This window comes from Micromonospora sp. DT68 (assembly GCF_049847245.1).
Taxonomy (GTDB): Bacteria; Actinomycetota; Actinomycetes; order Mycobacteriales; family Micromonosporaceae; genus Micromonospora; species Micromonospora profundi.
Window position 1 is genome coordinate 19,770 of sequence record NZ_JBNCNZ010000025.1, and the last position, 44,451, is coordinate 64,220.

Consider the following 44,451-nt stretch of genomic DNA (forward strand, 5'->3'; position numbering starts at 1 on the left):
CCCGCCGCGCGCCCCCCCGCCCGATCGTTCGGTCGCACGCTCGGCTGGTGCCGCGGCGCCCCGCCGGGGTCGGGTGCGTCCCGCCGGCGGGACGCACCCGACGCGGGCGGGGCTCAGGTTTTTTGTGGTTAATACATGCCTCTATAAGCCCGGCAGAATTTCCTTGCCGGCGCCGCGAGCGGCGTGGCAGGATCTTTTTAAGAGAGATATGTCCACGCCGATCGTCGCGTGACCTCCGCCGCTAATCAGAAAGCGATGACAGGAGTGGGTTTGTGCTGCGCATCGCATTGGTGAACGTTCCATTCGCGAGCTGGGATCGGCCGTCGTTTGCGCTGAGCCAGCTGGCCGGCCTGCTCCAGCGGGAATTCGGCGAACACGTGGTCGTCGACGTGCATTATCTGAATCAGGACGTCGCGACAGAGCTGGGTGCCCTGACCTACGAGGCGATCTCGCTCACCCATGATCACGTCGACACCGGTCTCGGCGACTGGCTGTTCCGGTCGATCGCCTTTCCTGGCGCCCCGGACAACATTGACGAATATTTCAGTCGCTATTACAAAGGTGGTCGGTGGGCCGAATTCCGCGATCGGATCCGGCGATACCGCGACACGCTGCCGAGCTTCCTTTCCGGTCTGGTGGATCGCTACCGGCTGCCCGACGCGGACATCGTCGGTTTCAGCTCGATGTTCGCCCAGCACGTGTCGAGCATGGCGCTGGCCCAACTGGTCAAGGACCGCAACCCCGGCACGATCACCCTGCTGGGCGGCGCCAACTGCGAGGCGCCGATGGGCGCCGTGATCGCCGAGCGCGTGCCGCAGATCGACTACGTCTTCTCCGGCCCGGCGCTCGAGACCTTTCCCGATTTCGTACGCTGCGTGCTTGAGGACAAGCTCGAAGCCGCCGACGCCCTCCCGGGGATCGTTTCGCGCCGCAACTGCGATCAACCGCAATATCGCAAGGCGGTCGGCCGCAACCGCGACATCGACGAGGTGCTGCGTCCCGAGTACGACGACTTCCTCAGCGCGCTGGACGAGCACCCCGAACTCGCCCGCACCGGCAACGCCACGCCGACGCTCTACTTCGAGACCTCCCGCGGCTGCTGGTGGGGGGAGCGCTCGCACTGCACCTTCTGCGGGCTGAACGGCCAGAGCATGTCCTACCGCTCAATGCGGGCCGATCTCGCGATCGAACAATTCAACTGGCTGTTCGAGTTCGCTCCCCGGTTCACCTCGCTGTCCTGCACCGACAACATCCTCCCGCGCAGCTACGCGAAAGACGTCTTCCCGCAGCTGACGCCGCCGGCCGGTGTCTCCATCTTCTACGAGGTGAAGCTGCCGGTGAGCCGCCGTGACCTGACGTGTCTGGCGCAGGGCGGGGTGACGGTGGTGCAGCCCGGCATCGAGGCGCTGGCCACCAGCACTCTGAAACTGATGGGCAAGGGCACTACCTCGTTCCAGAACCTGCAGTTTCTCAAGACGTGCCTCGATCTCGGCATCGACCCGCAGTGGAACCTGCTGATCGGATTCCCAAACGAGGACCCCGCCACCCTCGAACAGTACGAGAAGGACATCCCGAAGCTGGTGCACCTCCGGCCGCCCTACGACGTCTTCATGGTGCGCTTCGACCGGTTCAGCCCGTACTACGTCAAGCGTGAGGCCCTCGGCCTCGACCTGCACCCGATGGACTACTACCCGCTGATTTATCCGTTCCCGCCTGAGGCGCTCGCCGACCTGGCCTACTTCTTCGCCGACCACAGCCTGGGCACGTACATGCTCAACGCGCTGGAGTGGCACGACCGGCTGCGCGCCCGGGTCGCCGCCTGGCGCGGCGCGTGGCCGGAGGGGGCCGGGTCCCCGGAGTTGCGTCTGCTCGGCTCGGCCCGGGACGGCTGGCGGATCCTGGACTCCCGCTGGGGCCCGGCCAAGGTCGAGAGCATCGACCAGGAGACCTGCCGGCTGTTGCGCCGGCTGGGCTCGCCGGCCCGGCCCGACCAACTCGTCGACGACTTCGGTGGGCAGGCCGCGCTCGACCGGATGGTGACCTGGCTCGACGAGCGTCAGATGCTCTTCGAGGAGAGCGGGCGCCTGCTGAGCCTCGTGCTCACCGAAGGTGAGGACGTGGAGGCCGAGACCGCGGACGAGACCGCCACAGACATCGCCCGGCCATTGCTCCCCGTCCTGAACACGACGGTGGGCGTGTCACGAGGAGGCGCATGATGGCCCAGCAGACGCTGCCCGCCCTGATCGAAGGATCCGGGGATCTCGTCAGCCACGCCCACGGCGACGCGTCCGAGGTCCGGAAGCTGCTCCACAAACACGGTGCTGTCCTCTTCCGTGGATTTGACGTCGGGGGGGCCGAGGGCCTTGAGTCGTTGGTCCGCACGCTCTCCGGGGAACCCCTGACCTACGTGGAGCGGTCGTCACCGCGCAGCGTCATCCATGGCAACATCTACACCTCGACCGACTACCCGCCGCAGGAAGAGATCTTCCTGCACAACGAGAACTCGTATCAGGCGGTATGGCCGCTCACGCTCTACTTCCACTGCGTCGAGCCGCCCCTGTCCCAAGGCGCCACCCCGCTGGCCGACACCCGCCGGATCCTCGCGTCGATCAATCCGGCGGTGCTCGACGAGTTCCGCCGGCGTCGGTGGATGGTGGTCCGAAACTTCGCTGCGGAGATCGGCCTGCCCTGGCAGACCGTCTTCAACAACGGCAACCGTGACGAGGTCCTGGACTACTGCAAGCGCAACGGCATCGAGGCGCAGTGGTTGGGCGATGACCACCTGCGCACAACGGCCGTGCGCGACGCCGTCCACCGACATCCCGTCACCGGCGAGGAGATCTGGTTCAACCACTGTGTGGCGTTCCACGTCAGCACGCTGCCCGAGGAGGCCCGGCTGGCGCTGCTGGAGATGTTCGGTGCCGACAACCTGCCAGCGAACACCTACTACGGCGACGGCGCTCCCATCCCGCAGGACGTCCTGGACCACCTGCGGTCCTGCTACCGCGGCGCGTCGGTGCGTTTCGACTACTGGCGTGACGATGTACTGATGGTCGACAACATGCTGGCTTCGCACGGCCGTGAGCCATACACGGGCCCTCGGCGGATAGCCGTGGCGATGGCGGAGCCGTCCTGCGAGGACGGTGACCCGCGTGAATGGTGAGGCCGAGAGCGCCATCCGGCCGGCCCGGATCACCCGGGACTTCGCAGTCTTCTGGTCGGTGCAGGGCCTGTCCGAGCTCGGCAACGGATTCGCGCTGGTCGCCCTCCCGCTGCTGGTGCTCAAGCTGACCGGCTCGGTCGTCCAGATGGGCCTGCTGACCGCCACGGCGGGTCTCGCCTCGCTGGGCACCGGCCTGATCGCCGGCGCCCTGGTCGACCATCTCGATCGGCGCCGGATGATGATGCTCTGCGAGGCCGCCCGGCTGGTGCTCTACGGGCTCATCCCGGTCGTCTGGCTGGTCAGCCCCCAGCTCTGGCTGCTCTATGTCGTGATGGCCGCGACCGCCGCGTTCAACCTTATCTTCCAGACCGCCTACGTCACGGCGATCCCAGCGCTCGTCGACCGGGAGCAGATCACCACGGCCAACAGTCGGCTGGAGACCACGAACGCGACCGCGTACATCGTCGGCCCGATGCTGGCCGGCGCGGTGACCGGGCTCTTCGGGCCGACCACGGCTATCGCGGTGAACGCGGCCACCTTCGGCGTCTCCTGGTTCGGGCTCGCGCTGATCAGGCTGCAGCCGAAACCGGCCAGCCCAGCCACAGCGATCGGCTGGCGCGACATGCGCGACGGCTTCCTCTCCGGCGCCCGGTTCCTCGCCCGACACCCGGTGCTGCGACCGCTGACCCTGCTGCTGACGATCATCACCTTCATGAGCCTCGGCATGGTCGACGTGCTCATCTATCACGTCAGCCACGACCTCGGCGGCAGCGAACGTCTCGTCGGATACGTGCTCGGCGTGACCGGCATCGGCACGATCGCGGGCGCCGGGCTGAGCGCCTGGCTGCGCCGTCGGGTCGGCTTCGGCTGGTGCTGGCTCGGCTCCTACGCGCTCTGCGGCCTCACGGTCGCCGCGCTCGGCATGTCGACCGGCGTCGTCGCTGCGGCGGCGCTGGCGTTCGGGTACTCGTTCGGCATGGCGCTCGCCGGGGTCTGCTCGGTGTCGCTGCGCCAGCAAGTCACCCCGCCGGAAATCCTCGGCCGCGTCACCTCGGCCTTCTGGACCCTGCACAGTGCCCTGGCCCCGCTCGGCGCCGCCGTTCTCACGCTGGCGGTGAGTCACGTCGGGGTGCGCACCCCGCTGCTCGTGGTCGGCGCGATCTTCCTCGTCCTGGTGGTGGCAGGGCTGCGCACTCCGATCTCCCAGGCCTACCCCGAACGCGTGCCGGTCACCGCCGGATGAGCCGAGCAGATCCCTATTAAGAAGGAGCGATCGATGGACGCGGCAGACGACACCGACAGCCGATCCTACCGGGTGGTGGTCAACGACGAGGAGCAGTTCTCGATCTGGCCGGTCGACCGGGAGAGCCCGGCCGGCTGGACGGGCACGGGCAAGACCGGATCGCGCGCCGAGTGCCTCCGGCACATCGGCGAGGTCTGGACGGACCTGCGCCCGCTGAGCCTCCGCCGACGGATGGAGCAGGACGAGGCCGCAGAGGCGTCCCGATGAGCCCGTACAGCCGGGCCTACCGGCTCGGCGAGCTGCGCGCCTTCGACGGCTGGGCCGAGCCGGCCGGCACCGGGCTTACCGACGACGACGTCGTCTACCTGCGCGACGACCTCACCGTCGTACGCACACCGGTTCTGACCGACCCGCAGCTGATCTGGGACTCGGCGGACCCGCGATGGCAGGACTTCTGCATCACCCGGCTGCGCTTCGACCGGCCGGCGGACCTGCGACCAACGCGCGACTGACAGCTGCGGCAGACCATGGAGGGCACAGTGCCGAAAGAGCAGATCCGGCCGGCATCCGCGGCCTACTGGCGGGAGACGCTCGGCGACGCAACCGCAGTCGACCTGTGGACGGACGTGCCGCACCCGCCCGTGCAGTCCCACCGGGGCGCCACCCACCACTTGCGCCTCGGCGCCGACCTGGCGCAGCGGTTGCGCAGCCTCGGCCAGCAGGTGGAGGCCGACCTGCCGGCGGTCCTGCTCGCCGGGCTGCTCGTCCTACTCGGCCGCTACCAGGGCCGGACCGACGCACTGGTGGGACTCACGACCGGCGGTGCGAACACGGTCGTGCTCCGCGCCGGGCTTGCCGGCCCTCTCCGCCCGCGCGAGTTGGTCGCCCGGGTAGCCGCCGGCACTGCCGCCGCGCGTACCCATGAAGTGCCTTTCGAGGACCTGGTGGACCTGCTGGCCGGCGCCGACGACCCGAGCCGGCATCCGATCTGCCAGGTCGGTTTCGAAGCTGTGCCCGGCCCGGTCCAGAACGACCCGGTCGCCATCTTCGACCTCAAATGGACCATCCACGACGACACGCGCGACCTGCCGTGCGCCGTTCAGTACGCCACCGACCTGTGGCTGCCGGCCACCGTCGAGCGACTCGCCCAGGCATGGCTGCAGGTGCTGCACGCGATGGCCATGAACCCGGACGGGCCCCTTGACGACCTCGGCCTGGTCACCCCGGCCGAACTTGCCCGCCTCAACCGATGGAACGACACAGCGCGGCCGCTTCCGGGCACGTGCACCGTCGACGGCCTGGTCCAGCGCTGGGCGTTGCGGACCCCCGACCGGGTCGCCCTCACGGAGGGCACCACTGGTCTGACCTACGCCGAGCTCGTCGGGCAGGCCGCCCAGGTGGCCCAAACCCTGATCGGGGTGGGCGTCGGCCCGGATAGCCAAGTCGGCCTGCACCTGCCACGCGGCGCGGATCTGGTGGTCGGCATGCTCGGCGTGCTCAAGGCGGGCGGATCTTATCTCGTGCTCGACCCCTCGCACCCCGCCGAGCGTCTCGACTTCATGGTGCGCGACTGCCGGGTCACCGCCGTACTGACCGGAACGGACGTCCCGCCCTGGCTGCCGGCCACCGGCGTGCCCGCGATTGCTCTCGCGTCGACTGCCCGCCGGTCCGTCACCTCCGCGGCGGAGCCGCGCTCGCTGCCCGGCGCGCTCGCGGCGGTCATGTACACCTCCGGGTCGACCGGGCGGCCCAAAGGCGTTGGCGTCGAACACCGGGGAATAGTTCGGCTCATCACCGAGACCGACTACGTGACGATCGGACCGGACGACCTCCTGGTCCACCTGGGCGATCCGTCGTTCGACATCACGCTCTTCGAAGTCTGGGGCGCGCTCTGCAACGGTGCCCGGGTCGAGGTGCTCCCCGGCGGCGAGCAACTCGGGCCCGAGGAGGTACTCGCGCTGCTCGGCAGGCTGCGCCCGACCGTCCTGGCACTGACCAGCACGCTGTTCAACCGCGTCGTCGACCTCGATGCCGGAGCCTTCGGTGGCCTGCGTTATCTGTTCGTGGTCGGCGAAGTGATGGATCCGGGCCGCAGCCGGCAGGTCCTGCGGGACGGGCCGCCCGGCCACCTGATCAACGGCTACGGGCCGACCGAGAACACCACCTTCTCGACCTGCCATCGGATCACCGACCTGCCCGAGCGCGGCGGCGTGCCAATCGGCCGGCCCATTGCCAACACCACCCTGCACGTGGTGGACCAGCAACTGCGCCTGGTGCCGATCGGATTCCCCGGCGAGCTTTATGTCGGCGGCGCCGGCCTGGCCCGCGGCTATCTCGACCGGCCCGCGCTGACCGCGGAACGCTTCGTCCCTGATCCCTTCGGCGCTGTGCCCGGCCTGCGGCTCTATCGCACCGGAGACCTCGTCCGGTGGCGCGCGGACGGGGCCATGGAATTCCTCGGGCGGATCGACCAGCAGGTGAAGGTGCGCGGATACCGGATCGAGACGGGCGAGATCGAGGCCGCCCTGCTCGCCACCGGCACCTTCCGCGAGTGCGTCGTCCGGCTGGTCCAGGTGAGCGGCGACAACCGGCTGGTCGCCTACCTGGTCGGCCGGGAAGGGCAGCAGATCAGTGTTGACGACCTGTTGGCCCAGCTGCGCCGGCGGCTGCCCGCCTTCATGCTCCCCAACCACTTCATCGCCCTCGACCGGCTGCCCACCACCGTCAGCGGCAAGCTCGACGTCCGGGCGCTGCCCGGCGTGCCCGCCAGCCTCCAAGTGTCGCCGGTGGGCAGAGTCGCGCCCCGCAACCCGCTCGAGCGCCAGGTATGGGAGATCTGGGCCGAACTTCTCGGAGTGCGCGAGTTCGGGGTGCACGACAACTTCTTCCTCCTCGGCGGCCACTCGTTGCTCGCGATCGTGGTGGTCACCGAGATCGGCAGTCAGTTCGGTGTCGACGTACCGGCCCGGGTGATCTTCGAGACCCGGACCGTCGCCGGGCTCGCGGCCGAAATCGAGCAGCGCCGCCGTGAGCGTCCCGGCAGTCCGCCCGACGAGGTCGACGACCTTGTCCAGCGCATCGAGCGAATCTCCCGGCAGGAAGGGACCGTGTTGTGAGCGCTGTGTCCGACCAGATCCGCGACCTGCCTCCCGGACAGCGGGCACAGCTGCGGCAGCGGCTGTGGGAGCGGGGCCTGCCGCCCATCGGCCTCGGCGCGGACGATGGGGACGCCCCGGCATCGTTCACCCAACGCCGCATGCTGTTCCTGCACCACCTCGACCCGGCCAGCCACGCCTACCACAGCCCCACGGCCTACCGGATCACCGGCGACCTCGAAGTGGCCGCGCTCGCGCTGACGCTCGACGACGTCCAGGCCCGGCACGAGGTCCTGCGGGTCGCCCTGCCGGTGCACGAGGGCCGACCCGTCCAGCGGGTCGCTCTGCCCGGCCCCCGGCCGCTGCCCGTCCTCGATCTCAGCGGCCTGCCCGTCGAGCTGCGGTACGACGAGGCCGAGCGGCTCGCGCAGACCGAGCCGGGCGATCCGTTCGACCTGGCTGCGGGACCGCTGCTGCGCTATCGGTTACTGCGCCTCGCACCGCGGGAGGCACTGCTGCTCGTCACCTTCCACCATGCCGTGTTCGACGGCTGGTCGATCAGCGTCTTCACCAGGGATCTCGCCCGCTGCTACGAGGCGCGGGTGACCGGCACGAAGGCCGACCTGCCGCTGCTGCCGGTGACCTACCGCGAATACGCCTGCTGGCAGGAGGACTGGGCGGCCGGTGACGATGCGACGCGTCAGCTCGACTACTGGCAGCAGCAGCTCGCGGATGCCCCGGAGGCCCTGACACTGCCCACCGACCGGCCACGTCCGGCGGTCGCGGGACATCAGGGCGCAAGCGTGACCGGCACCGTGCCGTCGACGGTCCGCGACCGGCTGGTCGCCCTGGCCGGACGGTCCGGCGGCACGCTGTTCATGGTGCTGCTCGCCGCATTGCAGGTGGTGCTCGCCCGGTACAGCGGCCAGAACGACGTCGTGGTCGGCACGCCGGTCGCCAACCGGCGCCACCGCGCCCTGCACGAGCTGATCGGCTTCTTCGCAAACTCTGTCGCGCTGCGCACCCGGATCCGTGCCGACGAGCCGTTCAAGGACCTTCTCGAGCGGGTGCGCCAGACCTGCCTCGACGCCTACGAGCACCAGGACGTGCCGCTCGACCTGGTCGCCCGCCGGCTGCACCCGGAGCGGGACCTGAGCCGCAACCCGATCTATCAGGTCAACTGCACCATGCATAACACCCCCGATCCCGTACGTACGATGGCCGGCCTGCAGGTCGTCATGCTCGACATCGACGACCACGCCGCCCGCTTCGACCTGGACCTCAACGTCGTCGAGGAGCCGGACGGCCTACGCTGCCTGCTCATCTACGCCACCGACCTTTTCGACGCGGCGACCGCCGAGCGCCTCACCCGCTCCCTGCTGCTGGTCCTCGATGCGGTCGGCGCGGACCCCACCACCCGTGTCGGCGACCTTCCGTTGCTGGACGGCGCGGAGCGCGACAGACTGCTGCGCGACGACAACGCGAGCCTTCGGGAACGGCCCGCCGACCCGCGCGTGCACCGGCTGTTCGAGGAGCAGAAGCGGCTGTGTCCCGAGGCGGTCGCCGTCTCCGATCCCTGCGGCCGGATGACCTACGCCGAGCTGGACGGCCGCGCGAATCGCATCGCTCACTCGTTGCGAGAGCAGGGGGTGCGCCGTGGTCACATCGTCGCCGTCCTGCTCACTCCGTCGACGGAACTGGTCGCCACCCTGCTCGGCGTGCTCAAGGCCGGCGCCGCCTACCTGCCGATGAACCCAGCCGACCCCACGGCCCGGCTGATCCACCTGCTGGGGGACAGCGCCGCGACCCTGCTGATCACCGAGGCCGTCCGGCAGCAGATCACCGACATCCCCGTCCTGTACGTGGAAAGCCTGACCGGCACCACCGCCGACCCGCCCCGGGTGGACGGCCACGCGGACGATCCGATGTACCTCATCTACACATCCGGGTCGACGGGCGGCCCGAAGGGAACGCTGGTGTCGCACCGCAGCGTCGCCAACTATCTGCTCTGGACGGTGGAGACGTTCGCGGCAGCGGGTCACGGCGGCGGCACCCTGCTGCACTCCTCGGTCGCTGTCGACCTGACCGTCACCAGCCTCTTCGCCCCCCTGCTGGCCGGGCAGCGGATCATCGTGCCGCACGCCGGAGAGGCGCCCGGTGCAGCGCTGGCCGACTCCGCGCGTACCGACCGCGACCTGACCTTCGTCAAGCTGACTCCGGCCCACCTGCGCCTACTTGAAGACGTCCCTGGCGCCCAGAACCGCCGAGAGCAGTGGACCCGCGCGTTGGTCATAGGCGGCGAGGAACTGCGCGAAGGCCAGCTGGCCGGCTGGCATCCGGACGCCGCCGGGCTACGGCTGATCAACGAGTACGGCCCGACCGAGACCGCGGTCGCCTGCGCCGCGTACGAGGTGGGCCCGGCCCCAGCGCCCTCGGGCCGGGTGCCGATCGGTACCCCGATCGCCAATACCAGGCTCTACGTGCTGGACGAGAGCCTGCAGCCGGTACCGGTCGGCGCCACGGGCGAGCTCTACGTCGGCGGCGCCGGAGTCTCCTACGGCTACTGGAACCGCGCCGCTCTGACCGCCGATCGGTTCCGGCCCGACCCGTACGGCGGCCTACCCGGCAGCCGCCTCTATCGCACCGGCGACCTCGTGCGCCGCCGCAGCGATGGCAACCTGGAATACCTCGGCCGCGCGGACGACCAGGTGAAGATCCGCGGCCACCGGGTCGAACCAGGGGAGATCGCCCGGCTCGCCGAGGAACACCCGGCCGTGCGGCGATGCGTGATCGAGGTGGACCGCGCCGTCTCTGGTACGGCACAACTCGTCGCTATCGTTGCCGTCGACGGCAACGTCGCAGACGCCGGGCACCGCGACGAACGGCTCGCGCAATGGCGCAGCCTCTATGACGAGGACGTCTACGCCGATCTGTCCGCCGGCGCGGACCCCGCATTCCACCTTGCCGGCTGGATCAGCAGCTACACGGGCGAGCCGATCGACCCGGCCGAGATGGCGGCCTGGCTCGACGAGACGGTCGCCCGGCTCGCGGCGTTACGTCCGCGCCGGATCCTCGAGATCGGCTTCGGTACCGGCATGCTGTTGGCTCGACTGGCCCCCGGATCCGAGCACTACCGAGGCGTCGACCTCTCAGCCGCCGCAGTCGACTACGTCCGCCGGTCCGTCCCGGGAGCGGGGGACGCCCACGTCGAGCTGTCCGCCGCACCCGCCCACCTCGGCGTCCCTGCCGGGCAGAGTTTCGACACGGTCGTTCTCAACTCCGTCGTCCAGTACTTCCCGTCCGAGCGGTATCTCGCCGAGATCCTCGAGCAGGCGGTCTCTGCGGTGGCCCCGGGCGGCCACGTCTTCGTCGGCGACGTGCGCAACCTGGCCCTGCTGCGCGCGTTCCGCACCTCGGTCGCTGCCCGGCGCGCCCTGGCCGGCACGACCGTCGGCCGGCTGCGAGCCGACGTGCAGCGCCAGCTCGACGCCGAGGAGGAACTGTGCCTCGACCCCCGCTTCTTCACCGGCCTGCCGACCATCCTGCCTCGGATCAGCGCCGTGCGCGTCATGCCCAAACGCGGCGGGACCAGCAACGAGCTCATCCGCTACCGCTACGACGTCGTCCTCGAGATCGACGGACCGGCGCCGGCGCCGAGCGAGGTTCTCGACTGGAGCGCCGACGGCCTTAGCCTGACCGCTCTCGAGTCCCGCCTGACCGGCGAACGGCCCGCCCGGCTGGTTGTCGCCGGCGTGCCCAACGCCCGGTTGGACGGCGACCTGGCACTGCTGGACGCGCTCGCCGGCGCCTCCGGTGACACACCGCTCACCAACCTCACCTTCGGCGATCCGGGGCAGCCCGGTCATGATCCGGAACAGCTGTGGCAGCTCGCCGGCCGGGTGCCCTACCAGGTCGAGCTGAGCTGGGCCCGGGGCCGGACCGACGGCGCCTTCGACGTGCTGCTGACCCGAGTCGACCAGCTCGGCCCCACAAGCCCCGAGTTTTCCGCACCGACGCCGCAGCGCCTAGCGAACGATCCGCTGTGGCATGCCGCAGCCGTCGCCGCGTTGCCGGCGATCGAAGCGCACCTGCGCGCCCACCTGCCCGCTCCGCTGGTTCCGTCACGCTACGTCCCGCTCGCCGAGCTGCCGCTGACCCAGGGCGGCAAGCTCGACCACACGGCCCTGCGTCATCTGGTCGAGGCCGGTACCGACGGCGCAGCCGGTAGCCCGCAGGCCGCGGGGCGCAGGCCGATGAGCGACACGGAACGCCGGATCGCGGAGATCTGGACCGAACTACTGGCTCGCGAGGCGATCCGCCCAGACGACGACTTTTTCGACCTCGGCGGCCACTCCCTGCTGACCTTCAAGCTCGTGTTCCGGCTGCGCCGAGAGTTCACCGTCGAGGTCCCGATCCGGGCACCGTTCGAATTCTCCACGCTCGCCGCCCTCGCCCGGCTAGTCGACGAGCTCATCCAGCAGGAGGCGGAACCCAGGCCCCCGGCCCTGGAACGCGTTGCCCGCACCGGGTCGATGCCCGCATCCTTTGCCCAGGAAAGGCTCTGGTTCGTGCATCAACTCCATCACGGCAGCGTTCAATACAATTTCCCGGTCTTCCTGCGGCTGCGCGGCAAGCTCGATGTGGCCGCCCTGACAGCCGCCCTCGACGAGGTCACCGGCCGCCACGAGGTGCTGCGCACCGTGCTGGTCTCCGAGGACGGCGGCCCCCGCCAAGTGATCCTGCCGCACCGCCACGACGATCTGCCCGTGGTTGACCTCTCCGGCCTGCCGCCGACCGAGTGCGCCGCCGAAACCCGACGGCTCGGGCGCGACCAGTACGCCCAGCCGTTCGACCTCGCGCGCCCACCGGTGGTCCGAACCGCCCTGGCCCGGGTCGGCCCGGCCGAGCACGTCCTGCTCCTGACCATGCACCACATCGCGGTCGACGGTTGGTCGGCAGGGCTGTTGCTCGACGAACTGGCCGAGGCATACGCCGCCGCCCTCGACGGCCGGCCGTCGCGCCTGCCCGAACTGCCGGTCCAGTACGCCGACTACGCGGTCTGGCAGCGCCGCTGCGCTGCGGAGGGCCAGTGGGACAGCCAGCGCGACTACTGGCGGGAGCGCCTCGACGGCATCCTGGAGCTGCCCGGCCTGCCCACCGACCAACCCAGGCCCGCGCACGCCGCCCACGCCGGGGGCCTGCTGCCGTTCCGGATCCCGGCCAACACCACCGAGGCGCTCCGCAAGCTGTGCGGCCAGGAGGAGGCCACCCTGTTCATGGGGCTGCTGAGCGTGCTGCACGTGCTGGTAGCCCACCGCACCGGCCGGCAGGACGTCGCCGTCGGCTCGGATGTCGCCAGCCGCTCGGACACCGCCACCGAGCGGCTGATCGGTTTCTTCGTCAACCAGATCGTGCTGCGCGGCGATCTCAGCGGCCGGCCGACCTGGCGCGAGCTGCTGCGCCGCACCAGGAGCAGTACGCTCGACGCCTACGCCCATCAGGACCTGCCGTACGAGGAAGTCGTCAAGCTGCTCAACCCGCGGCGCAGCGGCAACCCCAACCCGCTGTTCCAGATCAAGATCGTGCTGGATAGCACGGCGGAGTCGGCGGCCACCCTGCCCGGACTGGAGGTCGAGCCGGCCGGCCTGGATGTGATCGACACCAGCCGGTTCGACCTCGTGCTGCTGCTCAAGGCCGACGCCGAGGGCATCGAGGGCACCTGGGACTACGACGCGGAACTGTTCAACCCCGGCACGGTCGAGGCGCTACGCGACGAATATCTGGCGCTGCTCACCGCCCTGATCGAGCGCGCCGACGAGCCGGTCGGGGACAACCCGGCACCCCGGCGGCGCAAGGGATTCAAGCGGCTCGCACCGACCGCGATCACCCTCGCCTCCGCAGAGGCCGTCACGCGCTGCCCGATCGGCGACGGGTCTGCGCTGCCGCTCGTGCTGAGCCCGACGCGCGACGACGTCGACCTGGCCGACTGGGCGGCCGCCCACCGTGACTCGCTGGAGTCGACGCTGCGCGAGGTGGGAGCGTTGCTGTTCCGCGGCTTCGACATCGTGCGGCCACCTCAGCTGGAACGCTTCGCGATGGTCTTCGTCGACGAGCTGTTCGGCGACAACGGCGAACATCCCCGGGCCGCGCTGAGCGGCAACGTGTACACGCCGGTCTTCTTCCCGCCGGAGGAGAAGCTGCTGTGGCACAACGAGAACTCTTTCAACGACGAAGCCCCGGCCAAAATTTGGTTTTGCTGTCAGCAACCCGCCGAGACCGGCGGGGAGACCCCGATCGTCGACAGCCGCGCGGTCTACCGGCGCCTCGACGCCGACCTGCGCGAGGAGTTCCTCCGCAAGGGGGTGCGCTATGTACGCAGCTACGGCACGGGCCTCGGGCTGGACTGGCGCACCGTGTTCCGCACCGACAGCCGCGACGAGGTCGCCGCCCGGTGCGCGACGCAGGGATTGGAGTACGAGTGGCGCGGTGACCGGCTGCGGACCACGGCGACCCGCCCGGCAGCCGTTCGGCACCCCGTCACCGGAGAGTGGTCCTGGTTCAACCAGGTGCAGCACTGGCATCTGGCCTGCCTGCCGGCCGCCGCCCGTACCTCGCTGCTAGCCACCATGGGGCCGGACGAACTGCCCCGCAGCTGCGAGTTCGGCGACGGCAGCCCGATCCCGGACGCCGCGATGGTCGAGATCTGCCGCGTCTATCAGGAGCTCGAGGTCACCTTCGGGTGGCAGCGCGGCGACGTGCTGATGGTCGATAACTTCCTGGTCGCGCACGCCCGCAACGCGTTCCGGGGCGACCGTGCGCTGCTGGTGGCGATGGGTGACATGGTGGGGGTCCGATGAACCAGGTGCGGGGATTCCGGCTGTCGGTGCAACAACAACACATCTGGCAGCTACGCGAAGACGGCGAGGCAACCTGGGCCCAGACCCTGCTGCTGGTGACCGGTCCGCTGGACACCGGCCGGCTGAGCGCAGCCCTGGCCGAGGTGACCAACCGTCACGCGATCCTGCGCACCTCGTACCGCCGCGTGCCGGGGGTGCGCTCGGCCGTCCAGGTCGTCGCCGAGCCGGGAGCCGCACCGCCAGAGCACCGGTTCGAGGACCTTGCCCACCTGGGCGAAGCCGAACGCCAGGAGCGCCTGCTCGCCGTCGCCGAGCAGGAACGGGGCAACGCCGACGTTGTGCTGGCAAGCGTGCTCTTCGCGCTGGCCCCCGGCCGGCACGCGCTGCTGCTGACGGTCAGTCCACTGAGCGCGGATGCGGAGACGATGCGACTGCTGGTGGCAGCCCTCGCCGGCGCCTACCGCAGCGAGAAGCCGGACGAAGAGCCGGTCGCATACGCCGAGGTCGTCGAGTGGCAGCACCAGGCCGGTCTGGACGGCCCAGTGCCGGAGGCCGATGCGCTGCTGGCCGCCGCAAACGAGCCGGCGGCCACCCGGTCCTTGCCGCTGCAACGCACCGGCGGCGACCGGTCGGCGGGCAGCAGGCGGATCGGGCAGGAACTGGCCGGGACGGCACTGCACGCCTACGCCCGATCGCGTGGGATCGCCCCGCGCAGCGTGCTACTGGCGGTCTGGCAGGCGTTGCTCGCCCGGGTCACCGCGGCGAGCGACGTCGTGGTCGGCGCCAGCCTCGGCGGACGCGGCTACGAGGAGCTGGCGGAGTGCCTCGGCCACTTCGCCAAGTGGGTGCCGATCGTCGGTCACGTTCGGCCCGGCGTCAGCCTGTCCACCCTCACCACCGAGCTCGACCGGCAGCTGACCCGCGCCGACGACCTCGAGGAGAACCTACTGGCCTCCTACGCGGCCGGCGCCACCGGCTGGGCCACCGCATTCGACTGCCGTCCCGAGCCCGGACCCTTGACGGCCGGCGCCGTCACGTTCGTCGTCACCTGGTCCGACGTGTCGGCCGAGCCGTACGGCGTGAAGCTGGAATGCCTGCTCAGCGGCGACACCGTCCGCACGGTGTGGCACTACCGCGCCGACCGGTTCGACCCCGGCTACATCCGTAGTCTTGCGGAGCAGTACGACACCCTGCTGGCCGGTCTGCTGGCCGACCCGGCAGCTCCGGTCAGCACCGTGACCTGCCTCGACCCCGGCACCCGCGACGAACTGCTCCACAGCTTCAACGACACCGGCCGGGATCTGCCCGTCGCCTGTCTCCACGAACTCGTCGAAGCCCAGGCAGGGCGCACCCCGGACGCCGTCGCGGTCCTCGACCCGGCCAGGACACTGACCTACCGGCAGCTCGACGAACTCGCGGACCGGATCGCGCACGGGCTGCGCACCGACGGCGTCGGCCCTGAGGACCGCGTCGGCGTGTGCCTGCCGCACTCCGTGGAGCTGGTGGCGGTCATCCTTGGCGTGCTGAAGGCCGGCGCTGCCTACGTCCCCCTTGACCCGGCGCAGCCATGGCGGCGGATCCAGGCCCTGGTGAGGGAGGCACAGTGCCGTATCGTGGTCACCGGTGACCCGTCACCCGCGATCGAGCAGGACGGCACGGCTGAGCGCCGCACCACGGAACAGCTCGCCGCCCACGGCCAGGGAAAACGCCGCCGGGTGTGGCCGGAACAACTCGCCTACGTCATGTTCACCTCGGGCTCGACCGGCAGCCCCAAGGGCGTCCTGGTCCCGCATCGGGCGGTCGTGAACTACCTCGCCTGGGCCGCCGCGACCTACACCGGCGGCGGCTCCGGCGCGCTCGTGCACTCGTCGATAGCCTTCGATCTGACGGTTACCAGCCTCTTCCTGCCCCTGATCACCGGCCGGTCGGCCGACCTCGACGACGGCCGGCGCGACGTCCTGGCGCTGTTCCGCGAGCTGACCACCCGCACCGGCATCCACCTGCTCAAACTCACTCCATCGCACCTGGCCGTGGCCAGCCGGGTACTCGCGCCCGGGGATTTGGCCGGCACCGCCGACTGTCTCGTCCTCGGCGGCGAGCAGCTCACCGGTGAGGCCGTGCGACCCTGGCGCCGGGACGCCCCGGCGACCCGCGTGTTCAACGAGTACGGCCCGACCGAGGCGGCTGTCGGCTGCTGCGTCCACGAGGTCGTCGGTGAGCCCGCCGCAGGCGCCGTGCTGCCCATCGGCCGGCCCATCGCCAACACTCAGCTGTACGTGCTCGACGCCGAACTGGAGCCGGTCGCGATCGGTGTCGTCGGCGAGATCTACCTCGGTGGCCGTTCGCTGGCCCGCGGCTACCTGGGCCAGCCGGACTTGACCGCGGACCGGTTCGTGCCGGACCCGTTCTCCCCGGTGCGCGGGCAGCGGCTCTACCGTACCGGCGACCTCGCCTGCCACGGCCCCGACGGCGAGGTGCGCTTCCTCAACCGGGACGACGAGCAGCTGAAGATCCGCGGCTCTCGGGTTGAGCCCGCCGAGATCCGGGCGGTTCTGCACAGCCACCCCGCCGTCGCCGACGCCGCGGTGGTCGGCGGCCCGGACGGCCGGCTGACCGCCTATTTGGTGTCGGCCGACCCGGACAGCGCCGACCTGGACCTGAGGGCCTTCGTCACCGACCGGCTGCCCGCCTTCATGGTCCCGGACAGCTTCTTGTGGATCGACTCGATCCCGCTGACCGCCAACGGCAAGCTCGACCGCGGCCGGCTGACCGGCCGGCCGACTCCGGCCCGCAAGCCAATCTCGGTGCCCACCGACGCCGTCGAACTGACCGTGGTCCGACTGATCGAGGAGCTGCTGGACCGGGCGCCGGTCGGGATGGACGAGGACTTCTTCGAGCTCGGCGGTCACTCGCTGCTCGCCGTGCGTCTCATCGCGCGGATCAACGCCGCCTGCCACACCGACCTGCCGGTCGCGGTGTTCTTCGACCAGTCCGCCGAGCGACCGGCGACCGCCGCTCACCTGGCCCGTGCCGTCCGCTCCGGGGGGATGACGGGGGAGCAGCCGATGGTGATGCTGCGCGACGGCACGGGCACGCCTCTGTTCTGCGTACACCCGGCCGGCGGCGATATCGTCGGCTTCCGCGATCTGTCGCTCAGCGGTGTCTTGCGGCGCCCGCTCTACGGAATGCAGGCCCCACCACCGGAGCAGCAGGCCGATCAGAGCGTCGACTTCCTGGCCGGGCACTACCTGTCCGCGTTACGCGAGACACAGCCTACCGGCCCCTATCTGTTGATGGGCTGGTCGATGGGCGGGCTGGTGGCCTACGAGTTGGCCCGGCGGCTGACCGCGGCGGGGGAGCAGGTCGCAATGCTTGCCATGGTCGAGACGTACCCCGGTGAGGTGCTCCCCGACGACGTCTCCGGGGAGGCCGCGCGTCACCTCGCCGGGGAACTGGGCCGGCTGCCACTGAACCTCGACGAGCTCGGCGTGCTGCTCCCGGGCGACGAGGCAACCGAACAAGTGCTCGCGACCGCCTCCACCGCTGGTCTGGTCTCCTCCGACCGAGAGCACGCAGACCTCGAACGGCGTGTGCGTCTCAACCACTTGCACGTACGGGCAGCGGCCGGCTACCGCCCCGGTCCCTACGACGGACCGGTGACCCTGGTACAGGCGAGCCACACCACCCCCGAACTGCGGCGCGACGCCCTGGCTGTCTGGCGGCGAATCTGCACCGGCCCGGTGGTCGTCCACGAGTTGCCCGGCGAGCATTTCACGCTGCTGCGCAGACCCGCCGTGGACGATCTCGCCAAGATCCTTGAGTCGGCGGCGTGACCACCCTGCAGCGCTGCGGCGCCCGGCACGTGCGCGACGTCGTCCTGTGCGAGCCGACTCATTTCCGCGCGGCGTACGAGATCAATCCCTACGAGTCGGTTGGATCCAATGAGGACGCGAAACCACGTGCGAGCTTCCGGCATCCTGAGCGTGCGGGGGAGGCCGAACTTGCGGCTCCGGGGTGCGCCGCACCATCTGGCCCTGCCCGGCTGGGTGGACGGCGTCGCGGGCGTCGGCGGCACCCCGTGAGCTGCGAATCTTCCACCGGCTGTCGGTATCGGCGGTGGAGAGCGCCGTCCTGGCCGAGGTTTTCGCGGACGCCGTAGTGCAATCGACACTGCAAATACAAGGAGAGAAGGAGCACGGTAATGGGACAACACTTGACTCGGCGCGGCCTGCTGCGCGCTTCCCTGGTGTCCGCCACAGCAGTGGGCGCAGGGCTGGCCGTCGGTGCCGCGTCCGCCTCCGCCGGCGAGCGCCATCCCGGGCCGCCGGAGATCCCAGACGTGCCGGGTATGCATGGCGACCCGTTTAACAACGAATTCTGGTACCAGTACGACGAAGCGTTCCTCTACCACCCGTCAGTGACCGTCAAGGCGGCGCTGACGGCGATAACCGAGGAACTGGGCTCGGTGCAGGCCGCGTTCGCGTTGGCCTGGCAGGAGCACCGCGCGAACGGCACCTTCCCGGACGGGTTTGTGGCGGAGTTCCTGCCGGTCAAAGAGCCGTTGACGGTCGTCGCGGACGCCCAGTTCGATGTGATGCACCGGTTTTTCGGCCGGAACGCCGCGAAGCTGCGGTCGGCGTTCGCCGACTTCGGCCAGGGCGTGCTCTACGATCCGCGCCGTTATCCCGGCCAGCGCGTACACATGATGGACTACCCGGGCGGCACCGAGCCGCCGGGCGCCTACCACGTCTGGCACTCCATCATCCGGGCACAGACCCTGTTGGGCATCGCCCCGAAGCGGTGGAACGCCGTCGACCGCCTCGTCGGTCTCGCCTGGGCGGCGCAATCCATCGCGAAGCCGGTCACCGATGCCACCGACAACCAGCCGCTGCCGCGGGTTGTGCTCGCCCGGCAGACCGCCGCGTGGTTGCGCCGTAGCCCGGAGGAGATGGATACCGAGTTCGACAACTTCCCGTACCCGACCGGAGTCAGCTGACGTGACGGCGCCCGGGTCGGGGAAGGGCGCGGGCGCGTCGGTGCTGCCCGGCGACCCCGGTGGGGACCTACGAAAACAACCACCGCGACTCCCTTGAGCTTGTTGTTCAAACTCGGCCTCCGGGGCTTATGGTGATGCTGGCTGGCCGTCGCGACGAGCTGGGCTGCGGGCCATCAACCGGCTGCACCGGTTGCTGCTGGAGCTTTCCCCGGCGGGGCAAAGCAGTTCCTGTCCGCACGGCAGGCACGTGTGCTGATCGCGACCATCAGACCCCGTGACATCGTGGGCAAGGTTGAGGGCGTCGACAAAAAGATCAAGACTGCGGAGAAGGACCTCAAGGAACTGGTGGTCGCCCGCGGCCGCACATTGACGGACCTGCACGGGATCGGCCCCTCAGGTGCGGCTCGGCTGTTGGCAGACGTCGGCGACGTCCGCCGGTTCGCCGACCGCGACCGGTTCGCGTCCTGGAACGGCACCGCCCTGCTGGACGCGTCCTCCGGCGACCAGAAACGTCACCGGCCTCTCCCGCGCCGGCAACCGGACGCTGCACATCATGGCCGACCCCTGCAACGGCGCCGGTGCGATGCGCCGCGCCTCCCCACCTGCCGGGTGTCAGACCATCGGGTTGCCGCCGACGGTCGCCGCAGGGGGAGGTGAGGTTCTGGACGACATCCCAGTGCTCGACGATATGACCATTGTCGAGCCGGAAGGTGTCAACGATGACTTCCTCGCTCTTTTGGCTTAGGGGGGCGTCGGGTCAGAATCGTGGCGTCTGACCGCAGGGCCCCGCGTGGTCGCAGTACGGCTGCAGACCGCTCTGCCCGCACCCACACAGGACGGTTCTCGTCTCGGCGCGTGGGCCTTCCGGCGTGTCCACGCTCAACTTGCCCCGGACGACCAGCTGTCCGGTGGAGTTGCGGGTGATCCGCGAGGGTTCATCCGGGATCTCCGCCCCGCCGTCGACAAGTTCGTATTGCAGCGCACCCGAGGGGCAGCGCCGTACCACTTCGGCCAGACGATCGGCCTCGGCGCCGTCGGGCCGGATCCACGGGCGCCGGCCTGTGTCGAAGACCTTCGGTAAGCCCTGGACGCATTCGGCGGCGTGTAAGCAGCGCCTGCCCTCGAAGGTCACGGTGATCGACCTTCCGTCGTAGGACTTCCTCTCGGTCCCGCTGCTCATACCGACCTCCGTCGCTGCCGTGCCCAACTGTTCAGTCACTGACTCTGCTGCGGGACTGGTACACAAGATCCTCGTACTCGGGATGCCGGGCGATCCATCCCGCGAAGAACGGGCAGGTGGCCAGGACGCGCAGGTTCGCGGCACGCGCCTCGTCGAGGGCGGTGCGGGCCAGTGCTGACCCGACCCCCTTGCCCTCGTACTCCGGCGAGACCTCGGTGTGCACGAACGCGACGAGTTCCGCGGTACGGATGTACTGCGCGACGCCCGCGACCCTGGACTCCCCGTCGACCCGGGCCTCGTACTGCTTGGCCTCGGGAACGTCCTTCACTTCCACCATCACGTGTCCTCCATACGTCTTCGGGCTCGATCTGAGTCTGGAGCTTTGCGTCCCCCGGCCTCAGGCAGTGCATCGATTCGTCGATGCCCACAGTGCGCCGGGATGCGGGCCGACCGGATGTCGACCCCCAACCGAGTGGGTTGCTGCGCCGCCTACTTTAGATCTCCTTGGAGACCACCCACCTGCCGCTGGCGTTCCAGCGCATGACGCCGGTGTGGCCCATTGCCAGTCGTCGACGTCGAGCAGCATGACCCGGACGGCGCTTTTGGACCAGGCGATGCCGCTGCGGTGCCGGTTGCGGGCGCGGTCGTGCGCTGCTGGCGGCGTGCCGCCTGTTCCCTCGTGGTCCTCAGACCATGGGGAGTCGCTCGGCGAACCTCCAGACGATCTCACTGGCGTCGGGGCCCGCGTGATCGGTGTAGCGGCCGTCGCCGTCAGGGCCCGGCCAGGCGTGCCCCATGTCCTCGACGCGGTACGACTCGACGACCGACAAGCCGTCCGGCGCGGTGATCGTCGTGTGCGTGTACGCGTGCCGACCCGCAGTGGCGGGCACCGAGACGGTCTCCTCGGTCAGGTCGAGGCTGTCGTTGGGCAGCCCGTCGTCGACGAGGTCGCTCACGATGGTCCAGTGTTCAACGAGTCGGGTGGCGACCACGGGCGGCACGACCTCGTCGCGCTCGCCCTGAATGACCAGCAGTGGCACCCGCCGGGCGTGTTCGCCCATCTGGGCCCGCGCCTGACGTGCCGTGTCCAGCGGCGGTATCGAGTCCGGGTCGTCGGGGTCCACCTGATCGAGGCCGTATTCGCCGCCGGCGACCGAGGTCGCGGTGGCGAAGACGTCGGGGTAGGTCACGGCAAGGATGATCGCGGTCCCCGCGCCCGACGAGGCGCCGGCCACGTGCACCCGCGCGGGATCCGCGCGGTATCTCTCGACCACCTGCCGGGCGACACCGGCCAGCAGCGCAGGCTCCCCGGCACGCACCTGGAAGGAGAGGTCTTTGACAGCGTGGAAGTCGCCGTAGGTGAGGTTCAGCCGGTCGACCTCGATGACAGATGTGGTGGACATGTACCCATGACAGCGCGGACGCAGCCGGCCCGTCAGTGGCGTGGTGTCACGGCCGCTTGTGACGTGGTGTCACTGGTCGTGGCCGCTGGCCGCCGGATAATGGGAGGGTGACCGCACGAACGACGGGCTTCACCCAGTCGACGCAGGGGAGGCTGCGCCGGCTCAACCTAGCCACGTCGCTGCCGCCCGTGGTGTTCGCCTCGGTGGTCCTGCTCTACATCGACACGCGTACCTGGTGGCACGTCGTCGTCCTGCTGCCGGGGGCGGTGGCAGCCCTTGTGGCCTTCGAACGGTGGACGGCCCGCGACCTGTCCCGGTTCGTGCTGCCCTGCGTGATCGTGGCGGGCGCGGTGTGGCCGGTTGGGGTTCTTGTCACCGATACTCCGAACGCGTTCTGGGGTATCGGCGCCGTGGGCTCCCTCGCACTGCACGAGGTCCGGCGGCGTCGAGGGCTGGCGGTGGCCGGGCTGTTCTCCTACGTCGCCGTGGTCGGTGCGGCGCGGCTGTTGGTGGAGCGGGACGACATCGGCGACGTACTGGGTGCCTATGTCCTCGTGCCGACCTTCTTCACCGTCGGGTTGACGGTCCTGACGTTGGTGGGCGAGCGGTTCTACGACCTCATCCGGGAGCTCGAGCAAACTCGGGATCGGGAGGCGGAGCTGGCGGTGGTGCGGGAGCGCGTGCGGTTCGCGAGCGACCTGCACGACATCCAGGGCCATACCCTGCACGTGGTCAAGCTGAAGATCGCGCTGACGCAGCGACTGCTGCTCCGCGACGCCGAGCGGGCGGAGAAGGAGTTGCAGGAGACGTATGCGCTGGTCAGTGACACCATCGCGCAGACCAAGGAACTCGCGTACGCCCAGCGGCGGCTCAACCTCACCGCGGAGATCGAGAACGCGAAGAACCTGTTCGAGGCCGCCGGTATCCGGGTCCGGGTGACCCGGGAGGCCGAGGTCGACGCCCGCGCCAGTGAACTGCTCGGGCAGGTGCTGCGCGAGACGACCACCAACATCCTCCGCCACGCGCAGGCCACCCAGGTCCAGATCATCCTCGCCGAGTCGGGCATCTCCATCGTCAACGACGGGGTGACCACCACCACGCCCCCCGAGCTCAGGGGACTGGCGACACTCAGGCAGCGGGTGGCGGGCGACGGAGGCGAGTTGACCGTGGACCAGACGGACGAGCGGTTCCTGACGGCGGCGGTCTTCCGACCCGCTCGTGCTGGTGTGGCCCCACCGACCGCGGGGGAGGACGACCGATGACGACGATCGTGCTGGCTGACGACGAGGTCCTGCTGCGTACGGCCCTGGCCGCGCTACTGCCGATGGAAGGCGACATCACCGTTCTCGCTGAGGCCGAGAACGGAGAGAAGGCCGTCGAGGCCACCCTGCGGCACCGGCCCGAGGTGCTGGTCATCGACCTGGAGATGCCTGGCATGGACGGTCTCGACGCGGTCGCGCAGATCCGTCAAGCGCGACCGGAGCAGGTGATCCTCATGCTGACCCGGCACGCCCGCCCCGGCGTGCTGCGCAAGGCGTTGCGGCTCGGCGTCCAAGGCTTCGTCAGCAAGTCCGCCGAGCCGGCCCACATCACCTTTGTCATCGCCACCCTGCACGCGGGTAAACGCTGGATCGACCCGGATGTCTCCGCGCTGGCCGTCACCGAGGACAACCCCCTCACCGACCGTGAAGCCGACGTGCTGCGGGTCACCGGCGAGGGCTACTCGGTCGCCGACATCGCCGCCCGGCTCCACCTCGCCCCGGGCACCGTCCGCAACTACCTCTCCAACGCCATGCGCAAGACCCAGACCCGGACCCGCCACGAAGCGGCCCGCTACGCCCGCGGACACGACTGGCTGTGAGAGCGGCCTCCGGCCCACCTACCATCACGCCGACCGCCGCGGGATCTGGTACGCGGCGCGCTCGGCCTGCACGGCGCCACCACCCGCAACGTTGATCGCCGGATGGTGAACGGGTGACGGCCGCCCGGCCGGCGGGGTCCGCTACACCCACCTCGTGCAGATGCAGCAGGGTGCCGGCCTTGGGCTACCAGCGGGACGCCTCGCAGATGAAGCCGGGGGCGAGCCGCAACCGGAGCACGTTGTCGCCCCATCAGGGCGCGCACCCGGGCGGCGGTGATCTCGTGGATCCCGACGGCAGCCAGAGGGCGTGCAGCAGGTCGACGAAGGCGCAGGCCGACCTCGGGCCGCGCAGGCCGGTGAGCAGGCCCTGCTCCTCGTAGTAGCGCAGGAACCGCACGCTGATTCCGGTGCGAGCGGCGAGTGCACCGATCCGGACGGGTGGCGGTCATCGCCGCCTCCCCGTTCCTAGCTGACGTCCACGGGAGAGCCAGCCTACTGACGTGTCGGAACGCGGCCAGTGCCGCCACGTCACACGTGGCGATGACGTGGCAGCACTGACGCGCGACCGCGAGGGCCGCTGTCATTGAGGCATGTCCGCCCCGGCGGCGGATGGAGGCCCGACATGGTGTGTGACCTGGTTGAGCCAAAAGGCGCGGCGTCGCATCCCGGTAGGCCACCAAATCGAAGAACAGGAGACCTGGACGTGTATCGAAGGCATGGCATCGCCCTGATCGGGATACTCGGCATGATCGGTGCCTTGGCCGCGGTCATCCCGGCGACGGCCGGGGAGTCGACGGCCGGGAGACCGACGGTGGGGTTGCAGTGGGCGGCGTGCCCGCAGGACGTGGTGGTGCCGCCTGCGGTACAGGGGCAGGTGCAGTGCGTGAAGGTGCCGGTTCCGCTGGACTACCGCGACCCCGACGGCACCCAGATCGAGATCATGGTGTCGCGGATCGCGAGCACGAAGCCGGAGAAGCGGCGCGGTGTGCTGATGTTCAACCCCGGCGGGCCGGGCGGCACCGGGCTGGATCAGCCGGGTTTCCTGGTCGGCCAAGGGCTGCCGGCCAGCGTCATGGATGCCTACGATCTGATCGGCATGGACACCCGGGGCGTCGGGCACTCGGCGCCGGTGAGCTGCGGCTTCGTCCTCGGCGGCGCCTATTGGGCCAACATTCCGCCGTACGCGGTCGACGACGCGGACGTGACCCGGCAGGCGGAGATCGCCGAGGAGGTCGCCGCCCGGTGCGCGGAGAACGACACCGACGGGCGGCTGCGGCATTTGACGACCGCCAACATGGCCCGTGACCTGGACCGGATCCGGGCCGCGCTCGGTGAAGAGAAGGCCAGCTTCTACGGGGCGTCCTACGGCTCTGCGTTGGGTGCGGCGTACGCCTCGATGTTCCCCAGGAGCACCGATCGGATCGTGTTGGACAGCAACATCGGCGATACCCACCTCGACCGGGACGGCCTGCGGCGGTACGCGCTCGGCATGGAGCAGACGTTCCCCGACTTCGCGACCTGGGCGGCGGCGCGACACGACTCCTACGGCCTGGGTCGCACTCCACAGCAGGTGCGCAGGACCTACCTGACCCTCGCCGAACGGTTCGACCGGACACCGGCGCCCGACGGGCTCACCGGCGCCTTCTTCCGGGGCATCACGTTCGCCTACCTCTACAACGAGAGGCAGTACGGGAACCTCGCGCGGACCTGGCAGTCGTACCTGGATCCCGGCCAGGCACCGTCGCAGGCGCAGGCGCAGGCGCAGGCGCAGGCGCAGACGGCGGCGGCGCCCAGCCCGAACGACAACGCCTTCACCGTGTTCCTCGCCGTGACCTGCAATGACGTCCAGTGGCCCAAGGACGTCGCGACCTATCGGCGGGCCGTCGCAGAGGACCGCAAGCGGTACCCGCTCTTCGGTGCGGCCAGCGCCAACATCACCCCGTGCGCCTACTGGAAGTACGAGCCGTCCGAGCCGCCCGTCGCGATCAGTGACAAGGGGGCGCGCAACGTGCTGGTCCTGCAGAACCGGCAGGACCCGGTCACCCCGTTGGCGGGAGGCAAGCTGCTGCGCGAGAAGTTCGGGCAGCGCGCCCGGCTGGTGACCGCCAACCAGAGCGGGCACGGCGTCTACGTGCTGAGCGGCAACGCCTGCGCGCTGAACCTCACCACGTCGTACCTCGTGGAGGGAACGATGCCGGCCAGGGACACGACCTGTCGGGGCGACTGACCCGGATCAGGAGTGACCCGAGGGCGCGGAACACGAGGTGTTCCGCGCCCTCGGCGGGGTCGTGGTCTGAACCGACCTGGGATCCGCGACGCTCCAAGGAGCATCAAGCCTTGCCCCGCAGGGTGCTCAAGTACTTTCCTGGGCGTTTCCGATCTCAGCCAGCGCCACGAGTTTCACGCCTGGCTCACCACGGTCGAGCGCGGTATGGGCATCCAGTTCATCTTTTGCGACGACCGCCGATCGCCTGGACCGGCGGTCAGCGCAAGCTCCCCTCGCAGTACGTCTTCCGCGGCACCTGCGCCACCCGCAGGAAGGCTGGGACGAGCGACGCCCGGCGGCACACTGACCGAGCCGATCAGAAGGACTGGGGCACGCAATGAAGGTATTCATCATCGGAGTCAGCGGATCCATCGGAGGGCTGCTCGCGCGGAACCTGATCGATCGCGGCGATAAGGTCTCCGGCCTGGTACGTCGTGATGAGCAGAGAGCCGATCTCGCCGCGCGGGGCATCGATGCGCGAGTTGCCGACCTCGCGGACATCACCTCTGGCTCCCTGGCATCCATGCTCAGAGGGATCGACGCCGTCGTGTACACCGCCGGGTCGAACGGAGGCGCCAGGGAGGTCACGGCGGCCATCGATGGTGACGGCGTGGTGAAGGCCCTCGAAGCGACGCGTATCGCCCGAGTGAAGCGCTTCACGTTGGTATCGGTGCTTCCCGAGGCCGGGCGGGGCCAGGGAGTCGACGAGGGCGTGGAGTTCTACTTCGCGGTGAAGAAGCTCATCGACGTCGCCGTGTCTGAAAGTGGTCTCGACTGGCTGATCCTCAGGCCGTCGGCGCTTGTCGACCACGCCGGAATCGGGGCGATAGCCCTCGGTCCGGCGCAGCCGCACGACGAGATCTCCCGCGAGGACGTCGCCGCCACCCTGGCGGAACTGCTCCATGAGCCCCGGATCCGCCGGCGGATCCTCGAGCTCACTCAGGGCTCGACGCCGATTGCCACAGCGGTTCAGACGAACATCCGCTGACCGGCCCGCGGCGGCGCGGATGGCTGTCGCTCGGCGCGTGACGGCCGTAGCTTCCGTCACGCGCCGAGCGGGCGTCGTTCTCAGTCGTACGGGTGGATGCGGCACCAGGTCCACCACGTCGGCACGCGGCGACGAGCTCATCGCCATACCTTCTCAAATGGCCCGCAAACAGCGGGCAGACCGGAACGATGGCGACATCCGTGCGAATGCTGTCCGCGAGCACTTCGCGGACCAGCAGCCCAGCCAGGCACCGTCCACCGAACTTCCGGCCTACTTCGATGTGGAAGACGATTCGCTCGCCATCCACCTTGGGGGAGTCGACGAAGTCCACCCGGCCGGCGGGTCATCCCTCAGCGAGGTGAACGGTGTAGGTGCCGACCGGGCGATCTTTACTGAGCCTTACCCAGCGACCACCACCACGCCCGGAACGCCACAACGCACCAACCACCAGGCTTGATGAAAGACGGGACTAGGAGAACAGGTCACCTGCGGATTGCCCTGCTTCACGCTTGCGGCGGAAGTAGTCGTTGATGATGGTCCGGTACCGGTCAGCGTCCGAGCGGGCCCAGTTCCGCATGAGTTCACAACCGAACGCCAGCGAGGTGATCGGCTGCGCCCCGGCCTGAAGCATGCGGTCGATGGCTGCGTGGTGGGTGACCGCTGAAACGCCTCCAACGGCATCGATCACGGGGTAGATCTCATAGCCCTCCAAGAGCATGTCCAGGGTTGGGAACGCGAGGCAGACCTCTGTCCACAGGCCGGCCATCACGATCTTCTTGCGTCCAGTGGCCACGATCGCAGCCCGAAAGTCCGCATCCTCCCAGGAATTGACACCTGTCCGGTCGATTTCAGTGATGCCGGGTAGTTCACGGGTGATCTCGTCGACCGTCGGCTTGTGCACGCCCATTCCCACCGCCACGGTGGTCACGACCGTCGGAATCTCATAAGCTCGCGCCAGTTGCGCCAGCGTCACCACACCGAGGTTGATCTCCTCCCGGCTGGCGGAACCGACTGTGGCGTACTGGCCTTCCTGGTAGTCGATGAACGCAATGGCGCAGTTTTGCGGTGTCAAGAGGTGGTCGGAACCGGGATCGCGAATCGGTTCAGGATTGATCTTCTTGCTTGTCGGGATAGTAGTCATACGTCATCTCCTCTGGTGGGTCTGCTGGCCTAAGAGCGGATGCTGGCGGCGCGCGAGGTGGTCTTGCGCGTCAGGTCCACGAAGTCGGGTTCGAAATTCGGATCGACGTTGACCGCTTCCCACAGTCGCTGTCGGCCCGCGGTGGAGATCGGCAGCAACCTGGCCGGGTCCTCGACGACAGACACCAGCGTGTCGTCGTCCTCCGCAGAGCGACGTAGCGGACGAGGGTTGGCGACGTCCAGAGCACGCTCCACGACCGCTCTCATAGGCCCAGCCGCCATCAACTCCAACGAGGTCTCATAGTCGCGTCCGAGGATGTCCGCGAGGTCCAGCGCCTCGCGTAGTCCCGCCTCCGCGGCCATGATGGCTACGTTGGTGATCAGTTTGTAGTCCACGCCCGCACCGAACTCACCCACGTGCCGGGATCTGCCGAGACCATCGAGTACCGACTTCACCCGCTCGAAATCGTCGGCCGATCCGCCGACCAGGAACGTGATCGCCCGCTCGCGCGCGTACTTCACACCGCCAACGATGGGCGAGTCGAGCACGGCCACTCCGCTGGGCGCCGCCGCGCGGACCTGGTCGACGATTGCTCGGGTGGTGGTCGAGCAGATCAGCACTGATGCACCAGGCTGGGCGCCGGCGAGTATTCCATCGTCACCCAGGTAGGCGGTCGGGATGTCATTCGACATCACGAGGCCGAAGATCACATCAGCGCCCCGCGCCGCTTCTGCGGCCGACGCGACCGCGGTCGTCCCCATGCGCCTAGCTGCTTCGAGCCGGGGGTCCGAGATATCAGATACTCGCACTTGATGTCCGGCAGCGAGGAGATGAGGCGCCAACTGCTCGCCCATGTCGCCGAATCCCACGATTGCGATCGTTGCCATGCATTTAGCTCCTATTCAATAGATCCGTGCCCACGGGTGAGGTGTGGCAGGTCAGGGGTCGGCCAGACCGTTGAACTGCGTAGTGAACGTCATGGAACTCCCCGTGGCCGGACATCCCGCACCCGTGAACTGCAGCACCGGGACCGACCGCGACCACGAGTACCAGCAGGACGCCGGAGGCGATCCAGGGCCCTTGCCGCCGCCGGCGAGGCCGGTCCGACCGCGGTCGCTCGGACCTCGAGCGCCTGGTCCAGGGCGGTCATGCAGCGTTCCTTTCGCCGGTCGGCGCTCGCCTGGTGGTAGTCGCCACGCTGGCGGCACTGACGGCAACGATCGCCGCCGCGGTGCGAGTCACCGCGGAGAAGACGGCCTCTGATCCCCAATGGCCGCGTCCGATCTCGCTGGCTCGGCTCACCGTTGCCGATGTCCAAGGCAGCGGCGGCCGCAGCGAAGGCACGGCGCCGCTGGCGAAGAGCAGCCCGATGATCGCCGCAGTGCGGGGATCCGGGGCTTCGCCGTCCGCCAGGACCCGGCGGATCCGCGCTCGCAGCTGCGCCGCCTCACGATGTAGCAGGCCGCGGTCCACGAGCCGGTCGAGCACCACCCACCACAGATCGGTGCCGAGCGCGACGAGCAACGGCCGCACCCGCTGGGGCTTCTCGGCGACGGTGTCGTAGGCCGACTGCAGCAGCGGGTCGGGCAGCGGACCCTCGCCCGACTGGGTGACCCGCGGGCCGTCCAGCACCCCGGAGTTGTCGATCTGGATCCGACCGAGCAGGGCAAGCTCGGTGAGCACCGCGCCGCCAAGCGCGTCGTGCAGGGCGCCCGCTGTCTGGATGGCAACGCCGTCGTCGTCCATCAAGAGCAGCATGAGGTCGTCGACGATGAGCAGGTCGTCCCGTACCAACGTCAGCTTCTCGCCCATATCTCGTTCCTTTCTCGTAGTTCTCTCCGCGCGGTGTCCCTTCCGTCAGCTCAGCCGAGGAAGGTGCGCAGGGCGGCGTTGACCTCGTCGGCGTGGGTCCAGAGCAACCCGTGTGGGGCGCCTTCGATCTCGACGTACTCGGCGTCGGGCAGGCCCTGGCGAAAGCGCCGGGCGGTAGCGTCGATCGGGAGGATGGTGTCGGCGGTGCCGTGCAGGATCAGGGCCGGCTTGCCGCTGGCACGGACCGCCTCGACGTCGGCGCGGAAGTCCTCGATCCAAGAAGACACGACGGCGTAGGCCGCCACCGGCGCGCTGGAGACGGCGACGTTCCAACTGCCGGTGACAGCCTCCTGGCTGATCCGGCTGCCAAGGTTCTCGTCGAGGTTGTAGAAGTCCGAGAAGAACTGCGTGTACCAGGCGTAGCGGTCACCCTTCGCCGCGGCCTCGATCCCGTCGAACACCTTCCGCGGCAGGCCGTCGGGGTTGTCATCCTGCTCGACCAGGAACGGTTCGAGTGAGGCGAGGAATGCCAACTTCGCCACCCGCTGATGGCCGTACCGCGAGACATAGCGGGCCAGTTCACCGGTGCCCATCGAGAACCCGACCAGGACGACGTCGCGCAGGTCGAGCGTCTCCAGCACGGTGTTCAGGTCGGCCGCGAACGTGTCGTAGTCGTAGCCGGAACCTACCTTCGACGAGCGCCCGAAGCCACGACGGTCGTAGGTGATCACCCGGTATCCGGCAGCAAGCAGTTCACGCGTCTGAAGCTCCCAGCTGTGGCCGTTCAGCGGATACCCGTGGATGAGGACAATCGGCTGACCTGCGCCCTGATCCTCGTAGTACAGCTCGATCGGGGTGCTGTTCTCGGTCCCGACGGCGATGAATCCCATGATCGTTTCCCTCCTGTTGTCGCATACCGGGTGGTGGTGTCGGTGTTGGACGTCGTTGTCGTGGCCCGACGCCTATCGACGGGGCTCCCAGCGGAACATCCGCGCGGCCAATACGATCGCCACCACCATCCAGCCCAGGGTCGGCGCCAGCAGGAGGATGGAGTCGGCGAGTGGGACCCCGCCGTTCCAGGCGTTGACGACCAGCTCGGTGGCCGAGCCGCCGGGCAGTATCCGTTTCAGCAGCGCAAGGCTCTCGGTGCCGGTGATCCCGACCCAACTGGCCACGGCGACCACAGCCAGACTGAGCGGAAGCGTGGTGACCTGCGCGTGCTCCGGGGAGTTCGTGACTCCGGCAGTGGCGATCGCGAACGCGAGCATCATCACCAACGTCGCGGCCAGGGCCGCCGCCACCAGTGCGGGGTTGGCGGGGGTTCGGCCCACGCCGGCGAACACGACGAGGATCACCGTCACCTGGACGGTCGCGATGATGCTGATCGGGAGCACCAGACCGGTCAGGATCGTCGCGTCACTGGCGGCGGTGGACCTGAGCCGCTTGAGGAAGAGGTTCTGCCGGCGAGCTGCCAGGGTGGTCACCGTGGTGGCGTAGAGACCGAACGCGGCGATGGTGAAGATGAGCACTGCCGCGACGTAGCCGAGGCTGCCGATCCGGCTGAACGTGTCGCGGTAACTGATGAGGAAGATGCTCACCGCCACGGGCACGATCAAGCTATTGATCAGCACGGCACGGTTTCGGAGGAGCTGGATGAGCTCGCCCTGCGCGATGGGGAACATGGGCAATCCTTCGAGGTCAGGAGGGTACGGACTCGGTGCCGACGGCGCGGAAGACATCGTCCAGCCGGGTCGGTGCGGCGGACAGTCCCGCCAGCTCGACCATGTGAGCGTCCGCCCAGTCGAGCAGCGTCTTGAGGTCCCGCTGAAGGTCGAACGTGTCGATCGTGTAGGACCCGTCGGCCGTCGGAGCGGGTCGCAGCGGCAGCGCCGGGGCACCGGGTGGCAGCGAGAACCGGATGGATGCCGGCAGGGTCTGAGTCAGCTCGGGCAGCGTGCCCTGGCGGCGGAAGACGCCCTGGTGCATCAGGCCGATGCGGTCGGCCCGCTGCTGCGCCTCCTCCAGGTAGTGCGTGGTGAGCACGACCGTGGCGCCGTCCTCGCGTAACTGCCGAACGGTCTCCCACAGGGCGTCCCGTGACTGGATGTCCAGCCCGGTGGTGGGTTCGTCCAGGATGATCAGCTCCGGCCGCCCGTACACGGCGGTGGCGAAGTCCAATCGCCGCTTCTCTCCGCCGGAAAGCTGTGCCACCCGGGTGTCGGCCCGGTGGGCGAGATCGACCAGATCGAGCACCCTCGCCACGGTGTCCTGACGTTCGGAGAGCCGGCCGATCAGCCGGACCGACTCGGCAACGGTGAGGTCGGCGGCGAAGCCGCTCTCCTGCAGCATGATCCCCATCCTGGGACGTACCGCGCGCCGGTCGGTGGGACTCCTGCCGAAGACACGCACCGTGCCCGCCGACACCGTCCGGTGGCCCTCGATGACCTCGAGGGTCGAGGTCTTGCCGGCTCCGTTGGTGCCGAGGAGTGCGTAGAGCTCCCCGCGGGCGACCTGGAACGAGAGGTCCTTGACGGCGTGGAACTCGCCGTAGGTGACATTCAGTTGGTCGACTTCGATGACTGGGTTGACGGGCATCTCGGATCCTTTCGTCTTCGGCACAAGACTTCCGTCACTGGCGGCGCCATCGCATCGGTGTGAACGCCTTAGCTCGCACCGTCAGCTCACCGTGTCGGGTGCGAGCTGGTCGCTGGCGGTGCGAGTAGCAGGCGAGGGGCGGCCGGTACGCGGTTGACCAGCGATGAAAGCCGTGGGCCTGGGGCCCGCCTCGACCTGCGGCATCCGCTTCGTCAGCCGCTTCGTGTGGAGGTCACGGGCTTGCTGCGGCGATCAAGATCAGAAATAATTGCGGTTCGCGTCGGTGAGAACTACCTAACTCTGGCCCGACGGACCTCAACCAGCCTCGGATGGAACGAAATGACCGACCTTCTCGGCCGGCGCGCGGAGCGCATCGCCATCGAGCACCTGCTCGCCCAGGTTCAAGCCGGACGCAGCGGGAAGCTGGTGGTGTGCGGGGAAGCGGGCATCGGGAAGACCGCGATCCTGGAGTACACCCGTGGCGTCGCGGTCGGATCGGGGTTCCGGGTGGAGCACTCGGTCGGAGCGGAGTCCGAGGAGCTGTTCGCGTTCGCCGGTCTGCATCAGCTGTGCAGGCCGCTGCTGGACCGCGCGGCTCCGCTGCCCGAGCCGCAGCAGGCCGCCCTCGGCGTGGCGTTCGGCCTACGCGACGGGCCTGCGCCGGACCGGTTCCTGGTCGGGCTGGCCACCCTCAACCTGCTGGCCGAGGTCGCCGAGGACGGGCCGCTGTTGTGCCTCGTCGACGATGCGCAATGGCTGGACGAGGCTTCCGGGCAGGTGCTGGCGTTCGTGGCACGTCGGTTGGCAGCCGAGCAGGTGGCGCTGGTGTTCGCGCTACGCGACGCCAGCACCAGTCACCCGTTCTCCGGATTGCCTGAGCTGAGCCTGGGCGGACTCGGTGAGCCCGACGCCCGGATGCTGCTGACGGCCGCGGTCCGCGCACCGCTGGACGGCCGGGTACGCGATCGGATCGTCGCCGAAGCGCGCGGCAACCCGCTGGCGCTGCTGGAACTCCCCCGCAGTACGCGGCCCACCCAGCTGGCCGGCGGGTTCGAGCTGCCCGACACCCTCAGCGTCCCGTATCGCGTCGAGGACGAATTCCGGCGCCGCTCCGACGATCTGCCCCCCGACACCCAACTGCTACTGCTGGTCGCCGCCGCCGAGCCGACCGGCGACGTGACGCTGCTGTGGCGCGCCGCCGCCGAGCTGAGGATCGCCCGCGAGGCGGCCGCACCCGCAGAAGCCGCCGGACTGCTCGAGATCGATACCAGGGTGCGGTTTTGTCATCCGTTGGCGCGTTCGGCGATCTACCGAGCCACCACGCCGCCCGACCACCGCCGCGCCCACGGTGCCCTGGCCGCCGCCATCGACCCGCAGACCAACCCGGACCGGCGCGCCTGGCACCGCGCACAAGCGGTCCTGGGCACCGACGAGGAAGCCGCCGCGGAGCTGGAGCGCTCGGCGGACCGGGCGCGGGCCCGTGGCGGGCTGGCTGCCGCAGCCGCATTCCTGCAGCGCGCGGCAGCCCTCACCCCCGATCACGCCACCCGTGCTCGGCGGATGCTGGGAGCCGCCCGCGCCAAGCACGAGGCCGGCGCGTCCGACAGCGCGCTGGACCTGCTCACAACGGCACCGCTCGAGCCGCTGGATTCCCTGCAACGCGCGCATCTCGACCTATTGCGAGCCCAGATCGCCTTCCACCTGACCCGAGGCACCGAGGTGCCGGGCATGCTGATGGATGCCGCCAAGGCACTCGCCCCGTTGGACGCTGCGCTGTCCCGCGAGACCTACCTACATGCGCTGGATGCGGCGATCATCAACGGAGGGGGTGACGCGGCGCGCATCGCCGAAGCGGCCCTGGCCGCCCCCGCACCCGGGACGCCGACGCGACCGGTGGACCTGCTCCTCGACGGGCTCACGACGACCTTGAGCAAGGGCTGTGCGGCGGGAGTGCCAGGTCTACGGCTCGCGTTGGAAGCGTTCCGCGACGGCCCGCAGGCGGAATCTGTGCAGTGCAGCCAGAGCGACCGGTGGCTGTGGCTGGCCGGCCGCAACGCCGTGGCGATCCTCGACGACGAGCTGCTCCATGTGCTGGCCAGCCGCAACGTCCAGCTCGCTCGTGAGGCCGGCGCGCTGGCGACGCTCCCCGCCGCACTGAACTTCCTGTCCATCACATCGGTCCTGACGGGCGATCTCGCCCGCGCCGACGAGCTGGCCACCGAGGCCACGGTGATCACACAGGCCACCGGGGGCGTGCCGTTGCGCCATGCTCGCGTCATTCTCCACGCCTGGCGTGGTGACCAAGCCGAGACCACCGCGCTCGACGCCACCGTCGCCAGCGATGACACCTACCCCGACGAGGGCGCGGAGGTCTCCCTGGCTCAGTACGCGATGGCAGTGCTCCACAACGGGTTGGGCAACTACTCGGTCGCGCAGGAAGCGGCGACGAGGGCGTGCAGGTCTGACGAACCGTCGATCAGCAGCGCGTGCCTACCCGAGCTCATCGAGGCTTCCGTCCGTGCCGGCGAGCCGGCACGAGCAGCGCTCGCACTAGAGCAGTTCACCTCACTCGCAGTTGCGTGCGGCACCACGTGGGCGCTGGGCCTGGCCGCGCGCTCACGAGCGCTGACCAGCGCAGGGCCTGATGCCGAGGAGCACTACCGCGAAGCGATCGAACGGCTCGGAAAGTCCCGGATGGCCGGCGACGCGGCTCGTGCTCGGCTCGTCTACGGCGAGTGGCTGCGCCGCGAAGGGCGGCGCCAGGACGCGCGCGACCAACTCCACACCGCCCATCAACTGCTGTCGGACATGGGCGCGGGCGCATTCGCCGAGCGGGCCGCCCGCGAACTCCGCGCCACCGGCGAACACCCACGAAAGCGCACCGCCCACCCGACCGACGCCCTCACCCCACACGAGGTGCACATCGCCCGGCTGGTAGCCACCGGGGCTACCTCCCGGGAGATCGGCGCACAACTGTTCCTCAGTCCCCGCACCATCGAAGCCCACCTGCGCAACATCTTCCGCAAACTCGGCATCACCTCCCGCCGGCAACTCAAAGATGTGCGGCTGCCCTGAGCGGGCCGGCACCCCGCCGCCGTCTGCGAGATTCACAAGCGTCAGCTGGGACGGGTGAAAGGTGCCGTCAGTGGCGAGCCCAAGCCAGGGGCACGAGCGGTCGCGATGCTCGCATCGTCCTCTTCCCGTACAGGGCAGCGACGGCGACGCCCTCGGCGGCTCGGCGTACGATCTGGATACGCTCGATGCTCAACCCGTCGACGGCCAACTGCTCGCTCCACCAGGCGCTGCGCGACCGCGGCTACAGTGGGGATCGAGTGAAGACCGATCCAGATCGCCGCTGACGTGACGTCTACGCGGCGCCGGCATCCGAACGTCCCGCGCAGAGTACGCGAACGTAGGCACGGAGCATTTTGCCGGGATAGTTCTCCGACAGGTCGAGGTGGGGCACAGGACCGCCTCCCGGAACGTTCGCGCACATCTTCCACACGGCGATCACGATTTGCTCCCGCCCCGGCGGCAGCGTTGCCAGCATCCCGTACGCGTACCAGCTCGACACTGCCTGCAATGTGAAGTCCATCGTCACCGCAGGTGCCGGGGCCGGTCGGATCAGCGTCTGATCCGGTGCGTTCCGCAATCCAGGCACCAGCAGGGTCGGGCCGTTCCGAGATCTCGGGACGGCCCGACCCGCGTCCGCAGCCCAGCGTCCAGTGGTTGCCGCGTCTGGCTGGCCGTTCCCGCCCAGCCAGACGCCGGCGCCTCAGTCCGCTCCCTCGGTGTCGGTCAACCGGTCGGTCGGCGCCTGCGCCACCGGGTGACCGGTGTCGTCGACCAGCCCTGGCGCCATGCTGCCGCCGTGGACGTCCTGTACCGCCCGGGCGCCACGGGCCGCCTCGTCCTGCGGCACCTCGGTCTGCTGCCCGTCACGCTGCTCGTCCCGCTCGGTCATGGGGATCCCTTCCTCGGTCCTGACCAGCGGCGGTACCCGCATGAGCGACCGGGAAGCGGATCAACGACCGTCCTTCGTCCAACTCGCCACCGCGGGGAGCAAGGCCCGCACGGCGGCGATCAACCAGGTGCACGTGGCGTCGACCTTTTCGCTGGAGCGGCCGAGCTGCGCGGCGGTGGGTTCTGGCGCGGTACAGGGGCCGTCAAGGGAGGTTCGCGCTGACGGCGATGGCGATCGGCGTTGATCCTTGAGTGAGTTCGAGGATCTGACGCCGGATCCGTGGTTCGTGGAGCAGCGCTGCTAGCGTGGCGGCGACGTCCTCGCGCGCGATCTCGTCGTGCGGCTGGGCTGGGCCGAGGGACACGCTGCCGGTTCCCGGCCGGTCAAGCAGCATCGACGGCCGCAGGATCAGCCAGTCGAGGTGGCTCTGGCTCACCACGACATCGACGATCTTTTTGACCGCGAAGTAGAATTCCTCGTCGTCGCTGAGGTCCTGGTCGCGCCCGGCCTCGGGCATCACGGACACCAGTGTGAAGCGGTGCACCCCCGCCAGAGTTGTGGCCTCAAGAACTCTGATGACGCCTTCGCCGTCGATCGCTGCCGTGACATCCCTGGCGCCGCCGTTCGATCCCGCTGTGTACACGACTGCATCGACCCCACGGAGCATCGATCCCAGGGAGTCCACGCTCATGTCCGCGAGCTGACCTACGAATGCGTGGACGCCCCGCCTCATGAGCTCGAACTTCTGCTCGTCCCGACGCACCAAGCCGGATACGGTGTCGCCGCGCTTGGACAGGTCATCGGCGAGCAACCTGCCCACGGCGCCACTGATGCCCAGGATGAAGACCTTCATCGCGGTCCGATTGGGCCGTGCAGCGTTTGGAGCGTGGTGATGACCTGCGCTTCCTCAAGGACGAAGGATGTGCCTGCCGGGAAGGGCGATTCGGATTGGAGCATCTCATCAGGCTCGCAACAGCGGTGCGGCTTCGCGTCGGTAGAAATCACCGATACTCGTGATGCCCGCGCCCGCCTGGTCAGGGAAGGTGCAGCTCCTTGAGCTGACGGCGTGAGGTGATGCCGAGCTTGCGGAAGATGTTGCGCAAGTGGGCCTCGATGGTCCGAGGGCTGAGGAACAGCTGTGCGCCGACCTCACGGGATGTCGCTCCGGTGGCCACCAGGCGCGCGACGTGCAGCTCCTGGGCGGTCAGTTCGTCGGTCGACTGCGAGGATCGCGTGCTTGGGTGCTCGCCGGTCGCGCGCAGCTCGCGTGCGGCGCGAGCCGCGAACGCCTCCGCTCCCATGTCGGTGAGGAGTTGGTGGGCGGTGCGGAGCTGATCTCGGGCGTCGCGGCGGCGGCCCTCGCGACGTAGCTACTCACCGTAGACGAGGTGGGCGCGGGCGAGGTAGCCGCGCATCCGGCTGTTCCCGAGGTGTTTGATCGCCGTACGGTACTGATCTTCGGCCGATGATCCGGTGCCCATGAGCGCCCGTGAGTTCGCCGCCAGCCCCAGCGCCCACGACGTGCCGCTGGCGCGAGCCCAGGCGTCGAACTGTTCCATCGCCTGGGTCGCGCGCTCCGGCTGCCCCGCACGGACGCAGGCCTCGATGAACTCCGTGAGGCTCGCGCCGATGAACTGGTGCAGCCCAGCGAACGCGAACTGCGTCTCGGACTCGACGCCGGCCAAGGGCTCCACCCGGAAGGCCGAGGCGAGTGCCGTCTGGTGGGCGTGCTCGAGCAGGGCGGTCTTCCCGATGCCGGCTTCTCCGCGCACCACGAGAGAGCCGCTGCGCCCGAACCGAGCCAGAGAGATGAGCTTCTCGACCGCGTCACGCTCTGAACGCCGGCCTACGAGATCCGTCACGTTGTGCCTCCCGTCAACGCGCCAGATGTAAGTAGCCGACACCGTAGGCGTCCCTGATGCGAAGTGCGGAAGCTGCAAGTTAGCACCTGCCACCTCAGTGGTTCTCGGTGGCGCTGGGCCGTGAGGACCTACGTGGTGGTGACCGACGCGAGGGCTCGGCCTGCGGTGCGAGCCTGATGACGTCGCCAGGATCGGGCATCCGGACCCCGGCGTACCCGGAGTTGATGGATTCCGGAGCCCGTGGCGGGCGTCTGAAGACCAGACGTCGAACCCGTTCCCGGTACGCACCGACAACGAGAAAGTTGGGAGGACCCATGAGTACGGATCGTGTGCTTGGCGGACGCTATGAGCTCTGCGACGTCCTGGGCAGGGGCGGCATGGCCGTTGTTCACCTGGCTCGTGACATCCGGCTCAAGCGCTGGGTCGCGGTCAAGGTGCTCCGCGCAGAGCTAGCCCGCGATCCGCTGTTCCGGTCCCGGTTCCGGCGGGAAGCACAGGCCGTCGCCCGCCTCAATCACCCCGGCATCGTCGCCGTTCATGACGTCGGACATGAGAACGTCGAAGGCAGCCGGGCGGACGAGCCGGCCGTTCCGTTCATCGTCATGGAGTACGTCGCCGGCCAGTCGCTGGGGGCCCGACTCCGCGAGGGCGCGCTCACGCTGGAGGAGTCGATCCAGCATCAGATAGCGGTCCTGTCGGCACTCGAGTTCAGCCATCGTGCAGGCGTTGTCCATCGCGACATCAAGCCCGCCAACGTCATGGTCACTCTCGACGGCGCAATCAAGGTCGTGGACTTCGGCATCGCGCGTGTCGAGGGTGGTGCCGCCCCGGCAACGCAGACCCACGAACTCCTCGGAACCGCCCAGTATCTTTCTCCCGAACAGGTGCGCGGTGAGGTCGCCGACGCCCGCAGCGACCTGTACTCCGCGGGTTGCCTGCTCTACGAGCTGCTGACCGGGCGGCCACCCTTCGTCGGTGACAACCCGGTTGCCGTCGCCTATCAGCACGTGCACCAGGAGCCCTCGCGCGCCAGTGCCTACCGCACCGAGGTGACTCCGGCGCTTGACGCGGTTCTCCTCACGGCGCTCGCCAAGGACCGAAAGGACCGGTTCCAGAGCGCCCGATCCTTCAGGGAAGCGCTCCAGTCCGCGGCGAAGGGCCTGGTCCGTGCGGACGAGCGCACCGACATGGACGCGTTGGACAACGCGATTCCGGTCCACCCGCCGTGGCGCACTGCGCTGACATCGACGATCTCCACCGCATTGCCATCGGACCACTCGCCTCGTCGACCCGCCCGTGACAAGGACAAGGCCACCACGTGATCCACCTAGGCAACGGTCCGCGCTGGCTCGCCACCTCTGGCCGCTCTGGACGCACACCGGCGAGGTCAACGCCACCTGTGCACCTTTCGTAACTCCCTCGACGGCGAGGACTGCCGCGCCGCCACATGACGCACCCACATCACAGGAAAGTGAGGACCAGACATGACTCCCATCGAGCAGCTCATCAGCAACTTCCAGGAGCTCGTCGCCCAAGTGCCCGGGATCGTCCAGCCGTTCATCGTCATGCTGGCGGGCGCGATCCCGTTTGTCGACGGTGAGGGAGCAGCCATCATCGGCATAGCCGGCGGTCTCCATCCGATTGTCGCAGGCGTCGCAGCAGCCGCAGGGAACTTTCTGTGCGTGCTGCTGGTCGTCGCGGTCACCTCACGCGCCAGGACGACAATCGTCGATCGCCGAGACAGCCTGGTCGGGGTAGGCGGAGGCGCAGGAGCGCGATCGAGCGCCCTCGGGGAGACGTACCAGGAGACGGCAGCCACGAAGCCGGAGTCGAAGGGGCGTCGGCGCTTCAACAGATGGCTCATGCGTTTCGGCGTCCCCGGTGCGAGCATCCTCGGTCCTCTCGCCATTCCGACCCAGATCACGTCGGCGATCCTCGTGGGCGGCGGAACTCCACGCCGGTGGGTCCTGCTCTGGCAGGCCGTCTCCATCGTCATCTGGACGACGGTTGGCACCCTCTTGGCGTGGGCCGCACTCACCTACGTCGTCGAGGTGCCGTGAGCCATGACCGAGCAAACGCACACCGTTCCGCCCGATGTCGAGTACCACAGGGTGCTGGCCGGGGAGAGACGTCGTATCGGTCGTGGCATCCTCGCGATCGTGCTTCTGATCGGCGGGATGACGCTGTCCGGCGTCGCTCTCAGCCTGATGGCGGCGTTCGTGGACGCCGCCATCGACACCGACGGCCGCACCGAGTGGACGCCTCTGATGCACACCGCCGGCATGGTTTCCGTCGCACTGATCATCCCGTGGAGCATGCTCATCCAGCGGTGGCTCTACGGCGTGAAGGGCCCGTCGCTGCACTCGGTGATCTCGCGGTTCCGGTTCGACATCTTCGGGCGCGCGCTGCTTCTGATCACCCCCGCGTGGGTTGCCGTCATGGCGTTTCACTACTGGGTGCCGCTGCCACAGACCGAATGGAGTTACACCGACGTCCTGTGGATACTCCTCGCCACGCTCCTGCTCACGCCCCTGCAGGCCGCGGGTGAGGAATACGGGTTCCGTGGGCTCATCTTCCGCGTCGCCGGTGGCTGGACGCGCGGAGCACGGGCGGGCCTCGCCGTCGGTGTGCTGGTCTCCAGCGTCGCCTTCGCGGTCATCCACCTGTCGACCGATATCTGGCTGAACCTCTGGTACCTGATCTTCGGCATCGGGCTCACGCTCATCACCTGGCGCAGCGGGGGTATCGAGATCGCAGTGGTGCTACACGCGGGGTACAACACCCTGTCCTTCGTGTTCGATGCTGCGCTGCGCACCGATATCGCCAACGTCGTCACGGATCGCGCAGCGGGCGCCGCGACGATCGGTGTCCTCGTTCCCAGCGCAGTTGTCGTCATCACCGCCTTGGTGGTCTGGCTGCGCACCCGGCGCAGCGGCCCTCTGCGAACACCGCACTCGGCGGCCGTTCGACCCGCGTCCGCGCTCTCGAGGGCCGCAGCTCGCGGCTAGCCAACGATGGCACCCGTGACGTTCTCGTGGAAGGGTCTCGACCCTGATCAGCAGCGCACGCCGTACCCCGTCCAGGTTTCCGAGTTGCGAGAGACACGGAAACCGAAGATCGGGGTACGGCGTGCGCTGCTGAGCGGGTACTGACCCGCAGGTGAGCGGTTCGCTGCGGCGTTCACCGCGAGGGACAGGCCGGTGGAATGCCACGGAGTCGGTCCTACGGAGGGCTCGGCCAGCGCAGCTGAGCAGGGCCGTACGTGGCAGGGCCCCTTGCCGGCAAGGGGCCCTGCCACGTAGCTCAGTCGAGTAGTTCGGTCACGGTGCCGGCGGCCACGGTACGGCCGCCCTCCCGGACGGCGAAGCCGAGCCCGACATCCATCGCGATCGGCCTGCCAAGCTCCACCGACAGGTCGACGGTGTCACCCGGCAGGACCATCGTCAGATCACCGAGGTCTACCGACCCGACCACGTCGGTGGTGCGGAAGTAGAACTGCGGCCGGTAGTTGGCGAGAAACGGCGTGTGGCGCCCGCCCTCGGCGGTGGTCAGCGCATAGAGCCTGGCCCGGAACCGCTGGTGCGGCGTGACGCTGCCCGGCAGCGCCACCACCTGACCCCGCTGCACCTGGTCACGCTTGACCCCGCGCAGCAGCACGGCGGCGTTGTCCCCGGCCTCGGCGGTCGCCAGCGACTTGCCGAACGTCTCCAGCCCAGTTGCCACAGTGGACAGCGTTGGGCTGAGACCGACCACCTCCACCGGGTCGCCGACACGGAGCACGCCCCGCTCGACAGCGCCGGTCACCACCGTCCCCCGTCCGGAGATCGTCAGCACGTTCTCGATCGGCATGAGGAACGGCTTGCCGAGTTCGCGGGGTGGCACCGGGACGTACCGGTCGACCGCGTCGAGCAGCTCCATGACGGAGGAAACCCAGCGTGGGTCGCCCTCCAGGGCCCGCAGCGCCGACACCCGTACGACCGGAACCTCGTCGCCGGGGAACCCGTACTCGGACACCAACTCCCGCATCTCGAGTTCAACCAGGTCGAGAAGTTCCGGGTCTTCGACGGCGTCGGCCTTGTTCATCGCCACCACCAGGTAGGGCACGCCGACCCGCCGAGCGAGCAGCACGTGCTCGCGGGTCTGCGGCATCGCCCCGTCAAGCGCGGAGACAACCAGGATCGCGCCATCGACCTGCGCCACCCCCGTGATCATGTTCTTGACGAAGTCGGCGTGGCCGGGCATGTCCACATGGGCGTAGTGCCGGGTCTCGGTCTCGTACTCGACATGGGCGATGTTGATGGTGATGCCGCGCGCCGCTTCCTCCGGCGCCCGGTCGATGCCGTCGAAGGACACGAACCGGTTGACGGCGGGGTCGCGGTCGGCGAGGACCTTGGTGATAGCGGCAGTCAGGGTCGTCTTGCCGTGGTCGACGTGACCCATCGTGCCGATGTTGAGGTGCGGCTTCACGCGCACGAATTGGCTCTTGGCCATGATGAGCTCCACACTGGAGACGAATTGGCGGACGACGAACGCGGGCGGATGCCACTCCGCGAAAAACCGCGCCAGAACCGCATGTCACGGCGCGCTCACCAGCGCGCCGGATCACCGGGCCACCCTCCTCCGTGGTTCTGCCGGAGCGGGAGGAGGGTCAGCCTCGGGTGTCAGCCAGCCATGCGCACACGTCGGCGGCAGCCGGCAGGTGGAAACCTGCGGGCCGCACAGAGCCGACGGTGCCGAACATGGCGATCACGCTAGCTCTGAACCTCGGGAGGGGCGACTGATATTCCCGGCCCTTCTCTGCCAGTCATCGGCGTCGAAGCCGCAATCGAGATCTTCGAGTGCGGCTGCCCCCGATGATTGGTGCGACGCGACGCCGTCCGGTCGAACGTTCCTGATTGTCGGCGCGTTGGGAGAGGTCTCACATGGCGGTGAGGGCGGTGACCGGGTGCAGGGCGTGGGTGGGGCTCGGCCGAACGTCGCCGACCGTGGTCGATCCCCGGGAGGCGTGGACAGCCGTACCCGGCGATGAGAAATGAATGCTGCCGGCCCTGGCGGCGCCCGCACCGGCAGGTCGTACGACACCTCGGAAAGCACCGACCGCGGCAAGGAAGGCACCTCTTGACGCCTGCGGTAGGGGGATCTGTTATCAGACGCACAACGGTGCCCGGGCCGCCGTCCGCGCCCACTAGTACGTCCCGTCCGACTGCTCGCGCAGCTTGCCGAGGGCCCGAGCCAGCAACCGGGACACGTGCATCTGGGGCACGCCTATCTGCTCGGCGATCTGCGACTGGGTCAGGTTGCCGTAGAAGCGCAGCGTGAGGATCCGCTGCTCGCGTTCGGTGAGCGTGGCCAGCACCGTGCCCAGAGCGACCCGCAGGTCGGACAGCTCGAACTTGCCATCCTCACCGCCGAGCAGGTCATCCAGTTCGGCGGCCCGGTCGCCGTCGCCGGTCGGCGTGAACAGTGACACCGCGTTGTACGCGCGGGCACCCTCCAGGCCTTCCAGGACCTCGTCCTCGGTGAGCTTGAGGTGGGCGGCGATGTCGGCAACCGTCGGCGAACGGCCCAGGACCCGCAGCAGTGAACTGTTGGCGTCGAGGATGGTCAGCCTCAACTCTTGAAGACGGCAGGGCGCCTCGACGTCCCAGGTGCGGTCGCGGAAGTGCCGCTTGGGCTCCCCGGCGAGGGGCAGGTCGGTGGGCGGGCGCGGGTCGAGTTTCTGGGCGGCGCACGGTCTGGTCCGCTGCTCGCTGATCGTGTGCGCGGTCATTGATGATCCTCCCTGCACCCTCATCGCGGAGAAGAAACGTGGGGCTTCGTAGCACGCCTGACGAGCGCGAAGTCGGCAGGTGTCGGCGGACGGAACTTGCCGCCATCCGCGACGAACTCATGACCATGCCTTTTTAGATGGTCCGCGAACAGCGGGCACACCGGAACGACGGTGACACTGAGCCATTTTCATCGTGGGTAGCGGGCCTCCTCGGCGGCTTGGAGGACGAGGATGGCCTGCACGATCGGGGTGGCA

Annotated in this window: 35 protein-coding genes and 2 pseudogenes; 20 read left to right on the forward strand and 17 right to left on the reverse strand. The window is 69.1% G+C overall.

The window, feature by feature from the left end; genetic code table 11:
- The first annotated feature begins 290 nt into the window (after window positions 1–290).
- The 10 genes from ACPXB1_RS28605 (at window position 291) to ACPXB1_RS28650 (ending at window position 20,011) form a co-directional block, all read left to right on the forward strand.
- Window positions 291–2,216 carry a RiPP maturation radical SAM C-methyltransferase gene (locus ACPXB1_RS28605; RefSeq protein WP_167944436.1) on the forward strand — a complete coding sequence of 642 codons (1,926 nt, stop codon included), beginning with the start codon at window positions 291–293 and terminating at the stop codon, window positions 2,214–2,216.
- A complete protein-coding gene (locus ACPXB1_RS28610) occupies window positions 2,216–3,163 on the forward strand; it encodes a TauD/TfdA family dioxygenase (RefSeq protein WP_053657755.1) in 948 nt (315 codons plus the stop codon). The genes ACPXB1_RS28605 and ACPXB1_RS28610 overlap by 1 nt, the downstream gene beginning before the upstream one ends.
- Window positions 3,153–4,406 carry an MFS transporter gene (locus tag ACPXB1_RS28615; protein WP_231640111.1) on the forward strand — a complete coding sequence of 418 codons (1,254 nt, stop codon included), beginning with the start codon at window positions 3,153–3,155 and terminating at the stop codon, window positions 4,404–4,406. The genes ACPXB1_RS28610 and ACPXB1_RS28615 overlap by 11 nt, the downstream gene beginning before the upstream one ends.
- 33 nt (window positions 4,407–4,439) lie before the next feature.
- Window positions 4,440–4,673, forward strand: coding sequence for an MbtH family protein (locus ACPXB1_RS28620; RefSeq protein WP_167944434.1), 234 nt, complete (start codon window positions 4,440–4,442; stop codon window positions 4,671–4,673).
- The gene (locus ACPXB1_RS28625; protein WP_167944423.1) at window positions 4,670–4,918 is read left to right on the forward strand and encodes a hypothetical protein; all 249 of its coding nucleotides are present in this window, start codon (window positions 4,670–4,672) and stop codon (window positions 4,916–4,918) included. The genes ACPXB1_RS28620 and ACPXB1_RS28625 overlap by 4 nt, the downstream gene beginning before the upstream one ends.
- Before the next feature lie 27 nt (window positions 4,919–4,945).
- Entirely contained in the window at window positions 4,946–7,522 is a 2,577-nt protein-coding gene (locus ACPXB1_RS28630; protein ID WP_355597392.1) for a non-ribosomal peptide synthetase, read from the forward strand.
- Window positions 7,519–14,358, forward strand: a complete 6,840-nt coding sequence (locus ACPXB1_RS28635; RefSeq protein ID WP_425736035.1) for an amino acid adenylation domain-containing protein — start codon at window positions 7,519–7,521, stop codon at window positions 14,356–14,358. The genes ACPXB1_RS28630 and ACPXB1_RS28635 overlap by 4 nt, the downstream gene beginning before the upstream one ends.
- Window positions 14,355–18,191, forward strand: a complete 3,837-nt coding sequence (locus tag ACPXB1_RS28640) for a non-ribosomal peptide synthetase (RefSeq protein ID WP_425736036.1) — start codon at window positions 14,355–14,357, stop codon at window positions 18,189–18,191. Before ACPXB1_RS28635 ends, ACPXB1_RS28640 begins: the two co-directional genes overlap by 4 nt.
- Before the next feature lie 368 nt (window positions 18,192–18,559).
- Entirely contained in the window at window positions 18,560–19,354 is a 795-nt protein-coding gene (locus ACPXB1_RS28645) for a Tat pathway signal sequence domain protein (RefSeq protein ID WP_157552730.1), read from the forward strand.
- Window positions 19,355–19,603: 249 nt separating this feature from the next.
- A complete protein-coding gene (locus ACPXB1_RS28650) occupies window positions 19,604–20,011 on the forward strand; it encodes a transposase (protein ID WP_053657770.1) in 408 nt (135 codons plus the stop codon).
- 100 nt (window positions 20,012–20,111) lie between these two features.
- On the opposite strand, the gene ACPXB1_RS28655 is transcribed toward ACPXB1_RS28650, so the two are convergent.
- The 3 genes from ACPXB1_RS28655 to ACPXB1_RS28665 all read right to left on the reverse strand — a co-directional run bounded on the left by ACPXB1_RS28655 (window position 20,112) and on the right by ACPXB1_RS28665 (window position 21,937).
- Window positions 20,112–20,534 carry a (4Fe-4S)-binding protein gene (locus ACPXB1_RS28655; RefSeq protein WP_425736037.1) on the reverse strand — a complete coding sequence of 141 codons (423 nt, stop codon included), beginning with the start codon at window positions 20,532–20,534 and terminating at the stop codon, window positions 20,112–20,114.
- A 31-nt stretch (window positions 20,535–20,565) separates the two neighbouring features.
- Window positions 20,566–20,871, reverse strand: coding sequence for a GNAT family N-acetyltransferase (locus ACPXB1_RS28660; protein WP_425736045.1), 306 nt, complete (start codon window positions 20,869–20,871; stop codon window positions 20,566–20,568).
- 349 nt (window positions 20,872–21,220) lie between these two features.
- Window positions 21,221–21,937 (reverse strand): alpha/beta hydrolase family esterase, encoded by a 717-nt coding sequence (locus tag ACPXB1_RS28665; protein WP_355597403.1) that lies wholly within the window; start codon window positions 21,935–21,937, stop codon window positions 21,221–21,223.
- 107 nt (window positions 21,938–22,044) lie between these two features.
- Here ACPXB1_RS28665 and ACPXB1_RS28670 point away from each other — a divergent pair, with 107 nt between their 5' ends.
- Both ACPXB1_RS28670 and ACPXB1_RS28675 read left to right on the forward strand, forming a co-directional pair.
- Entirely contained in the window at window positions 22,045–23,199 is a 1,155-nt protein-coding gene (locus ACPXB1_RS28670; RefSeq protein WP_355597405.1) for a sensor histidine kinase, read from the forward strand.
- Window positions 23,196–23,798 (forward strand): response regulator transcription factor, encoded by a 603-nt coding sequence (locus ACPXB1_RS28675; RefSeq protein ID WP_355597407.1) that lies wholly within the window; start codon window positions 23,196–23,198, stop codon window positions 23,796–23,798. The genes ACPXB1_RS28670 and ACPXB1_RS28675 overlap by 4 nt, the downstream gene beginning before the upstream one ends.
- 250 nt (window positions 23,799–24,048) lie before the next feature.
- Here ACPXB1_RS28675 and ACPXB1_RS28680 read toward each other — a convergent pair whose 3' ends face one another.
- Window positions 24,049–24,228 carry a MerR family DNA-binding transcriptional regulator gene (locus tag ACPXB1_RS28680; protein ID WP_425736046.1) on the reverse strand — a complete coding sequence of 60 codons (180 nt, stop codon included), beginning with the start codon at window positions 24,226–24,228 and terminating at the stop codon, window positions 24,049–24,051.
- Window positions 24,229–24,501: 273 nt separating this feature from the next.
- Here ACPXB1_RS28680 and ACPXB1_RS28685 point away from each other — a divergent pair, with 273 nt between their 5' ends.
- Window positions 24,502–26,025, forward strand: coding sequence for an alpha/beta hydrolase (locus ACPXB1_RS28685; protein ID WP_425736038.1), 1,524 nt, complete (start codon window positions 24,502–24,504; stop codon window positions 26,023–26,025).
- A gap of 376 nt (window positions 26,026–26,401) precedes the next feature.
- Window positions 26,402–27,052 (forward strand): NAD(P)H-binding protein, encoded by a 651-nt coding sequence (locus tag ACPXB1_RS28690; RefSeq protein ID WP_425736039.1) that lies wholly within the window; start codon window positions 26,402–26,404, stop codon window positions 27,050–27,052.
- Here the strand turns inward: ACPXB1_RS28690 and ACPXB1_RS28695 are convergent.
- Window positions 27,000–27,299, reverse strand: coding sequence for a hypothetical protein (locus ACPXB1_RS28695; RefSeq protein WP_425736047.1), 300 nt, complete (start codon window positions 27,297–27,299; stop codon window positions 27,000–27,002). The genes ACPXB1_RS28690 and ACPXB1_RS28695 overlap by 53 nt on opposite strands.
- Here ACPXB1_RS28695 and ACPXB1_RS28700 point away from each other — a divergent pair.
- Window positions 27,210–27,509: a hypothetical protein gene (locus ACPXB1_RS28700; RefSeq protein WP_425736048.1), complete on the forward strand. Its 300-nt coding sequence runs from the start codon at window positions 27,210–27,212 to the stop codon at window positions 27,507–27,509. The two genes, ACPXB1_RS28695 and ACPXB1_RS28700, sit on opposite strands and share 90 nt — an antisense overlap.
- A 12-nt stretch (window positions 27,510–27,521) precedes the next feature.
- Here ACPXB1_RS28700 and ACPXB1_RS28705 read toward each other — a convergent pair whose 3' ends face one another.
- From ACPXB1_RS28705 to ACPXB1_RS28730, 6 genes are all read right to left on the reverse strand, one after another.
- Window positions 27,522–28,193 (reverse strand): hydrolase, encoded by a 672-nt coding sequence (locus ACPXB1_RS28705; protein WP_425736041.1) that lies wholly within the window; start codon window positions 28,191–28,193, stop codon window positions 27,522–27,524.
- A 29-nt stretch (window positions 28,194–28,222) separates the two neighbouring features.
- The gene (locus ACPXB1_RS28710) at window positions 28,223–29,080 is read right to left on the reverse strand and encodes an NAD(P)-dependent oxidoreductase (protein WP_355597419.1); all 858 of its coding nucleotides are present in this window, start codon (window positions 29,078–29,080) and stop codon (window positions 28,223–28,225) included.
- Between the two features lie 259 nt (window positions 29,081–29,339).
- Window positions 29,340–30,005 carry a GOLPH3/VPS74 family protein gene (locus tag ACPXB1_RS28715; protein WP_053659576.1) on the reverse strand — a complete coding sequence of 222 codons (666 nt, stop codon included), beginning with the start codon at window positions 30,003–30,005 and terminating at the stop codon, window positions 29,340–29,342.
- Window positions 30,006–30,055: 50 nt separating this feature from the next.
- A complete protein-coding gene (locus tag ACPXB1_RS28720) occupies window positions 30,056–30,895 on the reverse strand; it encodes an alpha/beta fold hydrolase (RefSeq protein ID WP_425736042.1) in 840 nt (279 codons plus the stop codon).
- 72 nt (window positions 30,896–30,967) lie between these two features.
- Window positions 30,968–31,687 carry an ABC transporter permease gene (locus tag ACPXB1_RS28725; protein WP_425736043.1) on the reverse strand — a complete coding sequence of 240 codons (720 nt, stop codon included), beginning with the start codon at window positions 31,685–31,687 and terminating at the stop codon, window positions 30,968–30,970.
- 16 nt (window positions 31,688–31,703) lie between these two features.
- On the reverse strand, window positions 31,704–32,600 hold the full coding sequence (locus tag ACPXB1_RS28730; RefSeq protein WP_053659585.1) for an ABC transporter ATP-binding protein: 897 nt from the start codon (window positions 32,598–32,600) through the stop codon (window positions 31,704–31,706).
- 339 nt (window positions 32,601–32,939) lie between these two features.
- Here ACPXB1_RS28730 and ACPXB1_RS28735 point away from each other — a divergent pair, with 339 nt between their 5' ends.
- Window positions 32,940–35,675: an AAA family ATPase gene (locus tag ACPXB1_RS28735; RefSeq protein WP_355597425.1), complete on the forward strand. Its 2,736-nt coding sequence runs from the start codon at window positions 32,940–32,942 to the stop codon at window positions 35,673–35,675.
- A gap of 455 nt (window positions 35,676–36,130) precedes the next feature.
- Window positions 36,131–36,235: pseudogene (locus ACPXB1_RS28740) on the forward strand (pectate lyase); the annotation flags it as partial.
- Between the two features lie 140 nt (window positions 36,236–36,375).
- Here ACPXB1_RS28740 and ACPXB1_RS28745 read toward each other — a convergent pair.
- The 4 genes from ACPXB1_RS28745 to ACPXB1_RS28760 all read right to left on the reverse strand — a co-directional run bounded on the left by ACPXB1_RS28745 (window position 36,376) and on the right by ACPXB1_RS28760 (window position 38,426).
- A complete protein-coding gene (locus ACPXB1_RS28745; protein ID WP_355597427.1) occupies window positions 36,376–36,564 on the reverse strand; it encodes a hypothetical protein in 189 nt (62 codons plus the stop codon).
- A 202-nt stretch (window positions 36,565–36,766) separates the two neighbouring features.
- Complete coding sequence (locus ACPXB1_RS28750) at window positions 36,767–37,417, reverse strand: NAD(P)H-binding protein (protein WP_355597429.1); 651 nt, start codon at window positions 37,415–37,417, stop codon at window positions 36,767–36,769.
- Window positions 37,418–37,598: 181 nt separating this feature from the next.
- The gene (locus tag ACPXB1_RS28755) at window positions 37,599–37,865 is read right to left on the reverse strand and encodes a helix-turn-helix domain-containing protein (protein ID WP_355597431.1); all 267 of its coding nucleotides are present in this window, start codon (window positions 37,863–37,865) and stop codon (window positions 37,599–37,601) included.
- 69 nt (window positions 37,866–37,934) lie between these two features.
- On the reverse strand, window positions 37,935–38,426 hold the full coding sequence (locus tag ACPXB1_RS28760; protein ID WP_355597433.1) for an ATP-binding protein: 492 nt from the start codon (window positions 38,424–38,426) through the stop codon (window positions 37,935–37,937).
- Between the two features lie 314 nt (window positions 38,427–38,740).
- Here ACPXB1_RS28760 and ACPXB1_RS28765 point away from each other — a divergent pair, with 314 nt between their 5' ends.
- The 3 genes from ACPXB1_RS28765 (at window position 38,741) to ACPXB1_RS28775 (ending at window position 41,434) form a co-directional block, all read left to right on the forward strand.
- The gene (locus ACPXB1_RS28765) at window positions 38,741–39,748 is read left to right on the forward strand and encodes a protein kinase domain-containing protein (protein WP_355597435.1); all 1,008 of its coding nucleotides are present in this window, start codon (window positions 38,741–38,743) and stop codon (window positions 39,746–39,748) included.
- A 162-nt stretch (window positions 39,749–39,910) separates the two neighbouring features.
- Window positions 39,911–40,486: a hypothetical protein gene (locus tag ACPXB1_RS28770; RefSeq protein ID WP_355597437.1), complete on the forward strand. Its 576-nt coding sequence runs from the start codon at window positions 39,911–39,913 to the stop codon at window positions 40,484–40,486.
- A gap of 99 nt (window positions 40,487–40,585) precedes the next feature.
- Window positions 40,586–41,434: a CPBP family intramembrane glutamic endopeptidase gene (locus ACPXB1_RS28775; protein WP_355597438.1), complete on the forward strand. Its 849-nt coding sequence runs from the start codon at window positions 40,586–40,588 to the stop codon at window positions 41,432–41,434.
- A gap of 295 nt (window positions 41,435–41,729) precedes the next feature.
- On the opposite strand, the gene tuf is transcribed toward ACPXB1_RS28775, so the two are convergent.
- Both tuf and ACPXB1_RS28785 read right to left on the reverse strand, forming a co-directional pair.
- Window positions 41,730–42,917, reverse strand: coding sequence for an elongation factor Tu (gene tuf / locus ACPXB1_RS28780; RefSeq protein WP_425736044.1), 1,188 nt, complete (start codon window positions 42,915–42,917; stop codon window positions 41,730–41,732).
- A 694-nt stretch (window positions 42,918–43,611) separates the two neighbouring features.
- Window positions 43,612–44,154 (reverse strand): annotated as a pseudogene (locus ACPXB1_RS28785) (sigma-70 family RNA polymerase sigma factor); the annotation flags it as partial.
- Window positions 44,155–44,451: the final 297 nt, after the last annotated feature.

Coding starts and splice junctions, on each gene's coding strand:
- ACPXB1_RS28735 (WP_355597425.1), top strand. CDS start 32,940: ATGACCGACCTTCTCGGCCGGCGCGCGGAGCGCATCGCCATCGAGCAC.
- ACPXB1_RS28725 (WP_425736043.1), bottom strand. CDS start 31,687: ATGTTCCCCATCGCGCAGGGCGAGCTCATCCAGCTCCTCCGAAACCGT.
- ACPXB1_RS28625 (WP_167944423.1), top strand. CDS start 4,670: ATGAGCCCGTACAGCCGGGCCTACCGGCTCGGCGAGCTGCGCGCCTTC.
- ACPXB1_RS28720 (WP_425736042.1), bottom strand. CDS start 30,895: ATGGGATTCATCGCCGTCGGGACCGAGAACAGCACCCCGATCGAGCTG.
- ACPXB1_RS28750 (WP_355597429.1), bottom strand. CDS start 37,417: ATGAAGGTCTTCATCCTGGGCATCAGTGGCGCCGTGGGCAGGTTGCTC.
- ACPXB1_RS28745 (WP_355597427.1), bottom strand. CDS start 36,564: ATGACCGAGCGGGACGAGCAGCGTGACGGGCAGCAGACCGAGGTGCCG.
- ACPXB1_RS28620 (WP_167944434.1), top strand. CDS start 4,440: ATGGACGCGGCAGACGACACCGACAGCCGATCCTACCGGGTGGTGGTC.
- ACPXB1_RS28770 (WP_355597437.1), top strand. CDS start 39,911: ATGACTCCCATCGAGCAGCTCATCAGCAACTTCCAGGAGCTCGTCGCC.
- tuf (WP_425736044.1), bottom strand. CDS start 42,917: ATGGCCAAGAGCCAATTCGTGCGCGTGAAGCCGCACCTCAACATCGGC.
- ACPXB1_RS28660 (WP_425736045.1), bottom strand. CDS start 20,871: ATGGTGGAAGTGAAGGACGTTCCCGAGGCCAAGCAGTACGAGGCCCGG.
- ACPXB1_RS28765 (WP_355597435.1), top strand. CDS start 38,741: ATGAGTACGGATCGTGTGCTTGGCGGACGCTATGAGCTCTGCGACGTC.
- ACPXB1_RS28645 (WP_157552730.1), top strand. CDS start 18,560: ATGGGACAACACTTGACTCGGCGCGGCCTGCTGCGCGCTTCCCTGGTG.
- ACPXB1_RS28710 (WP_355597419.1), bottom strand. CDS start 29,080: ATGGCAACGATCGCAATCGTGGGATTCGGCGACATGGGCGAGCAGTTG.
- ACPXB1_RS28690 (WP_425736039.1), top strand. CDS start 26,402: ATGAAGGTATTCATCATCGGAGTCAGCGGATCCATCGGAGGGCTGCTC.
- ACPXB1_RS28730 (WP_053659585.1), bottom strand. CDS start 32,600: ATGCCCGTCAACCCAGTCATCGAAGTCGACCAACTGAATGTCACCTAC.
- ACPXB1_RS28755 (WP_355597431.1), bottom strand. CDS start 37,865: ATGGGAGCGGAGGCGTTCGCGGCTCGCGCCGCACGCGAGCTGCGCGCG.
- ACPXB1_RS28715 (WP_053659576.1), bottom strand. CDS start 30,005: ATGGGCGAGAAGCTGACGTTGGTACGGGACGACCTGCTCATCGTCGAC.
- ACPXB1_RS28675 (WP_355597407.1), top strand. CDS start 23,196: ATGACGACGATCGTGCTGGCTGACGACGAGGTCCTGCTGCGTACGGCC.
- ACPXB1_RS28640 (WP_425736036.1), top strand. CDS start 14,355: ATGAACCAGGTGCGGGGATTCCGGCTGTCGGTGCAACAACAACACATC.
- ACPXB1_RS28665 (WP_355597403.1), bottom strand. CDS start 21,937: ATGTCCACCACATCTGTCATCGAGGTCGACCGGCTGAACCTCACCTAC.
- ACPXB1_RS28610 (WP_053657755.1), top strand. CDS start 2,216: ATGGCCCAGCAGACGCTGCCCGCCCTGATCGAAGGATCCGGGGATCTC.
- ACPXB1_RS28705 (WP_425736041.1), bottom strand. CDS start 28,193: ATGACTACTATCCCGACAAGCAAGAAGATCAATCCTGAACCGATTCGC.
- ACPXB1_RS28655 (WP_425736037.1), bottom strand. CDS start 20,534: ATGAGCAGCGGGACCGAGAGGAAGTCCTACGACGGAAGGTCGATCACC.
- ACPXB1_RS28700 (WP_425736048.1), top strand. CDS start 27,210: ATGGCCCGCAAACAGCGGGCAGACCGGAACGATGGCGACATCCGTGCG.